At 48.2% G+C, this 56,747-nt stretch carries 60 protein-coding genes and 1 pseudogene (2 of these 61 cut by a window edge); 42 read left to right on the top strand and 19 right to left on the bottom strand.

What is annotated here, in order from left to right; genetic code table 11:
- From MKZ07_RS22930 to MKZ07_RS22900, 7 genes are all read left to right on the top strand, one after another.
- Window positions 1-171 carry the end of an MBL fold metallo-hydrolase gene (locus MKZ07_RS22930; RefSeq protein ID WP_341027668.1) on the top strand. The gene continues 774 nt to the left of window position 1, outside the view, so only the last 171 of its 945 coding nucleotides appear in the window; its start codon lies off the left edge, out of view; it ends in the stop codon at window positions 169-171.
- Between the two features lie 336 nt (window positions 172-507).
- Complete coding sequence (locus MKZ07_RS22925; protein ID WP_036699977.1) at window positions 508-1,191, top strand: response regulator transcription factor; 684 nt, start codon at window positions 508-510, stop codon at window positions 1,189-1,191.
- The gene (locus tag MKZ07_RS22920; RefSeq protein ID WP_036699974.1) at window positions 1,192-2,193 is read left to right on the top strand and encodes a sensor histidine kinase; all 1,002 of its coding nucleotides are present in this window, start codon (window positions 1,192-1,194) and stop codon (window positions 2,191-2,193) included.
- A 107-nt stretch (window positions 2,194-2,300) separates the two neighbouring features.
- Window positions 2,301-3,239, top strand: a complete 939-nt coding sequence (locus tag MKZ07_RS22915) for a VanZ family protein (RefSeq protein ID WP_341028087.1) — start codon at window positions 2,301-2,303, stop codon at window positions 3,237-3,239.
- Window positions 3,240-3,263: 24 nt separating this feature from the next.
- Entirely contained in the window at window positions 3,264-3,947 is a 684-nt protein-coding gene (locus MKZ07_RS22910) for an ABC transporter ATP-binding protein (protein ID WP_036699971.1), read from the top strand.
- A complete protein-coding gene (locus tag MKZ07_RS22905; protein ID WP_341027664.1) occupies window positions 3,944-6,535 on the top strand; it encodes an FtsX-like permease family protein in 2,592 nt (863 codons plus the stop codon). The genes MKZ07_RS22910 and MKZ07_RS22905 overlap by 4 nt, the downstream gene beginning before the upstream one ends.
- Window positions 6,536-6,743: 208 nt before the next feature.
- Window positions 6,744-7,523: a hypothetical protein gene (locus MKZ07_RS22900; protein WP_036699964.1), complete on the top strand. Its 780-nt coding sequence runs from the start codon at window positions 6,744-6,746 to the stop codon at window positions 7,521-7,523.
- A gap of 557 nt (window positions 7,524-8,080) precedes the next feature.
- On the opposite strand, the gene MKZ07_RS22895 is transcribed toward MKZ07_RS22900, so the two are convergent.
- From MKZ07_RS22895 to MKZ07_RS22885, 3 genes are all read right to left on the bottom strand, one after another.
- A complete protein-coding gene (locus tag MKZ07_RS22895) occupies window positions 8,081-8,836 on the bottom strand; it encodes a class I SAM-dependent methyltransferase (RefSeq protein WP_051493981.1) in 756 nt (251 codons plus the stop codon).
- 368 nt (window positions 8,837-9,204) lie between these two features.
- The gene (locus MKZ07_RS22890; protein ID WP_036699962.1) at window positions 9,205-9,912 is read right to left on the bottom strand and encodes a DUF2569 domain-containing protein; all 708 of its coding nucleotides are present in this window, start codon (window positions 9,910-9,912) and stop codon (window positions 9,205-9,207) included.
- Between the two features lie 201 nt (window positions 9,913-10,113).
- A complete protein-coding gene (locus MKZ07_RS22885) occupies window positions 10,114-10,962 on the bottom strand; it encodes an AraC family transcriptional regulator (RefSeq protein WP_036699960.1) in 849 nt (282 codons plus the stop codon).
- A gap of 131 nt (window positions 10,963-11,093) precedes the next feature.
- Between MKZ07_RS22885 and MKZ07_RS22880 the strand changes: the two genes are divergently transcribed.
- The 5 genes from MKZ07_RS22880 (at window position 11,094) to MKZ07_RS22860 (ending at window position 14,743) form a co-directional block, all read left to right on the top strand.
- A complete protein-coding gene (locus MKZ07_RS22880; RefSeq protein ID WP_036699958.1) occupies window positions 11,094-11,891 on the top strand; it encodes an APH(3') family aminoglycoside O-phosphotransferase in 798 nt (265 codons plus the stop codon).
- A 63-nt stretch (window positions 11,892-11,954) separates the two neighbouring features.
- The gene (locus MKZ07_RS22875) at window positions 11,955-12,395 is read left to right on the top strand and encodes a hypothetical protein (protein WP_036699956.1); all 441 of its coding nucleotides are present in this window, start codon (window positions 11,955-11,957) and stop codon (window positions 12,393-12,395) included.
- Between the two features lie 492 nt (window positions 12,396-12,887).
- Window positions 12,888-13,385, top strand: a complete 498-nt coding sequence (locus MKZ07_RS22870; protein WP_341027659.1) for a DinB family protein — start codon at window positions 12,888-12,890, stop codon at window positions 13,383-13,385.
- A 44-nt stretch (window positions 13,386-13,429) separates the two neighbouring features.
- Entirely contained in the window at window positions 13,430-14,425 is a 996-nt protein-coding gene (locus tag MKZ07_RS22865) for a helix-turn-helix transcriptional regulator (RefSeq protein WP_341027657.1), read from the top strand.
- Window positions 14,426-14,434: 9 nt separating this feature from the next.
- Entirely contained in the window at window positions 14,435-14,743 is a 309-nt protein-coding gene (locus MKZ07_RS22860; protein ID WP_076156531.1) for a putative quinol monooxygenase, read from the top strand.
- On the opposite strand, the gene MKZ07_RS22855 is transcribed toward MKZ07_RS22860, so the two are convergent.
- Window positions 14,732-15,751 carry a serine hydrolase domain-containing protein gene (locus MKZ07_RS22855; protein ID WP_076156195.1) on the bottom strand — a complete coding sequence of 340 codons (1,020 nt, stop codon included), beginning with the start codon at window positions 15,749-15,751 and terminating at the stop codon, window positions 14,732-14,734. The genes MKZ07_RS22860 and MKZ07_RS22855 overlap by 12 nt on opposite strands.
- Window positions 15,752-15,840: 89 nt before the next feature.
- Between MKZ07_RS22855 and MKZ07_RS22850 the strand changes: the two genes are divergently transcribed.
- Window positions 15,841-16,605 (top strand): AraC family transcriptional regulator, encoded by a 765-nt coding sequence (locus MKZ07_RS22850; RefSeq protein ID WP_341027655.1) that lies wholly within the window; start codon window positions 15,841-15,843, stop codon window positions 16,603-16,605.
- 29 nt (window positions 16,606-16,634) lie between these two features.
- Window positions 16,635-17,333: a transglutaminase-like domain-containing protein gene (locus MKZ07_RS22845; protein WP_076156200.1), complete on the top strand. Its 699-nt coding sequence runs from the start codon at window positions 16,635-16,637 to the stop codon at window positions 17,331-17,333.
- Window positions 17,334-17,485: 152 nt separating this feature from the next.
- Here MKZ07_RS22845 and MKZ07_RS22840 read toward each other — a convergent pair whose 3' ends face one another.
- Window positions 17,486-18,400, bottom strand: a complete 915-nt coding sequence (locus MKZ07_RS22840) for an AraC family transcriptional regulator (RefSeq protein WP_036699944.1) — start codon at window positions 18,398-18,400, stop codon at window positions 17,486-17,488.
- Window positions 18,401-18,564: 164 nt separating this feature from the next.
- Window positions 18,565-18,948 carry a RidA family protein gene (locus MKZ07_RS22835; RefSeq protein ID WP_036699942.1) on the bottom strand — a complete coding sequence of 128 codons (384 nt, stop codon included), beginning with the start codon at window positions 18,946-18,948 and terminating at the stop codon, window positions 18,565-18,567.
- Between the two features lie 105 nt (window positions 18,949-19,053).
- On the opposite strand from MKZ07_RS22835, the gene MKZ07_RS22830 reads away from it, so the two are divergent.
- Complete coding sequence (locus MKZ07_RS22830; protein ID WP_036699940.1) at window positions 19,054-19,389, top strand: winged helix-turn-helix transcriptional regulator; 336 nt, start codon at window positions 19,054-19,056, stop codon at window positions 19,387-19,389.
- Window positions 19,390-19,408: 19 nt separating this feature from the next.
- On the opposite strand, the gene MKZ07_RS22825 is transcribed toward MKZ07_RS22830, so the two are convergent.
- Window positions 19,409-19,735 carry a hypothetical protein gene (locus MKZ07_RS22825; RefSeq protein WP_036699938.1) on the bottom strand — a complete coding sequence of 109 codons (327 nt, stop codon included), beginning with the start codon at window positions 19,733-19,735 and terminating at the stop codon, window positions 19,409-19,411.
- Between the two features lie 96 nt (window positions 19,736-19,831).
- Here MKZ07_RS22825 and MKZ07_RS22820 point away from each other — a divergent pair, with 96 nt between their 5' ends.
- Window positions 19,832-20,320, top strand: a complete 489-nt coding sequence (locus tag MKZ07_RS22820; protein WP_036699937.1) for an NUDIX hydrolase — start codon at window positions 19,832-19,834, stop codon at window positions 20,318-20,320.
- Between the two features lie 69 nt (window positions 20,321-20,389).
- On the opposite strand, the gene MKZ07_RS22815 is transcribed toward MKZ07_RS22820, so the two are convergent.
- The 3 genes from MKZ07_RS22815 to MKZ07_RS22805 form a co-directional block, all read right to left on the bottom strand.
- Complete coding sequence (locus MKZ07_RS22815) at window positions 20,390-21,208, bottom strand: SDR family oxidoreductase (RefSeq protein ID WP_076156202.1); 819 nt, start codon at window positions 21,206-21,208, stop codon at window positions 20,390-20,392.
- An 11-nt stretch (window positions 21,209-21,219) separates the two neighbouring features.
- Window positions 21,220-21,759: a PadR family transcriptional regulator gene (locus tag MKZ07_RS22810; RefSeq protein ID WP_076156205.1), complete on the bottom strand. Its 540-nt coding sequence runs from the start codon at window positions 21,757-21,759 to the stop codon at window positions 21,220-21,222.
- A gap of 173 nt (window positions 21,760-21,932) precedes the next feature.
- Window positions 21,933-22,415, bottom strand: coding sequence for a hypothetical protein (locus MKZ07_RS22805; RefSeq protein ID WP_036691486.1), 483 nt, complete (start codon window positions 22,413-22,415; stop codon window positions 21,933-21,935).
- Window positions 22,416-22,527: 112 nt separating this feature from the next.
- Here MKZ07_RS22805 and MKZ07_RS22800 point away from each other — a divergent pair, with 112 nt between their 5' ends.
- The 4 genes and pseudogenes from MKZ07_RS22800 (at window position 22,528) to MKZ07_RS22785 (ending at window position 26,822) form a co-directional block, all read left to right on the top strand.
- A complete protein-coding gene (locus tag MKZ07_RS22800; RefSeq protein ID WP_036691488.1) occupies window positions 22,528-23,043 on the top strand; it encodes an endonuclease V in 516 nt (171 codons plus the stop codon).
- Window positions 23,044-23,274: 231 nt separating this feature from the next.
- The gene (locus tag MKZ07_RS22795) at window positions 23,275-24,147 is read left to right on the top strand and encodes an alpha/beta fold hydrolase (RefSeq protein WP_341027645.1); all 873 of its coding nucleotides are present in this window, start codon (window positions 23,275-23,277) and stop codon (window positions 24,145-24,147) included.
- A 113-nt stretch (window positions 24,148-24,260) separates the two neighbouring features.
- Window positions 24,261-25,343 (top strand): annotated as a pseudogene (locus MKZ07_RS22790) (5-methyltetrahydropteroyltriglutamate--homocysteine S-methyltransferase); the annotation flags it as partial.
- Window positions 25,335-26,822, top strand: a complete 1,488-nt coding sequence (locus MKZ07_RS22785) for an aldehyde dehydrogenase family protein (RefSeq protein ID WP_036691720.1) — start codon at window positions 25,335-25,337, stop codon at window positions 26,820-26,822. The pseudogene MKZ07_RS22790 and the gene MKZ07_RS22785, both read left to right, overlap by 9 nt.
- A gap of 44 nt (window positions 26,823-26,866) precedes the next feature.
- Here the strand turns inward: MKZ07_RS22785 and MKZ07_RS22780 are convergent, their stop codons facing one another.
- Both MKZ07_RS22780 and MKZ07_RS22775 read right to left on the bottom strand, forming a co-directional pair.
- Window positions 26,867-28,582, bottom strand: a complete 1,716-nt coding sequence (locus MKZ07_RS22780; protein ID WP_051493219.1) for an ABC1 kinase family protein — start codon at window positions 28,580-28,582, stop codon at window positions 26,867-26,869.
- Between the two features lie 166 nt (window positions 28,583-28,748).
- Window positions 28,749-29,903: an MFS transporter gene (locus MKZ07_RS22775; RefSeq protein WP_341028086.1), complete on the bottom strand. Its 1,155-nt coding sequence runs from the start codon at window positions 29,901-29,903 to the stop codon at window positions 28,749-28,751.
- Between the two features lie 264 nt (window positions 29,904-30,167).
- Here MKZ07_RS22775 and MKZ07_RS22770 point away from each other — a divergent pair, with 264 nt between their 5' ends.
- From MKZ07_RS22770 to MKZ07_RS22750, 5 genes are all read left to right on the top strand, one after another.
- Window positions 30,168-30,755 (top strand): TetR/AcrR family transcriptional regulator, encoded by a 588-nt coding sequence (locus tag MKZ07_RS22770; RefSeq protein ID WP_341027644.1) that lies wholly within the window; start codon window positions 30,168-30,170, stop codon window positions 30,753-30,755.
- Window positions 30,756-30,784: 29 nt separating this feature from the next.
- Window positions 30,785-31,396 carry a suppressor of fused domain protein gene (locus MKZ07_RS22765; protein ID WP_341027642.1) on the top strand — a complete coding sequence of 204 codons (612 nt, stop codon included), beginning with the start codon at window positions 30,785-30,787 and terminating at the stop codon, window positions 31,394-31,396.
- A 51-nt stretch (window positions 31,397-31,447) separates the two neighbouring features.
- Complete coding sequence (locus MKZ07_RS22760) at window positions 31,448-32,014, top strand: TetR/AcrR family transcriptional regulator (RefSeq protein ID WP_036691506.1); 567 nt, start codon at window positions 31,448-31,450, stop codon at window positions 32,012-32,014.
- Between the two features lie 121 nt (window positions 32,015-32,135).
- The gene (locus MKZ07_RS22755) at window positions 32,136-33,257 is read left to right on the top strand and encodes an ABC transporter permease (RefSeq protein ID WP_341027640.1); all 1,122 of its coding nucleotides are present in this window, start codon (window positions 32,136-32,138) and stop codon (window positions 33,255-33,257) included.
- A gap of 5 nt (window positions 33,258-33,262) precedes the next feature.
- A complete protein-coding gene (locus tag MKZ07_RS22750) occupies window positions 33,263-33,958 on the top strand; it encodes an ABC transporter ATP-binding protein (protein ID WP_036691726.1) in 696 nt (231 codons plus the stop codon).
- Between the two features lie 136 nt (window positions 33,959-34,094).
- On the opposite strand, the gene MKZ07_RS22745 is transcribed toward MKZ07_RS22750, so the two are convergent.
- The gene (locus tag MKZ07_RS22745) at window positions 34,095-34,457 is read right to left on the bottom strand and encodes a winged helix-turn-helix transcriptional regulator (protein ID WP_341027639.1); all 363 of its coding nucleotides are present in this window, start codon (window positions 34,455-34,457) and stop codon (window positions 34,095-34,097) included.
- Between the two features lie 191 nt (window positions 34,458-34,648).
- Here MKZ07_RS22745 and MKZ07_RS22740 point away from each other — a divergent pair, with 191 nt between their 5' ends.
- From MKZ07_RS22740 to MKZ07_RS22730, 3 genes are all read left to right on the top strand, one after another.
- The gene (locus MKZ07_RS22740) at window positions 34,649-35,017 is read left to right on the top strand and encodes a DoxX family protein (protein WP_341027637.1); all 369 of its coding nucleotides are present in this window, start codon (window positions 34,649-34,651) and stop codon (window positions 35,015-35,017) included.
- Window positions 35,018-35,218: 201 nt separating this feature from the next.
- Window positions 35,219-36,196: a zinc-binding dehydrogenase gene (locus tag MKZ07_RS22735; protein WP_341027635.1), complete on the top strand. Its 978-nt coding sequence runs from the start codon at window positions 35,219-35,221 to the stop codon at window positions 36,194-36,196.
- A gap of 165 nt (window positions 36,197-36,361) precedes the next feature.
- Window positions 36,362-36,766 (top strand): VOC family protein, encoded by a 405-nt coding sequence (locus MKZ07_RS22730; protein WP_341027634.1) that lies wholly within the window; start codon window positions 36,362-36,364, stop codon window positions 36,764-36,766.
- Window positions 36,767-36,862: 96 nt separating this feature from the next.
- Here MKZ07_RS22730 and MKZ07_RS22725 read toward each other — a convergent pair whose 3' ends face one another.
- On the bottom strand, window positions 36,863-37,402 hold the full coding sequence (locus tag MKZ07_RS22725) for a DUF6199 family natural product biosynthesis protein (RefSeq protein WP_341027633.1): 540 nt from the start codon (window positions 37,400-37,402) through the stop codon (window positions 36,863-36,865).
- 209 nt (window positions 37,403-37,611) lie between these two features.
- Here MKZ07_RS22725 and MKZ07_RS22720 point away from each other — a divergent pair, with 209 nt between their 5' ends.
- The 8 genes from MKZ07_RS22720 to MKZ07_RS22685 all read left to right on the top strand — a co-directional run bounded on the left by MKZ07_RS22720 (window position 37,612) and on the right by MKZ07_RS22685 (window position 45,408).
- Entirely contained in the window at window positions 37,612-38,241 is a 630-nt protein-coding gene (locus MKZ07_RS22720) for an AraC family transcriptional regulator (RefSeq protein ID WP_341027632.1), read from the top strand.
- A gap of 157 nt (window positions 38,242-38,398) precedes the next feature.
- Window positions 38,399-38,629: a hypothetical protein gene (locus tag MKZ07_RS22715; RefSeq protein WP_036691520.1), complete on the top strand. Its 231-nt coding sequence runs from the start codon at window positions 38,399-38,401 to the stop codon at window positions 38,627-38,629.
- A 70-nt stretch (window positions 38,630-38,699) separates the two neighbouring features.
- Window positions 38,700-39,668, top strand: a complete 969-nt coding sequence (locus tag MKZ07_RS22710) for a helix-turn-helix transcriptional regulator (RefSeq protein WP_036691522.1) — start codon at window positions 38,700-38,702, stop codon at window positions 39,666-39,668.
- 76 nt (window positions 39,669-39,744) lie between these two features.
- Window positions 39,745-41,349, top strand: coding sequence for a helix-turn-helix domain-containing protein (locus tag MKZ07_RS22705; protein ID WP_051493222.1), 1,605 nt, complete (start codon window positions 39,745-39,747; stop codon window positions 41,347-41,349).
- Between the two features lie 98 nt (window positions 41,350-41,447).
- Complete coding sequence (locus tag MKZ07_RS22700; protein ID WP_036691523.1) at window positions 41,448-42,425, top strand: ABC transporter substrate-binding protein; 978 nt, start codon at window positions 41,448-41,450, stop codon at window positions 42,423-42,425.
- The gene (locus MKZ07_RS22695; RefSeq protein WP_341027628.1) at window positions 42,425-43,468 is read left to right on the top strand and encodes an NAD(P)/FAD-dependent oxidoreductase; all 1,044 of its coding nucleotides are present in this window, start codon (window positions 42,425-42,427) and stop codon (window positions 43,466-43,468) included. Before MKZ07_RS22700 ends, MKZ07_RS22695 begins: the two co-directional genes overlap by 1 nt.
- A 147-nt stretch (window positions 43,469-43,615) precedes the next feature.
- On the top strand, window positions 43,616-44,818 hold the full coding sequence (locus MKZ07_RS22690) for a hypothetical protein (RefSeq protein ID WP_341027627.1): 1,203 nt from the start codon (window positions 43,616-43,618) through the stop codon (window positions 44,816-44,818).
- Between the two features lie 89 nt (window positions 44,819-44,907).
- Window positions 44,908-45,408 carry an SMI1/KNR4 family protein gene (locus tag MKZ07_RS22685; protein WP_036691738.1) on the top strand — a complete coding sequence of 167 codons (501 nt, stop codon included), beginning with the start codon at window positions 44,908-44,910 and terminating at the stop codon, window positions 45,406-45,408.
- Window positions 45,409-45,475: 67 nt separating this feature from the next.
- Here the strand turns inward: MKZ07_RS22685 and MKZ07_RS22680 are convergent, their stop codons facing one another.
- The 5 genes from MKZ07_RS22680 to MKZ07_RS22660 form a co-directional block, all read right to left on the bottom strand.
- Complete coding sequence (locus MKZ07_RS22680) at window positions 45,476-45,733, bottom strand: helix-turn-helix domain-containing protein (RefSeq protein WP_179090422.1); 258 nt, start codon at window positions 45,731-45,733, stop codon at window positions 45,476-45,478.
- Window positions 45,734-45,760: 27 nt separating this feature from the next.
- Window positions 45,761-46,615: a LysR family transcriptional regulator gene (locus MKZ07_RS22675; RefSeq protein WP_341027623.1), complete on the bottom strand. Its 855-nt coding sequence runs from the start codon at window positions 46,613-46,615 to the stop codon at window positions 45,761-45,763.
- Between the two features lie 98 nt (window positions 46,616-46,713).
- The gene (locus tag MKZ07_RS22670; protein ID WP_036691529.1) at window positions 46,714-47,418 is read right to left on the bottom strand and encodes a DUF421 domain-containing protein; all 705 of its coding nucleotides are present in this window, start codon (window positions 47,416-47,418) and stop codon (window positions 46,714-46,716) included.
- Window positions 47,419-47,556: 138 nt separating this feature from the next.
- Complete coding sequence (locus MKZ07_RS22665; RefSeq protein WP_341027617.1) at window positions 47,557-47,832, bottom strand: hypothetical protein; 276 nt, start codon at window positions 47,830-47,832, stop codon at window positions 47,557-47,559.
- 34 nt (window positions 47,833-47,866) lie between these two features.
- Window positions 47,867-48,868 carry a PocR ligand-binding domain-containing protein gene (locus MKZ07_RS22660; protein ID WP_341027615.1) on the bottom strand — a complete coding sequence of 334 codons (1,002 nt, stop codon included), beginning with the start codon at window positions 48,866-48,868 and terminating at the stop codon, window positions 47,867-47,869.
- A gap of 172 nt (window positions 48,869-49,040) precedes the next feature.
- On the opposite strand from MKZ07_RS22660, the gene MKZ07_RS22655 reads away from it, so the two are divergent.
- From MKZ07_RS22655 to MKZ07_RS22630, 6 genes are all read left to right on the top strand, one after another.
- Window positions 49,041-50,183, top strand: coding sequence for a glycerol dehydrogenase (locus MKZ07_RS22655; protein WP_036691534.1), 1,143 nt, complete (start codon window positions 49,041-49,043; stop codon window positions 50,181-50,183).
- A complete protein-coding gene (gene dhaK, locus MKZ07_RS22650) occupies window positions 50,180-51,940 on the top strand; it encodes a dihydroxyacetone kinase subunit DhaK (protein WP_341027613.1) in 1,761 nt (586 codons plus the stop codon). The genes MKZ07_RS22655 and dhaK overlap by 4 nt, the downstream gene beginning before the upstream one ends.
- 160 nt (window positions 51,941-52,100) lie before the next feature.
- A complete protein-coding gene (locus tag MKZ07_RS22645) occupies window positions 52,101-53,423 on the top strand; it encodes an SMI1/KNR4 family protein (RefSeq protein WP_341027612.1) in 1,323 nt (440 codons plus the stop codon).
- A gap of 86 nt (window positions 53,424-53,509) precedes the next feature.
- A complete protein-coding gene (locus tag MKZ07_RS22640; RefSeq protein WP_341027610.1) occupies window positions 53,510-55,054 on the top strand; it encodes a class I adenylate-forming enzyme family protein in 1,545 nt (514 codons plus the stop codon).
- A 12-nt stretch (window positions 55,055-55,066) separates the two neighbouring features.
- Window positions 55,067-55,966, top strand: coding sequence for an NAD-dependent epimerase/dehydratase family protein (locus MKZ07_RS22635; protein WP_036691541.1), 900 nt, complete (start codon window positions 55,067-55,069; stop codon window positions 55,964-55,966).
- Window positions 55,956-56,747 carry the 5' portion of a phosphotransferase gene (locus tag MKZ07_RS22630; protein ID WP_036691543.1) on the top strand. Its footprint extends 186 nt past the window's final position, so 792 of the gene's 978 nt are visible here — the first part of the coding sequence; the start codon lies at window positions 55,956-55,958; its stop codon lies beyond the right edge, outside the window. Before MKZ07_RS22635 ends, MKZ07_RS22630 begins: the two co-directional genes overlap by 11 nt.

Genomic DNA, 56,747 nt, shown 5'->3' with positions numbered 1-56,747 from the left:
TTGGAGAAAATGATCGCTTATGTTGCTGGAGCTGTAAAAAGCGGACAATCAGAGTCTTACTGGCTGGAGCAAGGTATATTAAAAGGGTATGAGGATTGGCATCTGCCCCAGTATTTCAGATGGAACTTTCGCTGGCTCTTTAACAGTATGCTTGTTCAAAACAATAGATGAGACAACCGGCAACCTTACAATACCAAGTTTAGAGTATATGGTTTGGTCCTGACCAACAAGGTTATTCTCTATTTATATAGTATATTAATTGAGTGAACACAGGGAGGATACCGGGATGAGAATGCCAAGCGACAGCGAACTGACATTGCTATTCGAAGGAGAGGGGCAACAGCTTGAGCAATTTACTTTTGCGTACAGCGTCATTGTATGGAGAAAACATTTTAATCATTAGTCCAAAGTACACGATAAGACTTTGTCTCCAAATGTCTTAATATCCTCCAAGTAGTCGTGGAATTCATTAAATGTTCTAAAATCAATCATAAGGATGACCTTCAGATGAAAATATTATTAGTTGAAGATGATAAGACGATCGCGTCGGGACTGGAATATTCGCTGCAGCAAGAGGGTTATTGGACTGTTCTCTGCCATAATGCCGCTTCAGCCCGAAAGGTGCTCGCCAAAGACATCGATCAGTTCACTTTGTGCCTGTTCGATTTACAGCTTCCAGACGGAACTGGCTATGAATTATGCAAGATGGTGAAGGAACGGCGGGATATTCCGGTCATTTTCTTAACGGTGATTGATGATGAGGTCAATGTCGTTATGGGGCTCGATATGGGAGCCGATGATTACATTACCAAACCTTTTCGGGTTCGCGAGCTTCTCTCCAGGATCAAATCCGTCTTGCGAAGATACCAGAAGCTGTCCCACGCCGGAACAGTCATCGACATTGACAATGTGCGCATCCATACGCTGGAAGGCAAAGTATATAAAAACGGTGACGAAATTTCGCTAACCGCCTTGGAATACCGCTTACTGCTGATCTTTGGCAACCACGTTGGACAGGTCCTCACCAGGAATCAGCTCTTGGAGCAAATCTGGGACGTGGCCGGCGACTTCGTGAATGACAACACGTTAACGGTCTATATCAAAAGGCTAAGGGAAAAGCTGGAGGATAATCCGGAGCAGCCGGCTCTGATCAAAACGGTACGCGGTTTAGGCTATAAGGTTGGTGATTAGATGCTGCGCAATCGGGAAAATCTACTATTATTGCTCGTCATGGGCTCGATCAGCTTATCGGCGATCGTCATTGCTGCTTTCATTTCGTCTATCGCCGCAGCCCTGGTTATTACTGTATCCGTGCTGCTTACCGGCACAGCTGTATTATTCACAAAACGGAGATATTACGAGCTAGAGAAGCTGTCCGTCTATTTGCGGGAAATTAGCAGCGGCCAGACCTCCCTTGACCCTCGCGATAATCAAGAAGGTGAGCTTAGCATCTTAAAGAATGATATTTACAAGGTGACACGCATGCTCTCCGAGCATCGTTCGCTATTGCAGCAGGATAAGCTTCAACTGACCGATGCCATCTCCGATATTTCACATCAACTCAAAACACCGATCACCTCTATGACAGTCATGGCAGATCTGTTAAGCGCCCCTGATCTGCCTCCACTCAAGAGAACGGAGTTCACCCATCATATCCGCATTCAGCTTGAACGGATCGATTGGCTTGTTTCATCCTTATTAAAGCTAGCGAAAATGGATGCGGGAACGATCCCGTTCAAAAAAGTTCGAATACACATGAAAACCCTAATCCAAAAGGCACTGGAGCCGGTTATGATTCCGATGGATATTAAGGGACAGACCGTTTCCATCACAGGGGATGACAACGTCTCATTTGACGGCGATTTCCATTGGACTGCTGAAGCGGTCATCAATATTTTGAAAAATGGAGTGGAGCATACACCTGAGGGCGGTGCGATTACCATCACTTTTTCCGACAACGTGCTATTTACGGAAATTGTTATTACTGACAACGGAGAGGGCATTCCGAAAGAGGATTTGCCTTATATATTCAAACGTTTTTATAAAGGAAAGAATGCTAATGAAGGAAGCATCGGTATAGGGCTAGCGATGGCTCACAGCATCATTGCAAGCCAGAACGGCGTGATTGATGTAACGAGCGACAGCGGGACCGGTACAGAGTTTCGGATCAAATTTTATAAGCATGTCATTTAACAGCACTCCGTAAGTGACTGAACTGTCACCTCCAAAGTCACTGTAAAGTCATTTTAGACAGATAAAATGATATTCATCAGATGAACGATGGAGGTACAACCATGCAAATGCAAATGAAGCAGCAGCGCAAGATTACTTTTTTTATCACGATAAGCTACACCCTTGTTATTCTTTATTTTATGTTTTTTGCTTTCGGCAGAGGGGATACTGTAGATCTAACCAGTCAGTACACCTTTATTTTTTTGCCGGACGATTTTTTTAGGGTGCCGGGTCTTTCCGATCTTCTACATCCGACCGTTATGGACTTGGTAGGTATTGGAAACTTTGCGGCCTTCATACCTTTTGGCATACTGTTTCCGTTGTTATACCGCACCAGCTTTGTTCGCTTCATGACAGGGTTTATCCTATCCATTCTTGTGCTGGAGACCATCCAGGCACTAACATTCCTCGGCAGCTTTGACACGAACGACGTCATAAAGAACTCATTGGGCGCTGCTATTGGATTCGGGGCGTACAAGATTGGCTTCCGCACAAAAAACTACTGGAGAAATATCACTGTTACGGGAATTGCCGGTACTGTCTTAATGCTCGGCGTGTGGGGGACCTTAGGAGTAGTTGATCAAGTGTTCACCAAAGAGCTGGCCCCTTTTGTAGCGATCAACGAATGGAAAGATAGTACCGGAAATCGATTAACTGGAATCAAACAGGACCGTCTTAAGATTGGCGGTCAAGACGTGACACCCCAATATAATGTGTATAGCATCGAAGGTAAAAAGAAGGAAACATATACGTATTCGCTAGACAATAAGGGAGAACTGTATCTTAGCTTGAATTATGGAATTCTTGATCATAAGGATTATCAGGGCAGCCTTAAGGTTACTGTTGACGGGCATGAGCTCCTGTCTGTATCTGCAGAAGATCAGCTCCATGAGCCGGATAATAGGATCCTTCATCTCACCCGGGCTAATGAGCTTAAGATAACCATTGAGGGGAATGAAACCCTTTGGGATGTTGGATATAGAGAGATGGTATATTCTTGGAATTGAGCATCTAAGGAAGGAGGGATGGCAATGGAGATTTTAACCATTGAAAAATTGTCCAAAATATACGGCACAGGCGAATCGGCGGTGAAGGCGCTTGATGATGTTTCCTTTTCGGTCCAAAAAGGTGAATTCGTTGCCATTATCGGACCTTCCGGATCGGGGAAATCGACACTCCTTCATATGCTGGGCGGTGTGGATCGACCGACTGGCGGGAAAGTGTATGTTGAGGATACAGATATATATACCTTGGACGAAACGCAGCTGGCCATCTTCAGACGCAGGCAAATCGGGCTGATCTACCAGTTTTTCAATCTGATTCCCGTCCTGACGGTGGAAGAGAATATTACGCTGCCGCTCTTGCTGGATCAACAAAAGGTAGATCAAAAGCAATTGGCTGATCTTGTGAATACGTTGAATTTGCAGCATCGGTTAAACCATCTGCCGAATCAGCTATCCGGTGGACAGCAGCAGCGTGTCTCGATTGGCAGGGCGATCATCGGCAATCCTGCGATCATGCTGGCCGACGAACCCACCGGGAATCTGGACAGCAGGAATAGCAGCGAGATCGTCGTTTTATTGAAAATGTTGAATAAGACCTATCATCAGACACTGATCGTAATCACGCATGACGAACGGATTGCTCTGCAAGCCGATAGAATCATTTCGATTGAAGATGGGAGGATTGCCAAAAACGAGGTGATCAGGCGATGAATATTGTCAATACATTAACCATCCGGCATCTGAAGCAGAACAAGAGACGGACACTTGTGACTATTTATGGCGTAATTATTTCGGTATCCATGATGACCGCTGTCATTACGCTTATTTTTTCCTTTGCGGATTTAATGATCAGACAAACCATCACAGATACAGGGGAGTGGCATGTTCAGTATCAAGATATAACCAAGAAACAGCTTGCGGCGATACAGGGCGATGATGCCACCAAAACGGTTGCCATCACAAGAGACCTTGGGTATGCCCCATTAGAAGGGGGACAAAATTCCAATAAGCCGTACTTGTTCATTAAGGAATATGATATGCAAGGGTTCACACAATTTCAGATTGAAATAAGCAAGGGACGTCTTCCGCACACGGACAAGGAGGTTGTGATCTCCGAGTCTGTTGCAACAAATGGCAAAGTGAAGTACGAAATCGGCGACCGTCTAACGCTTCGCGTCGGCGACCGATTTGAACAAGGGGGCGATCATCCCCTGGATCAGACGGAACCGCTGCGCAGGAAAGACGGCACATTGACCGAGACATTACAGCATAGCATAATTAGGGATTATACGGTGGTAGGCTTCATAAAACGTCCGGTGTCGGAAACGGCTTGGGCCCCGGCTTATACGATCATTAGCTATGTCGATGATCAAATCATCGGGGGGGACGATCGGGTCGATGCGTCGGTGGTCTTGCAGCAGGTCAATCCGTTCTTGTTCGCACATGCGGAGAAGCTGGCTGAGAAAAACCAAATGGACACTGTCCAATATAATAACGATTTGCTTCGTTATTATGGCTTGTCCAGCAGCGGAGCCTCATCCAGCATGATGTTCTCATTATCGGCAATCATTATAGGGACCATTATCATTGGCTCGGTTGGACTCATCTATAACGCTTTTGCGATATCCGTCTCGGAACGTTCCCGCCATTTAGGGATGCTCGCGAGCGTGGGGGCGACGAAAAGGCAGAAGCGAAATTCCGTATTTTTTGAAGGTATCGTCATTGGTTTGATCAGCATTCCCATTGGCATCTTATGCGGTCTTGCCGGAATCGGAATCACCTTTTCGTTCATGAACACAATGATTGAAGAGGCATTATGGACTAGTGAAAAGCTGAGGCTTATCGTCACGCCGTTATTGCTCTTGATTACTTGTCTTGTTTCGATGCTGACGATTTTCGTTTCGGTGTATCTCCCGGCGGTTAAAGCATCCAGGGTATCTCCCATGGATGCGATTCGCCAAACCACTGACGTAAAGCTTACGGCCAAAGCAGTGAAGACGTCGAAGATCATTCGTAAGCTCTTCGGAATCGAAGCAGAAATCGGGCTGAAAAACTTAAAAAGGAACAAACGAAGATATCATGTTATTCTTTTTTCGCTTGTCATCAGCATCGTTTTGTTTTTGACGATATCGTTTTTCACGACTGGCCTGACACAATCTCTGGCATTGTCGCTGGAAGGCATCAATTACGATATTGAAGTGTCGTCCAGTAATGGCGAAAGACTAGATGACCGGTTGATGCAATCGCTTGTATCTCTGGATGGCGTCACGGAATACAGCGTCAGTCATGAGTTAGTCGCGAACGCTTGGGTCGATGCAGCAAGTATCGCCGACGAGTTGCAAGAGAAGGTTAAGCAGGATAAGAGTATGCTGCAAGACGGGAAATACCCTTACGAAATTAAGCTCTATGCACTGAATGATTCGAGCCTGCAAGCCTATGCCAGAGCGGCTCACGCAGATTACGAACAGCTTACGGATCTGGATCATCCCGCCGCAATCGTGATGGATACGATTCATTACAAAGATATAGATACGGGGAAATATATTCAGACGAAGTCCATCTATGCGAATATCGGACAACCTATCGAGCTAACGAGTTTTATTAAAGCGAGCGGGGAAGAAACGAAGACAAATCAAGTGATAATTGCCGCATTGACGGATAAGGCACCGATGGGGATGAGCCCGGTAGGCGTAGGCGGGTTAAATATGATCGTGTCGGAACGCGTCATGAAGCGGCTGGCAGACGGCGAGGAGCTGGCTAACGCTTCGATGTACCTCCATTTGAAAAGCACGGAACCGGTGAAAACGCAGCAGGAAATTGAAGCGATGAATGAGACCCATCTGAATGTCTACAATGTATATCAATCCAGAATAAGAGAAGAACAACAGATTCTGCTGATGAACGTCTTTTCTTACGGTTTTATCGTATTAATCTCTGCGATTTCCGTTGCGAACATCTTTAATACGATCTCAACAGGGCTGGCTCTTCGCAAACGGGAATTTGCGATGCTGAAATCCGTAGGCGCGACGCCAAAGGGGTTTGTAAAAATGCTGAACTATGAGAGTGTTTTTTATGGGGTCAAGTCGCTCTTGTATGGGCTTCCTGTCAGTTTCGCCGTGATGGTTCTGATCTATAAAGCATTTGCGAACAAATTCAGCTATGGGTTCACCCTGCCCTGGATGAGCATTCTGTCTGTCATTGTGTGTGTATTTGTCATTGTCAGCTCTGCGGTTGTTTATTCCGGAGCTAAAATAAAAAAGGAGAATATTATTGATGCATTAAAGCAAGAGAATATATGATTTACTTGGTATTGCCTTCTACGACGAACATATTCAGCTAGAATTAAAATACCCATCGATGATGGAGCGTAATTCCATTTGACACCCACCCCCAACCAATGCTATTTTTACTCTAGAATATCAAAGGCAATGTAACCTTAGGGTTCAACCTCGCTGAGAAGTGTGGGTTGGGCCTCTTTTGCATTCCGATATAGGGAGGAATATTAGCATGCTGCGGACAGAGTTACTTTTACAAAGACTGGATGAGATTGGGGGGACGCTCGGACGTAAGGGAGGGGCGCTTCTGCTGCTGGGTGTGGGATCGGTGGGGGTGGAGCTGGAGCGGATGGATGAGTATTCGGATTTGGATTTTTTTGTTATTGTGGAAGCAGGACAGAAAAAGAGGTATATTGACCGTCTGGATTGGCTGGAGGATACGTACCCGCTTGCTTATGCTTTTAAAAACTCTGATGTGGGCTGCAAAATCTTGTTTGACGATGGAATTTACGGCGAATACGCGATATTTGAGGAGCGGGAGCTGACCGACGTGTCTTATACGGAGGGCCGGGTGGTGTGGAAGGCTCCGCTGTACAGCAACACGGCTATAGCCAAACCGCGCAGACCGCTGCCGAGTCAAAAGTGTGATTCCTTAGACTTTCCGTTGAACGAAGCGCTAACCAATCTGTACGTGGGGCTGGGCCGTTATGCCAGGGGAGAGCGCCTGTCTGCGGCACGGTTTATTCAGGGCCACGCGATCGACCGGATTTTGTCAGTGCTTCATCTGCTGGAGCCGGAGGTGAATTACTTCCCTGATCCCTTCGGAAATGAGCGCCGTTTAGAGAAGCGGTACCCCGGTTTTGCCGACAAGCTTGCCGGTATGCTGCAGGGATATGATCGTGTACCCGAGTCGGCACTATGCATTTTAGAGTTCATTGAAGCCGTCTATCCGGCCAATCCAAGACTAAGCACAGAGATACGAGACCTGGTTCATAAGCTTACTGCCAGATAAGGAGGAACATACAATGTTGCAAAAAGCAGAGCTGGAGCATAATTAGGGGCATGTCTCAAAATGATCCAAGGATAATCGGTTAACCCATCTTCCAATATAGCTAAAAATGGCGTCACAGGTTCTAACCCTGTGATACTATTTGCTGTTCTATTCACTGTAGCTAATGATTAATTCAAAGTACAAGATAAGACTTTGTCTCCAAATGCCTTAATATCCTCCAAGTAGTCGTACCCTGGTGGATTTGGACCTGCTTGATTATACATTCTAACCGCGACTAAAAGAGCAGGTTGTGAATGTCATTCATATGGCCTCAGGCGAATTAAATGGCTCAATGCATCATGCTGTCTTCAATCAGGAAACAGACACAAGAGGACATTTCAATAAAGAGATTGTGTAGATAGGTTGAAAGAAGGCCGTTCGAAGAAAAGCTCGCAGGAGCCTATATTTCCAGCATATCGACGATAGGAGCAGGGTAGTCCCACTCCGGTCGGGACGATGCGTAAACGGGCTTCTGCGGGTAAGGTTACGGTGAACCGAACTATAAATAGTGGTAAAACTTAGACTTTATGACATTTGATAATCAAAGTAGATGGTATCATTCTTGCCTTTGCACTAGAGTACCATTTACTTGAATTACTGGTATCATTATCATCACATTTTGAATCTTCAATTACTTTGTCAATAACAAATCCAGCATTTATAAGCTCGTTAATAAAAGTGCTTACCTTTCGATATTGCATAACTATCGGTGCGCCCCTCCATGAATCATGTTTTTCAAAACCCTCATTTACATAAGAACGCCTAAACCTTAATTGTTCATCCGCGTATTCAACAACACTATGTACAGGATGTTCCCAGCTAAAGACCAAAGTACCGCCTAACTTTAGGCTTCTATGAATATTGCTTAACGTTTTTTGTAAATTTACTGTCCAACCGAGTGCATATATGGAGACGGCTTTATCAAAGTAGCTATCTGGAAGACCCGGAATATCTTCCATCGGTGATTCAATAAAGGTGACAGGAATATCTAGATTTGAAACAACTTCTTTTGCTGTATTTATTTGTGAGCTGGATAGATCTACGCCCCACAACTCTCGTGCTCCACGTTTAGCGAGGTATTCTAAGGTATGCCCACTACCACAACCCACTTCTAAAATAATGCTATCTTCAATTTGTCCGAGTAAATGTAATTCTTCCTCCGTTGGCGCATAATCACCATAGCCAAGAATATCAAACGAGCCTTCGAAAAATTGATCAGCGACTTTATCCCATCCACTTTTGTTTATTTGTATCATTTCTCTTTGTTCTAGCACTCTCGGTCACCTCATTCATAATTTTAAAGTGCATTTTTAAACGCCAACTGGTCTTCTTTGTAATTGTCACCTCCACATAAATGGTAAGGAACAGCAATAATTGTACCAACACATGCCAAATTAAGGAAAATGTAAAAAATAGCGTTTGTTTTTTTGTTAGCATTAAGCCGAATTGGGTCTGCCTAATGACACTCTAGAAGACTGTCCAATCCATCGTTGACCATGAGCAGCAAGCACCGCATGTAAGTTATTCGGATGTGCCGCCAACACTGTGTAACGCGAGCGTCACGATCATTATTCGTCTAATTGATCAATTATTGTCTGCAAAGTAAATGATAAAAGCGTAATACGATTAGCTGAATGTCGGTTCAGTGTATGGAAGTGTTCTTCACTCTCTTAGACCGCAGGAAATAGGGAATCCAGATTGCAGCGTACAGGAGAGAGCGGGATATATCTGTATAAGAGGTATCATCCGCTATGGAATCAGAAATCGATCTCTGCAATTGGCTGGCCATCAGGGTATCTACTGTATTAATTATGATGTTATATACGATGAATGATATACATATGTATTTAAATAATTTCTTATGTTTGAAACCCAGGTAGAAGATGTACAGGATCATCAGGCACTGAATAGTAATTAATGCCGTTTCTATGACAAGAGTAGGGAGCATCAATGCGCTGTAGTAACTGCTATCAGGGTTTGTGAGAAGCCTATAGCTTTCGGTCCCGAAAAACGAAATATTACCATAGATGTTCAGCACACTTCGTATAAGTGAAAAAATAATGCCAAATACAAAAATCCATAACCACCCTCCAATGCCGGAAGGTGCTGAATGATCAGTGATCGGATCTGAAGTTTCCACAAATACTTCGGAAGCTACGGCGGCCTCCGCGGCAGACGTTGGAACTTTTTTGATAAATAGTGGTTTCATTAATGCTCCAATGGCTCCTCCGATTACACTTGCCAAACCTCCAATGATAATTGATATGAAAATGTTAGCATCCACTGTATAAGTTTTATGTAGAATAAAACCTAATGAGAAGAAGAAGATGCCCATTAAACCTTGTACCATTTCATCACCTCATGATATCCGCAGCAAGTGCGGGAATTTTTATATACTATATCGGTATATTCCATCAATTACTTAAATTAACTCTCAATCTTAAAAAACTCCGAAAACCCTTGGATGTAGTGGGTTTCCGGAGTTCTTTTAACAATATAGAAATGCGTTGCAGTAGATCCCTGTTTCAATTTCAGTAATTTAGAATGTTCGCTACTTGGCAATGATGGGAACCCATAATTCCTGCTCAATTTTAGCTCCTGGAGCCAAAAAATTCTCTATACAAGGGAGATTGGCAAGCTCATATCCAGATGTAGGAAGCCATTCAGTATATAAGCGCTGCCAAGCATTGACGTTATCGTTAGGGAAAACTACATATACAGAGGGAGGAAGAATTAGTTCTTCCATATCGTTCGGTATATTTCCGTCATATCTACACCCCATGAGTAAATCAAAGGTATCCTCTTTAATTGCCGCGTCTTTACCAAAGATACCAAGCAACCCTTCAAGTTGGCACTTTGGATTTTCCCAAGACATGTCTATCAGCCTTTGAAGAAATCCATTTGATTGTGCTATGGCCCACAATTGTGGAACCGTATTAAAAGCATCATCAGTTTTTACCGTTTCCCTTTTAACTGCAAAGCGGAGGTTATAATCAATATTTTCAATTCGATACTCCATCTCAGAGACTCCTTTTATGGTAATCTGAAAGGACATGCGTGGATATGCTTTCAACTGTACATTGCTTTCACGAACGGATGCAGGTGTAATGCCATGCAGTTGGCGAAAGGCTCTCGTAAAAGCATCAGGGGAACTATATCCGTATTTCATAGAAATATCAGTAATCTTTGTACTATGTTTCTGTATTTCAAAAGCCGCCTTAGTAAGCCTTCTACGCCGAACATATTCAGCTAGGGTAACATTGGCTAAAGATGAGAACATTCGTGAAAAATGGAACTCGGAGCAGCAAGCAATTTTTGCAATATAAGAATAGTCAATTTCGTTATCAAGGTTACCTTCTATATAATCAATTGCGCTGTTAAATCTGTTTAACCAATCCATATACTCACCTGCCCTTTCACTAATTACTATACAGCAGCTATCATTGAAATACCCTGCAATGCTTGCCTAAGTTTGCAGGAATATGTTATGTATTTGGAAACGATATTGATTAAGCCATAGAGGTGGAAATTATGAGTTTTGGAGAAAAAGATGCAGTACCCTTTGAACTCCTTAAGCTTGTTGGAGATGACGAGGCTTCATTGATTTGGGTGAATACAGCGAAGACTTATTATCTTAAGGGTAAAAGTGGAGTAAATAAATATTTGAAAATCCAGGAAGCAGGCCATGCTGAATCTTTAGAAAGACAAGCCCAAAGGTTATTGTGGTTATACAATAAGTTACCTGTTCCGGAGGTTATTGATTTCGGTGTGATCGGGAAGTATGAGTATTTATTAACACTTGAATTGCCAGGCGTTCAAGCTTCCGATAAGCAGTATTCTTCAAATACAGAAGAGATAATCTCTTTATTGGCACAAGGTCTTCGGAGAATTCATGAAGTATCAATTGAAGATTGTCCTTTTGATCATTCATTTGAACAGCTGATGAGCACTATTCAGTACAAGTTGAGTGGAGGGATTAAGTATGATTCAACGGAGCTGCACAGAAGATTTGGTGAGGACAATGTTGAAAAGTTGCTGATTGAAGTCAACAATTATTCTCGGGAACTCAAAGAAGATTTAGTATTCACACATGGTGACTACAGTCTGCCAAACATCATCATTGCTGATGATTCTATAAGTGGATTTATTGATCTGGGAAATTGCGGGATTGCAGACCGTTATTACGATTTGGCAGTAGCGGAGAAGAGCATTATCAGAAACTTCGGCGAGCAATGGGTCAAGTTATTCTTTACATCCTATGGAGCTTCAGAAATCGATTATACCAAAATAAGATTCTACCAAGTTGTAGAGCATCTGGTTTGGGCCTGATCAACAAGGTTATTCTCTGTCTATATAGTATTTTAATTGAGTGAACACAAGGAGGATACCGGGATGAGAATGCCAAGCGACAGCGAACTGACATTGCTATTCGAAGGAGATGGGCAACAGCTTGAGCAATTTACTTTTGCGTACAGCGTCATTGTAGATTGGAGAGAAGAGGACGAGGAGATCGTCCGGTTGTTCGGTAAACACCTTCCCGATGAAACGGTCGAGGTGACGTCTACGGACAAAGGACTGGATGTTACCTACAATGGACAACTGCATTCGATTGCGCTTACCTTTACCGGACAAGACCGCTACATCACGATTCGCGGCTTTCAGGAGCTGATCCGGGACAAATATGAAATCCGGCTGTTTGAGGCCTCATATTTTTCGGATACGCACGAATTTTTGATTTTACCGAAGCGGCAGTGGGAAGAGCTGGATGCCCGGTATCCGGTGCGGAGCAGGGAAATATTCCGTGTCATCGATGATGAGCTGGATTTTCCGTAACTTTTACAAGTTGGATGCATCCTACAGGTTTTAGAAAGAAAACGGCCCTTGTCCGCATCGTTTGCGGCAGGGCCGTTTTTCGTTTTTCATACGCTAGCTTCAAATTACTATTCTTGCCATGCATTCATAGGGTTCCATGGCTTGATCTGATTGCCATATTTTTCGGCCAAAAAGGCTTTCATGTTTTCCAGCTTAGCATGCACCTCGTTCCAGGTTGTAACCCTCGTTTGCTTTTCAATAGGATATCCACGGTAACATACAAGCGTTCTGGCTGAATCCAATGAAGGAAGAGTTCTACAAGCACAGTGTCTCGTTATTTGTTAAAGGAATATTATCTCAGTCATAAGCTTTGTGAGTACCCTTTACTAAGGTTGCTGTATATCAATTACTTCAAAAAAATTTCAGGTTGATTCAAAAACACTGACCGTAACTGTCAGTGTTTTTTTTGTATGCTTGTCGTGTGTTAGCCAATAATGGACTGGAGGACAAAAAATGTTTACAAAAATTGAAGAATTCGCTGCGGAATGGACTAGCGAGGCGGAATTAACTGCTACCGTACTGGATGCACTTACGGATGATTCTCTTGGACAGGAGGTTATCGAAGGCCGACGAATGCTGGGAAAAATCGCCTGGCATCTGGTTCAATCGCTGCACTACATGACAACTTTGGGGCTCGCTTTCGAAGCTCCATCCAGAGGCGAAGAAGCTCCGGATTCTGCTGCATTTATAGCTTCGGAGTATCGGCGGATCAGCGAGAATTTGCTGAACGCGGTTCGAACGCAGTGGAATGACGAATCTTTGCGCGAGTCGGTCATGATTGAGAAGGAAGCTTGGCTGAACGGAAGTTCCCTTCGTTATACGATCATGCACCAAGCGCATCATCGCGGACAGATGACCGTTCTCATGCGCCAGGCCGGACTTCGAGTGCCTAATGTGTACGGTCCGACTTACGATACTTGGGTCGAGAAAGGGATAACACCTTTAATCTAAGTTCCTTTACAATGAAACAAACGGTCTAGGGAGTGAAGAACGGTTTGTCAAAAGCGGATAATATGCTGTCCATACTATGGTTGCTTCGTTCGGGAAAGCGGATGACGGCGCAGCAGCTTGCGGACGATTTGGAGATTCATGTTCGCACCGTATACCGGTGCATTGATTCACTGTGCGCGAGCGGAGCCCCAATTATTGCCGAAGCCGGTCCGAACGGCGGTTACCGGCTTCTCGGTGAATTCGTCGATTCTCCGCTGCTCTTCGATTCCGAAGAGCAGAAGGCGCTCGTACATGCATCCGTCTTCGCACGGGAAGCGGGTTATCCGTTCACGGATGCGCTTTCCCGGGCGGTCGATAAACTGAAGCGATACACGAATGAAGAGCAGCTTGAGCGGATTAATAGACATAGCAGCGGGCTTGCCGTCATCCAGACACCCACGGACGCGAGAGAACTTGAATTGCTTAAGCGGTTAGAGGAGGCTGTAGCCCGGGGAGAATCGCTGAACATGGACTATGCCAAAGGACCTGAGCTTACGCCAAGCCATCGAGTCCTCGACCCCTACGGCATCGTGCATTGGAAGGGACTATGGTACGTTGCAGGGTTTTGCCGGTTGCGGCAAGAGATCCGAAGCTTCCGGGTGGATCGCATCGTCCGTTTGGAGGTGGCGGATACCCGCTTCGAACGTCCAGTTGCCTTTTCCGCGAGGGATTTCCTCTTACATTCTTTATTTCCGGATTCGCTCGAAGCTGAGACGCTAGTCATCGTAAGGCTTCAGGGACACGAACATGCGCTTAACGAGCTATGCAAGCATTGGCTGTTCGGTCATGCGCTGATCGAACGCAGGCAGCCCGGCGAAGCTCTTTTTAAGCTGGGAGAACTGTCGCTGCAAACCTATGTACCGTACTTTCTTCTTCCATACGGGAAGTCTCTCAAGATACTTGAGCCGCAAATACTAATCAATCGAATGGCTGAGGTCAGCCTCGAAATGTTTAAGCACTACGAAGCTATGCAAGTAAAATCAGAGGATAAGAAGGGATGAAGAGTGGATATGAACAAATTTGCGATGTACGGAAAATTGACAGCCAGCCCCGGGAAACGGGATGAACTTATTCTAATATTGTTGGAAGCTTCGCGTAGCTTGAAGGATATGGCGGGCTGTGAGCTCTATATTATCAATGAATCCGCAGATGACCCCGATACGATCTGGGTCACTGAGCTGTGGAGCGATGCAGAGGCTCATGCCGGCTCTCTCAAGAACGAAGAAGTGCTGGCCGTCATTCAACGCGCACGTCCTTTAATCGCAGGCGCAGAACAGGTTAGACTCCGTCCCGTTGGCGGGAAGGGGTTAGACGTATAAAGAGGCCGAATTCAAACTACACGATAAGACTTTGTCTCCAAATGCCTTAATATCCTCTAAGTAGTCGTACCCTGGTGGATTTGGACCTGTTTGATTGTACATTCTAACCGCGACTATCCGATGTTCAGGAATAACCAAACAGGCACAGCCAGTTAGTCCTAGTATTTGATAGGACCCGGGCGGGAGTGTATTTCCTATTTCAGAAATAGCTCTAGGCTTATCCTGAATCCACCAAGCGAAGCCATTCCTAGGCAATGTATCATCAAGATTTGCTGGGCTCTGATTACTTGTAGCTTGTTCTATAACCTCTTTCGGAACAATCTGGCGTCCATTGACAAGTCCACGATTCAAGTGAAGGTAACCCCAATAAGCCAATTCACGGGCACTTACAAAAAGATTGGCTTCTCCCCCTTGGTCATCAGCATATTCTTCATTTAACCATACTAAATTGGCTTCTCTATTCTTACACCAACCTGTCTCAATGAAATTGCAGGGTTTGAAAACGTATTGTTGCATGACCTCTGACAGGGGCGTTTCAAATAACTTCTGTATTAATCTAATCAGCATATTGATTCCTACATTGTTATAGTTCCAACTCGTACCCGGCGGAAAAAGTTTTTCATGATTATTTTTAAGTCCATGAGTATGTGTTAATAAATGTCTTATTCTAACTCCTTGGACAGCGGCTAGGTTTAGATCCTCTAAGTAATCTGAAATATAATCATCCATGCTTGAAAGCTTATTTTGGTATAAGGCCAAACTGACCGCAAAGCCAATGTATGATTTTCTTACGGAAGCAACATTAAACCGGGTTGAGGGCATTACAGATTGTATCTTTGAATTAAGCTCATATGAGCCAAAGTAGCTTTCATTAACAATGGTGTCATTATGGATGATAAGTGTAGCGGCTGCGGAACAGGAAATCAGGTCCTTAGCTCTAATTACATGGTCAGTAAGCGCCAAATACTTATCCTTACTGGTATGTACTACTTCTTTTTGTAAGAACATATTCTCGGTTCACCTCTGTTTATAATAAACATGCCGGTATAGAATATATAAATCATACTACAAAGAGCTAAGCCTGGAGTGATTCGAACATGATGAATTTATATGGAGCGGAGCATCACTTGATGGTGGTGTCCGATTCGATTGATGCGGAAGAGCACCGTCATTCTTTTGTACAGGTGACGATCTCGTTAACAGGCGAATTTGACATTGAGGTAGCGGGGCTAAGCTTGCGTTGTCCAGGGATCATTATCAATTCGGGCGTCGTTCACCGGTTAAAAGAAGCAGGACATCCGCTAATGCTTCTTCTGATCGACAGCACCTCTGACATGGCTGCGAGCTTTAAGCGGGTTCTGGAGGGGCAGCAGTATCATGTGTTCCCGCATGAAGTGATGAGGAGTATCCGTGCATTGGTGCAAAAGGAGTACGCCGGCGTTAAGGACCCGGACAGCTATCGTTCTTTTCTGGGACAACTTATGAGGCTATTAGGTGTAGAGCAGGTGAAACCCACTATTGTTGATCCGAGAATCAGAGAGCTTATTCAGCTCCTCAAAGATTGCACCGACTCCGAACACTCCGTCAGTCATTACGCCCGGCAGTTAGGTTTATCCAACAGCAGATTGTCGCATCTTTTCAAAGAAAATACAGGTATTTCGCTTAGCGGGTACATGGTGCTGCACAAGCTGGAGAAAGCAATCTATTTCATTTTTGCGGGTCATAGCGTTACGGATGCGGCGATGGCTGCAGGCTTTGACAGCCCGTCCCACTTAGCTGCTACCAGCAGGCAGTTGCTGGGCATGACGGCGAAGGATATCCGTAAAGATAGCGTCTTTTTAAAAGTTTCCAGCCTGCATTAACCTTACAATGGGTGCAGGAGGTGTGTTCCATGAGTGCATACTTGAAGGAAACGGAATTGCTGAACTATTCTCACCCGTTGATCCAGCAAATTGTTCACAGCCGCCGGTGGGATTCGATGTCCAGGAAGGAACAGATTCTCGGCATCTATAACTACGTTCGTGACGAAATCCGATTCGGCTACAACCGGGCGGACGATATTCCGGCCTCGGAAGTCTTGCAGGATGGCTACGGCCAGTGTAATACAAAGGGAGTGCTGTTTATGGCGTTGCTCCGGGCTGTGGGCGTGTCATGCCGTATACATGGATTTGCTATTGATAAGAAGCTGCAAAAGGGGGCCATGAAAGGCTGGTATTACCAGCTCTCCCCCCGGGAGATCATTCATAGCTGGGTTGAAGTGCTATATGAGGATAAGTGGTTGAATATTGAAGGATTCATACTGGACGTTCCTTATTTGACCAAGCTTCAGCAAAAATTCGAACAATGTACGGGTTCCTTCTGCGGATATGGCGCTGCAACAGATAATTTTCAAAATCCGCAAATTTATTGGAATGAAAATGATACCTACGTGCAAAAAGAAGGAATCGTTCAGGATTTCGGGATCTACGACAGCCCTGATGCCTTCTTCTCCGCTCATCCGCAAGGGCTTAGTCCGGTTAAGAAAATAGTCTACACCAAGGTGGTCCGGCATCTGATGAACCGGAATGTTGATCACATCAGGCAGGGGTAGGATGAAGTAGCCGATCCATACCGGCACAAGAGGACATTTTAATAAAGAGATTATGTAGGTAGAAGGCCAAAACGGGGCATCCAGAAGGCAGTTATCACTGGCTTTTTGGACAGCCCCTTTCCTGTGCCGCTCTCTGTTTTTCATGATGAACCCTAACCTTGTTGCTGCTTGTCTGCGGGAATCCACAATTCCATATAGCTTGCTCCAGGGGTGCTTTCGTAATATAGTTCCGGTACATAGAGCATGTTGATCATGCCGTGCTTTTTTAGCCACAGGTCGCTGTAGTTGAGCGCTTTGTAGAGAGCGGAAGTTACCAATTCCTCGAAACTCTCCGCCTCGAAGCCAAAAACCACATATTCCCTGTCTGGCAGCTGCCATATCTTGAACTCCCCGGGGTCTGCATCCGGCAACGCCTCTGCTCCGGCAAAATAGGTGAAATTGCCGCTGGGAGCATCCCCCATAAAGGCTACCCCCAACTCCCGGCCTGCAGGAAGCCGGTTTATGCTGCCCTTACGCTCGTGAAATTGTCTCCACACCTCTCCAGGCACGTCTACCCCGGTAGCTTCTCCAAGAGGCATTTGGCCATCAATGGGAGCATAGTTGCTCAAACCAATAAACATGATAGGTTGCTCCAACGTTCTCCGGTTAATCTCCAGAATCAGACCATCGCTAATCAACGGCACTCCTTCATCGATCATCGTGTTGCTCAGACTCAAATCCGGTTTGATAAACTGATTCAGCCTTACCGGATGGTCTCGGTACTGCTCAGGCGTCATGCCGTAGGCCTCTTTGAAAGCTCGGGTGAAGCCCTCATGGCTACCAAATCCCCACTCCAAAGCCACGTCCAGAATACGGTTTTCCTTGCAGCTCAGTGCTTCGCAGGCATTTGCCAGACGCCGGTAGCGGATGTACTCCCGGACTGGCTTCTTCACTAGACGAGAGAACAACCTTTGGTAATAAAATGGGGATAAAGCGGCAATGGCGGCCAAACCATCGATCTCCTGGTTTTCGCTGATGCGTTCTTCCATATAATCTAACGTTTTTTGAATGGCTTCCCATGCGTACATATGGATGCACCTCCTTGCCTTCAAGCATAGCACAGGTACAGAAGAGCGAACTTGACGGATTCTGCCCTTTTTGGACAATCTGCCAATATTTCAATAGGTTGACTAAAATGCTACTGACATTACCCTGTCAGTAGCGTTGTTTAATTGACCCTCCCTCTTTTTTCTTAGCCTACATGCGCCACAGCCCGAACCTCTACCCACTGTTCCGGAAATGCCAGGTAAGTCACCCCGATCATGCTCCCCGCCGGCCGATGCTCTCCGACATACTTTTTGAACAGTTCGATCGCGGTTTCCCCGTGCTCCTGCGCATTCGTCAGATACAGCTCCACGTAAGCCAGATTATCCTTTGTCGCTCCGAACTCTTGTAGCACGGTATCCAAATTCTTCAGCGTCTGCGTCATCTGTGCCTGAATATCGCCTGCTCCGACGAAGTTGCCCTCTGCATTATGGGAGAACTGTCCTGAGATATACAGCGTGTTGTCGACAAGGTACCCCTGCGAAATCCCGTGATCCCAGAGGTTATGGTTGTACGTTCGAATGGTTGTCATTGCTTTAGCCCCTTTACTTCAAAGTAAAGCTATTATAGACTGAGCAGAAATAAAGGGATAGTACGCACAAACAAGTGGGCTACTATCCGAAAGGATAGCGTGAACATGGGCATTTCTGATCTGAAGGGCAAGGAGACGGTGATCCAAGACACACCATTCGGTTATACGATGTCGGTGATCGGCGGTAAGTGGAAGATGGCAATTCTGTATCTGCTGTCCGCCAAACCGTCGATTCGATTCAACGAAATGCAGAGACAGCTCGGAGCGGTGACGTACAAGGTGCTCAGCGCGCAGCTTAAGGAATTGGAGGCTGATGGACTGGTGAAGCGTGTGGAGTATCCGCAGATTCCGCCCAAAGTGGAGTATTTGCTGACACCGAAAGGGCAGACACTGCTACCTGTATTGGAGCAGCTATGTGAGTGGGGAGCACAGAACCGGTGAGGTCCACGGTGGTTTGTACTCAGACGTTCTTCAAGAAAAGGCCATCCCCGCCATTGGAGTAGTAACGAATTGCTTTCCCTTTTTCTTCGGCATATTCAATCTCTCTTTTTGTACTACTTCCAATGTAACCATTCACATCTATCACGAATATTTCATCAGAAAGATCGATTTTTCTAAAATGGAGATTTCCAAGGAGTTCAGCTTGTTTCTCAGTGATTTCAAATCCTTCACTTTGCTCAAAGAAGGCGAGGCTAATTACAATATTTCCTTGAAGTGTTAGGAATGCATTGGCCTGTTCGAATGCCTCTTTAAACTTTGTAGAGCCACATAAAGTTATTATTTTCATGATTATTTCCTTTCATAATTTCTTGGTTAATGTATTCGTTCCATATAGTCATTATCCTTCAAAACATTTCAATCACTTCATAATGGAGGTCTTAATATGGCGTTCCCAACGCATATTGTGTCGGCAGGCGGAATTGTTGAAGATGGGAAGGGAAACATCCTTTTAGTAAAAGCCCATGATGATGGATGGGTATATCCTGGCGGGATAACTGAAATCGGAGAGAACCTTATGGATGGCCTGATACGAGAAATCAAGGAGGAAAGTGGAATAGATGCTACTGTCAGCCATTTGATCAATGTGATTTCAAATACAGCGGTTCATAAGTGGCATGATGGCGTAACTGATGTTCCAACAAAGGTAATGTTTGATTTTGTGTGCAAAGTTGTGGGTGGAGAGTTAGCAACTTCTGATGAAACTAGTGATTGCAGATGGGTGGCCAGGGAGAATGTTCTGGATTTCATTACCCTGCCAGCCATCCGCTTACGATATGAAGCTTATTTGAAGTTTGACGGCTCAGTGAATTACATAGAGTATGCTACTACAACAACGTCCGAATGTAGCGTCAAGCTACAAAGAGAGGTATGAAGCCTAAAAAGAGCCGCCACTTTGATGTTAGTGCAGGCTCTTTTACAGCTACTATTTAAATATTATCTTTCAAGAAAAATGCTGGGCGATATTAGTTAAATACTCTTCTTCAGCCGTATTTTTTTTCATCTGAATGAGCATCTTTGCATCATCTCCAACGATATACCGGAATTGATTTGTACCGTCTGTGGCCGCTTGGTATATGGTTTCGGCAACGATTTCTGGAGGCGAGGCGTATGCCGGCTGTTTTTCCATCTCACCCAATTTAGCGCGAAACGCACCAGTAAATAGCTTGTAGTCTGTTAAATCATCATTATAAAAGAATTCCATGGATCTTCCACCAAAGTCCGTATGAATAGCACCGGGTTCAATCAACTTCACTTTGATGTTTTGTGATGCTAATTCATAAGATACGGACTCAGAAAAACCCTCTACTGCAAACTTGGACGAATGATACAGAGACATCGTAGGGAAGGTCACTCTCCCACCCATAGAAGAGATGTTGATCAGCATCCCTTTTTGATTCGACCGGAAATGTGGCAGCATGGCTTTAGTCATACGGATTAGACCGAAAACATTCACTTCAAACTGTCTTCTAATCTGCTCCTCCGTAGCGGCTTCTATCAGACCCATTGTTCCATATCCAGCATTATTGAGAAGAACATCAATAGTACCGAACCGATCAATCGCTTCTGCTAACGCAGTTTGAATAGTATCTGCTTGTTCAACATCAAGCCTTAGTACCAACACATTATCCAGTGTAATAAACTCAGTTTCTTGTTCAGGTGAACGCATCGTGGCTACTACGTTCCATCCATTTTCAGCAAAATGCTTTGCTGTAGCTCTCCCGATGCCTGATGAAGCTCCCGTGATAAAAATTGTGTTCATATCCATTCCTCCTAAAAGTTTTGTTCTTGAACTAACTTCTCCAGGCTTACCAATCCCTCGGCTATGGTTGTAAGTTTAGCTTTGTATTCTTCTATCCCGATTTGGATGCAAATGATCTGCGCTGGATGCATTTCATCTTTATAAAGCGAATATTGCTCAAGTAATTGATCTAATTTGTGGTTTGATGCCTCTTGGGCTTCCTTCAACCATACAATCACCTTGTCATATCCGACGAATTCACCGAAATAAAGCCTCATCATAAAATCAGATTTCCTGATGCTGTCTCCTTCTAGCGGGGCTAGTAAATAGGTGTTAAAACACTCTCTGCCTTTAGGCGTTATATTTAAAAGGTTTTTGTTAGGCTTACCGTCCTGAAGCACATTTTCCTTAGTGATCAACCCCTCCTTTTCCATTCGGGTAAGTGTGGGATAGATTGTTCCATAACTGGAACTATAGAAATTAGAGAATACATTTTCTAACAGCTGTTTGATTTGGTATCCAGTCAACGCTTCTTTCATAAGTATGCCTAAAATAACATCTTGACTGTTCACAATTTGACCTCCTTGTAGTTTGGGGTGAGTTAATATATCAATTCGATATATATTGTGTCAATATATGTTGATCTGATGCATGGATCTGTTTTTGGGTAAAAAAAAATTTACGCCAGTAAATATGGCGCAAACTTCTTTGCCGCTTCTTGGTTGTAGTGAATAACTGAGTGCTCTTATCTTAAATCCTCAACAAAATAACAAATGTTCTTATTAGGGTAATACAGAACAACCAACCTGTCAGATTCATAATTGAAATCTTGCCACGAGTAAACTCCATTAAAATCTGGCGTTTTATCTTCAGGAACATCTAAAGGCTGTAATGTGTTCTCCACATATTTTTGAATATCTCTTTCATTATCCTGAAGAGTATCCCCGGAATAGTTTACAATCCTCTTTCGTCCGCCGGTTGACTTTAATATTGAAGACAATTGTTTTTCTTTCGTTCTAAAAATAGTATAACGCAATCCCTCCCCGCGAAATCCCCCTTGATTTGTATATTGATCAAGTTCCTTGAATTTGGAAGGCAATTGCAGCTGCCAATTTCGCTCATATTGCCTTTTGTGCGAGAAGTCGGTTTTGGCTTCATTCCATAGATATGCCGGAAGCGCAATAGCAATGACAACAACAAGAACCACGAAAGCATTGATGACTTTCATTTTCTCCTCCAGAGGCTTTTTTAGATTTATCGATCATCTTGCACTGTTTTCAATTATTTTCTATTATTTATAATATATTAACACAAAGCGGAAAGGTTAGTGATTACTGCCTATGATTATTGCGGTCGATGTATATTATGAAGAGAATCAAGCAAAATCGGTGGGGGTTATCTTTCAGGGTTGGGAAGACTCTGCACCGCTCGACGTTATCGTTTCTTATACAGAGAATCCTCGGGCATACGAACCTGGTTCTTTCTACAAACGGGAGCTTCCCTGCATACGGGAACTGCTGAAACTTACGGATACAAACCAAATACACACTATTGTGGTGGACGGCTACGTGTACTTAGACCAAGAGAGGAAGCCGGGGCTCGGACATTATGTTTACACAGATTTTTCAGGGAGAATTCCAGTGATCGGTGTTGCCAAAAATGCCTTTCATGATAACGACAATGAGGCGTTGGTTAAAAAGATTTGCCGGGGCACCAGCGCTAAGCCTCTCTATATCACGTCTATTGGCATAGAGCCAGACACCGCTGCCCGGCACATCCAGAGAATGCACGGAGAATATCGGTTCCCCTATCTGCTGAAATTGCTGGATAAGCATACGAAAGAAGCCCGGGGATAATTACTGGATCGAATTAAACTTGAAAAAGCGAAGCTTGCCGAGACTCATCCCACACCATCACCTTCTAATAAGGAGTAGAAATTATCGCGGTCTTCATCATCAAATTTGCCAAGCGACTGTACCCTGACTATTACATATGGAGAATAACATTCTAAAATAAGTCATCTAAAGAATTACAGCTTTCCTGCCAATGATTTGATTTGAAGTAATATCGAAGCCGGGAGGTGTGTCGTGGGATCTATTTTTAAGAGCAGAGCAACTGAAGAAGAATACTATCTATGCTACGATAAGAGTTTAAATAGGTTTGGATTAGAGGGGACGTCATATTATATCTCGACATCATTTGGAGATACTTATGTACTATGCTTTGGTGATCCGAGTAAGAAACCATTGATTCTCCTTCATGGAATGACAATGAGTAGTACGATGTGGTATCCCAATATGAAGCAGCTGATTCAAGAGCGTTGCGTTTATGCTGTGGATATTGTGGGAGATTTCGGTAGGAGTAAACCTACTGTTGCTATAAAAAATCGGAAAGCCGCTAACCAGTGGCTTCTTGAAGTTTTGGACGCAATGCAGTTTAACAAGGTAGATTTAGCGGGTCATTCAATGGGTGGCTTCTTATCTTTAAATTTTGCACTTGATTATCCGGGACGCGTGTCGAAGCTGTTGCTTTTTGCCCCTGCTGGAACTTTCTATAAAATAAGTTTTAAATTTTTTGCGAAAATTTACCCCACATTATTGTTTCACACAGAAAAGTGGATCGACAATGCTTTTTTGTGGTTTTCAGGTAAAGGAGAGCCTCTACACCCCGTATTTCGTGCTCAAGTCATTAGCGGTTACCGCCATGCGAAACCACTTCTGCAGGTGATGCCCTCAGTATTTGCTAAAGAGGAATTCCAAAATTTCAATATTCCAACTCTGCTCCTTATAGGAGATAAAGAAGTAATATACCCGGCTGAGAAGGCAATAGCAAATGCTAAGCGATTAATTCCTAATCTCGAGACCCATATCATTGAAGGGGCAAGTCATTCCCTGACTATGGAGCATGCAGACGTTGTGAACGAAAAAGCAATTCTCTTCTTGCGTAAAGAAGAAGGGTAAAACGTTTCAGCTATCGCGAAAAGCTATGACCAATCATGCTTTTTTCATATAACCTGAATTTCTTGCCCTCATGCTATACTCAGTACACTAAAAAGTTGTAAGGAGATGTAGCGATGATACCCTTTCGCAATGATCATGTAGGCAGCTTCCTGCGTCCTGCGAACTTAAGCCAGGCGCGTGAACAATATAAAGCAGGCAACATCACATATGAGGCATTAAGAGCGGTGGAAGATCAAGAGATTATCCGGATTATTGAGCAGCAGAAGGAGAATGGCGTATTCGCCGTGACGGATGGGGAATTCCGCAGAAGCTGGTGGCATTTCGACTTTCTGGGCGGCCTAGACGGCGTGGAGCTGTATGAGGAGATCGACGGACCTAAGTTCCATAATATGCAGACCCGCAAGGGTGGTATTCGTGTGGTCGGTAAAGTGGATTTCTCGAGCCATCCCTTTGTGGAGCATTTTGAGTTTTTGCTGAAGCATGCAGGTGACGCCGTAGCGAAGCAAACCATTCCAAGTCCCAACATGCTGATCTACCGGCTGGAGCCGGGGGCCAATAGTTATAGCGATCGGGAGCAATTCCTTCAGGATACGATTGCGGCGTATCAAAAAGCCATTCAAGCCTTCTATGATGCGGGATGCAGGTACCTGCAACTGGATGATACAGCATGGGCAGACCTGTTCTCAGAAGCGGGGCACAATAAGCTGCGCGCGAAAGGTCTGGAACCGGCGGAAGAGCTGTTAACGATGCAGCGGATGATCAACGAAACTTTGGCTCATAAACCGGAAGATTTGGTTGTGACGATGCATATTTGCCGGGGGAACTATAAATCCAACTACTTCTCCACCGGCGGTTATGATTACGCTTCTGAGGTCATTTTTGGCGGCTTAGACGTAGATGGCTTATTCCTTGAATTTGATGATGAGCGTTCAGGCAGCTTCGAGCCCTTGAAATATGTGAACCGGCCGGATTTGAAAATCGTGCTGGGTCTGCTCACCTCCAAAACTGGCGAGTTGGAAGATAAAGAGCACATTAAAGCCCGGATTGCCGAAGCAGCAACCTATGTGCCCCTTGAGCAGCTCTGCTTGAGCCCGCAATGCGGGTTCTCCTCTACAGAGGAAGGCAATATTCTGACGGAAGAGCAACAGTGGCGTAAGCTTCGTTATGTGAAGGGAATTGCCGATGAAGTGTGGGAGGCAGACCAAGAGACCGTTATCGTGGAAGCCTTCATTAATGGTCACCATGTACCGTCCCTTTCGCAGTCAGCCAAAGAGAATCCGGCGAGCCCGGCGGAAATCGTAGGCTATTTCCCTGTCACCACGAAGGAACAAGCGGCTCAGGCGATTGAAGCGGCGGCGGAGGCTTTTAAAATATGGAAGAAGACCCCGATTGATGAACGTATCACTCGGATGCGCAAGGCGATAGAGAAGATTAGAGCAGCGGAGAATGAAATTGTCCATCTGCTGTCCAGAGAGCATGGCAAGCCCCTGTATGATGCCCATGGTGAGATTTATGTCTCGTTAATGTGGATGGAGTTCGCTTGTAATGAGGCTGCATCCGTTCTACAGGAAGAGGTCCAGGAGCATGACCATGGTACAACCATTCTGTCCTATGATCCAATGGGTGTGGTGGCAGCGATCAGTCCATGGAACTATCCGATTGCTCTATCTACGATCAAAATCGCTCCTGCCTTACTTGCGGGCAATACGATTGTGCTCAAACCGAGTCCATTTGCACCGCTGGCGGCGGCGAAGGTGGCAGAGCTGATCGCGGGTGAGTTCCCGGCGGGTGTCATCAATGTCGTTCATGGGGCTGCAGATGTGGGCGTTGAGCTGACTAGTAATCCTCTTGTCGCCAAAATCGCCTTCACAGGCGGAACCGCAACCGCCAAGCACATCATCAAAGCGGCTGCGGAAACGATTAAGGACATGACGCTGGAGCTTGGCGGCAATGATGCGGCGATCTTCCTGGATAGCTTTGATGTTCAAGATGAGCGGGCGATGCGCCGGATTGTCATTTCTAATTTCCTGACCACAGGTCAGATCTGTATGATCGCCAAGCGTGTATATGTACACCGTTCTATCTATGATGCTTTTGTTGAAAAATATATCGAGGCGGCCAACCGCTGGATTCGCATTGGTGATCCCTTCGATGCCCATACGACGGTAGGTCCGGTGAATAACCTGAAGCAGAAGAATTACGTGCAGAGTCTGATTGAGGATGCGCAGAAGCGCGGGGCCAAGATCATTCCTCTCGGCCAAATTCTCGACCAGCAGCGGTTTGAACAAGGTTATTACCTGCAGCCCACGCTCGTTCTGGACTGCGATTACCATGATCCGATAGTGGTGGAGGAGCAGTTCGGTCCTACTGTTCCGATTCTGCCCTTCGATGATGTAGAGCAAGTCATTCATCTGCATAATGAGAGCATCTATGGATTGACGAGCTCGGTGTGGGGACGGGAAGAGGATGCCATCTTGGTCGCACGTCAGCTCGAAGCGGGAACGACCATGATCAATACGGCTGCTGTGCAGGGGCTCGATGTCCGGTTCCCGTTCGGTGGCTTCAAGCAGTCCGGTATCGGCCGTGAATACGGCGCCGAAGGCATCCGTACGTATACAGAGCTGCATGTGATCAATGTTCCGAAGACACTGGATCTTCCTTATATCCCAGAGTAAAAATAAAAACCGTCAGGGATTCTTGATTCCCATGACGGTTTTTGTTATCTACGCGATTCAGACCTCGGCTTCTCCAAGCGGCTACGTTCACGCATAGCGTTAATTTGCCTTGCATGTCTTTCGTCCCGGCGGCCTTGTCTCGTTCGGAGCTGGCTCAGCATAACGAGCAGGCCCAGGGTGCCGAGTACATAAGAGACGATGGGATTTACTTCATTCCACAGGTTGACCCCGGCCAGAAGTAATACTGCGCCAATGATGGTGGCAATCAACCGCTGTGTATTTTTGTTCTGCGTCTCGATTAATTTTTGCTCGAGGGAGCTCGCCAGCTTGACCCTTAAACCTCCGCTATCCATTTTATCGATGGCCGACATGAACTTCTTGGTCGTTGGAAGGATGTCTTTGAGCATATTCTTGCCATCCTCCACAACTTTGGAGATGACACTTCCCCGCAGATCCCTCCGCACCACCTGTTCTACATAAGGCTTAACCGTCCCGACCAGATCAAGCTCAGGGTCCAGTCCGGTACAGAGGCCGTACACGGTGCCTATAGCTTTGCCCAGGAATGTGGTATTGGCAGGTAACTGAAAAGGCTGGGAGTAGAGGAAATTGCGTAATTCCTCCACATTGTCGCCTGAGGTCACAAAACTCAGATCAAACGTATCCCCGTTGATTTGTTCGAATAATAACGTAAGATTCCTGGAGAAGACCTCCAGATCGACATTCCGTCTTAAAAATCTCAACTTGTTCAGGGCATCGATGGCGCCGTGGGCGTCTTTCAGATATACGGCCAGCAGAAGGGCTACCATCTGGGTCTTCATATCCTTCGGAATCCGCCCGACCATTCCAAAATCAATCAAAGCGATGGTGCCGTCAGGCTGCACGAGCACATTGCCGGGGTGGGGGTCAGCGTGAAAAAGCCCGTTCAATAGAATCTGTTCCACGAACATTTCGATCAGCGATGTCGCAAGTCTGGTCCGGTCCACCCCCCAAGCCTCGAGCTTGGCGAAATCATTGATTTTGACACCCTCCATAAACTCCATGGTCAGCACCTGCGAGGTAGTACATGACCAATGAATGTGCGGAATCACGACATCCTTCCGGTGGGCTAACTGCTGCTTGAACTCTTCGGCATTACGCCCTTCTTGCTGATAGTCGAGCTCCTCCATAATGGTGTCATGAAACTCATCATACACGGCATCAAGGTCCATGAAGTCTGTAATCATCTTCTGGCGCTTCAATAACGAAATTGCGACCTGAATGGACTTCCAATCAATCGCGATAATGTCCTCTACACCGGGCCGCATCACCTTCACGGCCACTTGCTCACCTGTCCGCAAGGTGGCCCGGTGGACCTGTCCGAAGGAAGCTGCTGCAATAGGAGTCGCGCTGAACTCAGCATACATCTCGCTTATGGATCCTCCGAGTTCACGCTCTATCTTCTGCTGGATCTCGGAGAAATCTACGAATTCTACAGAATCCTGCAGCTTGGATAATTCCTCGATCACTTCCTTCGGTAACATATCCACCTGTGCACTCACATGCTGCCCAAGCTTGATAATCAGCCCGCCCATATCCATAGCAGTTGTCGTGAAATACGCTGCCTGCTTGCGGTATAGGGCCTGTTGCTTGGCTGCAAAGCGCCGCCGTGACATCAAGTACTTCACCTTGCCCAGCCACCAGAAATCCCAGGCGAACTTGAAAATCATCTGCATGGTTCTTCTGAACCTTGCATCCTTCAATAATTTCAGGAATTCGCTCATACTTGTTCATCTACCACAGAGTTATTATGCTGCATCCCAAATCTCTCCTTCTAATCATCCATGTGCCTAATTGTATGATATTTCATACCAGACAGATATACAATTACAGGCTTGGACGGCTAGGCGTTTGGGCAGCAGCCCGGTGGACGTAATACCGTTGCATCCATCATTTAACATGCCGGGTTAATGCCCAGAAGATTAGAGCCGTAGCACTAACTATTGCACCGAGCAGGCACACTCCATTCCAGCCCGCATAAGCGTAGATACTGGTGGATGCGATTGATCCGGTGGCGCTGCCGATCGAATAGAAGACCATATAACCGGCAGTAAGCCTGCTGCGGGCTTCCGGGCGCAGATTAAGGATCATGCTCTGGTTGGTGACGTGTACGGCTTGTACGGCCAGGTCAAGAAAGATAATCCCGATGACTAACGCGAGCAGCGAATGAGGAGTATAACTGATTGGCAGCCATGAGATGAGCAACAGAATCAACGCCACGCCGGTGGTCTTTTGCCCTAAACCCCGATCAGCTAGACGGCCTGCCCGCGCTGCTGCTAAGGCTCCAGTAACTCCGGCGAGACCAAACGCTCCAATTGCAGTATGGGACAGGGACAGCGGCGGAGCGCTAAGAGGCAGAACCAGGGAAGTCCACAATATACTGAAGGCAGCGAAAATCAGCAGGCATAGCACAGCACGGATTCGCAGCAGCCGTTCTTGCGCGAATAGCGTGAATAGCGAACGGAGAAGCTGCGGGTAGGATAAGGATTCTCTCCGGGGCTCAGATTGCGGCAGCACCCTGAACAATACACCTGCCATGATTAACGTGAGTCCCGCCGAGACAAGGTAGACTGAACGCCAACCTGCCAGATCCGTTAACACGCCGGCGAACGTCCGCGCCAGTAGAATCCCAATGACAATTCCGCTGGTCACCATACCGACTGTGCGCCCGCGTTCAGCCGGGGCAGACAAGGTGGCTGCGAATGCAACAAGCGTCTGTGTCACTACCGCAAGCAGTCCGACCGCAGCAATGCCTATGAATAACACCATGCTGGTAGGGGCAGTACCCACAACAATCAAAGCCAGCACGGATATCAGCATCTGCCCGGTAATCAGCCAGCGCCGATTAAGCAGATCGCCCAGCGGCACCAGCAAGAGTAGTCCAAGGGCATAACAAATCTGAGTCACTGTAATCACGATGCCGACGGAAGAATGCGTAATCCCGAACTCGCTGGAGATCGCGTCCAGCAAGGGCTGGGCGTAATAGATGTTAGCGACCGCCAGTCCGCAGGTGATGGCAAACAGAAGTGCAACCTTATGTGACATTAAAGATACAGATACTGGTTCTGCTGTTACGTCATTGAATTTCGGTTCTTTCACAAAGTCCGCCAAACTTAACGCCTCCTTAGATATCACGGTTTAATAACATACCGATAGGTATGTAATAATTCCTGATAAATATAACGCCAAGCAAAATCAACTGTCAAGGTGGAACTGGGGTGGGAGATATGTAGAATAGTCTGATTGACAGGAGGATCTTCGCCAAATACAATCGTAATATACCATTCGATATGAAAAGAGGGGAGTTCTATGGCCCGACCGCGCGAATTTGATCAAAATAAGGCACTTGAGGCAGCGATGTATGTGTTTTGGGAAAAAGGGTTCGAAGCGGCCTCCTTAAGCGACTTAACCGCAAGAATGGGCATTCAGCGTCCAAGCCTATACTCTGCCTTTGGAGATAAAAAAGGATTATTTGAAGCTGCCTTGCGAAAATATACGAGTTCCCACGCTGCCTATGTCCGTAACAGTCTGCACAAGCATTCTTCGGTGAAAGAAGCGTTCCTTAGCTTTTTTGAAGATGTGGTGTCCAAAGAATATGAGAAAAGCCCGAGCACGGGATGCTTCTGCATCAATTCAATGGTGGAGCTGGCTCCCCATGATGAGAAGTTCGAGATTCTGACCAGAGAACATCAGATGTACCTCTCGGTCATCTTCCAGGAAACGCTTGAACGGGGCATGCAGTCAGGGGAGCTGGATGCAGGGATAAATGCCAAGAATCTGGCGCAGACGCTGGTCATTTCGTTAATAGGACTTACCGTGTTCCTGAAGTCCCGTCCAGACAGGGTAGTGATTGATAACTTTGTGAAACAGATACTTACTTTAGTACCCATATCTTAATCAAAAGAGGGAAGGTGATTGCTATCTTTATGGAATCCAGCAAGGAGAGGGAGCTCTCCTTCGATATCCGCAGAACAGTGATCTTAGGAGCTTATATCCGGGAGTGGAAGATGCCGGAATACAGGGTTATCTTGAGCAAACCTGAAACAGCCGTACATGTTGAGGTTTTCTATTTTCCGGCTGATGATGAGAATGCGGTGGCGAGGTTCGCAACAGTCGGGTTATCCGCGACTCACCGCCCGAATGGACAAGCTGTGGGTACGGAGTGGGTGATGGCTCTGACCTCTGACTTAGGCGGGGAGTCTGTGGACCGGATATTTACCTATCTCTGTGATCTTATCGCCCATCATATAGAGAGCGCAGGTGATTCACGGATACCTAGAGTGATGGAAGAGAGTCCGCTTGCCCCTGCTAACTGGACAACCACTGCTTTTCTGCTGGATGAGCTGAGGGGGGAAAGTGAAGAGCTGGAGGAGATTCAGGTCGGGCGCGAGAGGGCTGAGATCCTATGGGCGCTACCAGTCACGGCGCAGGAGGCTGCATTAATTTTACATGAAGGCGTGGAGGCCTTTGATTCCTACATCGAAGAGATCGAGCATTCCATTATTGATCCGCGGCGGCCATTGGGAAATGCTCACTAACCATGCTAAACTAATGATATCTATCACCAAAGACAGGACGGAAGAGATACAATGGGAAGAAAACAGTCTTTTACAGAGACAGAGCTGCTGGACACAACCAAACAATTGGTGCTTGAGCATGGATATGACGGATTTCATCTCAAGCTGCTTTCACAGCATCTGTCAGGAGCCAGAAGCACTATCTATCAGTATTATGCGAATAAGGAAGAGATTGTGGCGGCTTGTATGAAGCGCGTAATGGCAGCAGTAGTAGACAAGGCATTAGCCATTGATGAGGCTGACCCGATGGATGCCCTTGAACAGCTGCTGCTCATTTACGTGGAGGAGTCTGCGTTACATCAGCTTTTGGGAAATGCGAGTAAAATTAACACAGCTAATTCTGCTGCGGCGGCGAGAGATCTCGAATATATTGAGGCAGGACATCAGACACTTAAAATTCAATTATCCCGCTTATTCGAACGCGCTCAGCAGAATCAAGACCTGCGGCAGGATATCCCACTTCCTGTACTTATTGGTGTGTTCTTCAACCTGATTGATACGCCTAATATGCTGAATATCCCTACTCCCGCTTGGGGTAAGCTGCTGTTTCAAATGTGGATTGGAGGGGCCAAGAGCTAGTAGTAGTCTTGAGTCCAATTTGACACTCGTGTCATATATATTGTTTAATTAAAGGGTCAGATGCAATGGCGGCATAAATTCGACACTTGTGTCAAAAAAATATGAAGGAGTGGGAAGAGGAATGTTTTTAGCAATGAAAGAATTGATGCACAGTAAAATGAGATTTTTAATGATCATCATCATTTTCGTGCTCCTAGCCTGGCTGGTATTTATCTTATCAGGCTTAGGGAATGGTCTATCTACGCTGGCTGCGTCAACCTTTAAGACGATGAAGGCAGACTATGTCATTTTCGAGGAAGGGTCGCAGTCTTCAATGAGCAAGTCGCTGCTGTCTGATCAATTATTGGCGGAAGTAGAGCTGCTGCCTAACGTGAGTGGCGCTGCACCTATGGGAACTAGCATGGCAACAGCCATGAAGGCAAACAGCACCAAGAATGAAGACAAGCTGGATATCGCGATTATAGGAATTAACCCGGGAAGCTTCCTGGAACCGTCTGTCGTGGAAGGGAAAGGCCTATCTGTTGAGAATCCTAAGGGTGTGATCGTGAATTCGACCATGAAGGACGAGGGCTATGGCGTTGGGGACACTTTTCAATTAGACGGCACGACGGAATCATTGACGATTATAGGATTTGTGGAGAATCAGACCTATAACCACGTTGCCTCCGTATTCACTCCAATGGCCGAATGGCGGAAGATTGCCTTCGCAGCTCCTGGTTCCGATAAAGGCGTTGCCGGGCCCGTTAATGCGATTATGCTGCAAGGCAAGGATATCGATCCGGGCGCTATGAATAGCGAGCTAACGGGAACGGACACGGTTACCCGGTCGGCAGCAGTACAGGGAATGCCAGGGTACAAAGAAGAGAACGGAACGATTCTAATGATGCTGGCTTTTCTGCTTGCAATCGCCGCCTTCGTGCTTGGGGTATTCTTTTACGTAATGACGATGCAAAAAACGAACCAGTTCGGCATTATGAAAGCTATAGGTGCCAGTAACAGATTCTTAAGCAAAGCTATTGTATCGCAAGTATTGGTGCTATCGCTGACCAGTATTGTAGTCGGAGTCTTACTGACTTATGGAACAGCGGCCATTATGCCGAAGGGTATGCCGTTCAAGCTGGAGACTTCTCTTGTCGTGACATATTCTGTGATCCTGCTGGTTATCGCTATGTTAAGTTCGCTGGTATCGGTTCGAAAGATTACTAAGATTGATCCGCTCAAGGCGCTCGGGAGGGCTGAATAATGACAATGACTAAGGGATTACACATGAGTGAAGTCACCAAGTATTATACCGAAGGAAGCAACCGGATTGCAGCACTCGATCATGTGTCTATATCCGTGGAGCCGGGTGAGTTCGTTGCTGTCGTCGGACCGTCGGGTTCAGGGAAAAGCACATTCTTGTCTATTGCCGGAGCACTGCTGAAGGCTTCAGAAGGGGAGGCTAAGCTGAATGGACATGCTATTGCTAAGCTTACGGCACAGGAACTTGCGGATCTAAGGCTGAAAGAAGTCGGATTCATTATGCAATCATCAAATCTGGTTCCTTATCTAAGTGTACTGGACCAATTGCTCATCGTAAAAAAAATGTCAGGGAAGGTGAACAAAGAAGACAAAGCCTTCGCCGTTAAATTGCTGGAAGAGCTGGGCCTGGGCTCGAAGCTGAACAGCTTCCCGGAGGAGCTGTCAGGCGGTGAGAAGCAGCGGACAGCAATTGCCCGTGCGCTTATCAATAATCCCGGCATCATTCTGGCAGATGAACCGACAGCAAGTCTTGATACCAAGCGTGCCCATGAAGTGGTCTCCCTGATTGCCCATGAGGTGAGAACACGCCGCAAAGCAGCGATTATGGTCACACATGATGAGCGCATGCTTGAATATTGCGATAAGGTGTACCGGATGCAGGACGGGAGGTTAACTGTAGCAGGTGCTGAGGAAGCAGGCTGAGGAAGGTGAAGATCTGGAGGAGATTCAGATCGGAGACGAGGTCATCCGCATCCTCCGGTGGTACCATTCACGGCGCATGAAATTTCATTGAGCATCTATCCGAGATCCCGCTGGATCATATGGAGATTTCGGAATGTTAGTGTTGCTGGTCAGTTTCCGGTTCATGGACACGTTCTGCGCCGTATAATTGGTTCAGATGCTCGATATGCGTGACTCCCCAATCGTTCATGGCCTGCATAATGCCTGATAAGCTTCGTCCATATTCCGTGATGGAATACTCCACCTTCGGCGGGATCTGGTGGTAAATCTCACGGTGGACAATATTGTGGTATTCCAGCTCACGCAATTGTTGTGTGAGCATTTTTTTGGTGATCTCAGGAATGGCCCGCTGCAATTCGCTGAATCTCATGGTTCCGTTAGAGAACAGGCGCAGCAGAATGACAGGCTTCCATTTCCCCACGAAGATTTCTAATGCGGACTCGAATTTACAGTAGGTCATGCCGCTGCCCCCTTGATTCACGTAAGGTATCTTTTAGGTAACTAGGTTTAGTTAAAGTGTCTACTTTTCATGTGAAACCCTTCATATTATTATGCAGCTAAGGCTTCTGTAGCGCAAGAAGAACCGCCTTCCCGGGTGGATGGAGCGCGGATGGCGCTTGCGTGAACATATGAGAGGGAGTGACATTGTATATGAATATTGTGCTATGGGTCTTACAAATTGTTCTAGGCGCGGGGTTCTTGTATTCAGGCTGGCTGAAGGCCTTTCAGTTGGACTCGGCCCGGGCGGCCTGGAACTGGGTGAATGATGTTCCGCAGGGGGTGGTTATGGGCATCGGCATCGCTGAATTGCTGGGTGTTTTAGGGTTGATTTTACCGATGGCACTCCGAATACTACCGCAGCTCACTCCGCTCGCCGCTATGGGTCTGGCTGCCGCCGCATGTTCCGGGTTGGTCTTCCATCTACTGCGGGGCGAATCTAATGTATGGATCAACATCATCTTTATAGTGCTGGCGGCCATCATTGCTGCCGGTCGTTTCCGGCTCTTGCAGGGAGGCTAAGCCCCGTCCCTTGACCATGCTGGGTGGAATTATTACACTTTTCATAAAAGGTATGGGGGAGGGTAATTCTCTTAGGGCCGCTCCAGGCTATCAGCTATCATTATTAATGATACTCACCTTCTCTTCTAATCATTTTACCTAACTGCTGTAACAGCCTACACTTTGTATGAAGCTACTACAGCGTAACAGGAGGTTATGAAGATGAAGGCAATTACACTTGGACCACAGGGTCTGCAATATATGGAGCATCCGGACAAGCATCCTGAACAGGGGCAGGTCAAGGTAAGGCTAAAGACAGCCGGACTGAATCACCGGGATTTATTCATTATCGAAGGCGTGCCTGGTCCGGTTCATCCTTGCGTGCTGGGTTCAGACGGGGCGGGCGTTATCGAAGAGACAGGTGAGGGGGTAAGCGGCTTGGCTCAGGGGATGGAAGTCATCATTAATCCATGTCTCGGCTGGGATCGGGCAGACGAGGTGCCTGTGGTTCCTGATATATTGGGATACCCTGCAGACGGGACTTTTGCGGAATATGTCATTGTGCCTGAGCAGAATGTTATGCCTAAACCAGCATATCTCTCCTGGGAGGAAGCGGGGGTGTTACCCTTAGCGGCACTCACTGCGTACCGGGCGTTATTTACCAGAGGGAACCTGAAGCGGGGCGAGCATGTGCTGATTCCGGGGATTGGCGGCGGGGTGGCTACGTTTGCTGCGCTTATGGCGGCAGCGGCTGGGGCGCAGGTTACGGTCACGTCCAGAAGTGAAGCGAAGCGTGCAGAGGCTCTGCAATTACCGGTTACACGGGTTATAGACAGCACCAGCCGTTGGCGGGAAGAACTCCAGCACCACCCTGTAGACCTGATCCTGGATAGCGTGGGTCCAGCTACATTCGATCAATACTTCGAGGTCATCAAGCCTAACGGGAGAATCGCCATGTTCGGCGCAAGCTCAGGCGATGATCTCACCATTCCGGCCAGAGCGATATTCTTCCCGCAGCTTCAGCTGCTTGGAACCTCCATGGGCAGCCATGAAGAATTCACCGCGATGCTAGAGTTCATGGAGCAGCATCAGATACACCCTATCATGGATAGCGTGTATTCTTTAGCGGAGACTCCGCTTGCCCTTCAGCGGATGGAGCGCGCGGAGCAGCTTGGAAATATTGCCCTGAGAATAGGCTAAGGGTAGGGGGCAGGACAAGCAAACGCTACTGACTCGGCCCGATAGCCTTACGCCAGCCGAATGTGATCGTTTTTTCGATTAGATTAAAAACGCTACTGACATAACGTTGTCAGTAGCGTTTTTTTATCATTGGACATGTAAACATTCAGGAAAGGGTGATCGCTTATGAATTTCGCTTCGATACGTATCATTACTGACGACATTGATCGTCTGGTTGAATTCTATGAGCAAGTGACGGGGATGACAGCAGAACGGCCTGCCCCTGTATTTGCCGAATTCGTAATGCCCACATGTACCCTGGCCATCGGCCACTCCAGTACAGCACAGCTATTCGGTGCTGATTCTGTAGTGGCGGCCAGTAACCGCACGGTCATTATGGAGTTCCGCGTCGATGCTGTCGATGCTGAATATGCGCGACTTAAGCCGCTTATCGGGGACTGGGTACAGGAGCCGACGACGATGCCGTGGGGGAACCGCTCGATGCTGTTCCGTGATCCCGACGGCAACCTGGTGAACCTCTTTCAGCCAGTGACGGAGGATGCGGTGAAACGGTTTGAGGGCAGGCAATGAAGGGCCAGTCCGCGCGGCAGAAGCGAAATAGAAATCACAAAAAAGCTGGAAGGCTCCTTGGGGAACCTCCAGCCCTTTTTGTGCATAAAACCATGTTTAGTTCCCGAAACTCTTAAGCCACGATTTTAATCCCTCGCTCATAATTTCATATTCGCTCTGTGCATTACCTGGATGCAGTTCGATTCCCCCGGACGGGCCCAGTATCACCATGTCTACACGGGTCTGGTCCTTAAAAGAAATCGTCCCGGTGTTGCTCGCTCCGAATGAATTCCCTGCATCAAAAGGTCTAAGCTCAGCAGCCTGTATCATTTGGATCATTCTATCCGTTTCTTCTTCGCTTAATACGGTGGGGTTAATCATGCCGATGCTGATTTCCTGTACCTGCCCCGAGTTCAGCTTCTCTTTGAACTGCTCAGACCAGCGGCGCTCTGCGTTTCCTGAGGAGCAGCTGGATACCATCAGGATGAAACCGGCGATCACCAGGACCACACCGGTTACCCGTTCCGCCCCTAAGGCCAGCCCGCTAGGCTCCGCATTTTTGAACCTCCAGCCCAGCCGTAGATACCATGCTATCTTAGGCCAAATGGCTATAACCAATCCAATAACTATGATTACAGCACCCAAAAATCCAGACAAATCAATCACATCCCATGTCGGTTAATTCATATTTACTACGGGAAACTATTCGTTCAGATTTCTTTTATAGAAATTCTTTACAATATAGGTATTGACTTGACGTGCACGTAAACCTGTAGGATAGAGCCATGAAGTACTTCATAGCCACAGGAAAGGAGAATTCATGATTACCACTCAGCTGAGTAAAATCGGAGAGGTGTCGGCGGTATGTGGAATTATTGCAGACGCAGGGGGTTGCCAAGGGCAATGCCATCGTTCTGTTATTGGAGCAGTCGAAGAAGATTAATCTGGACGTTGCTGCTATGTTCCGTGAAGAAGAATTGAATATAGGGACGGAGGAATCAGGGAGAATGGAACATCAATTAGTGAAGCTGGAGGATCATCAGGTCCGGTTTATTGAATTGAAGCCGATGAAGGTGGCGTACTATCAGACTACTGCAGGGAATCAGCCGGAGGATGAGGCGTGGAATGTGCTCTATGCATGGGTGAAGGAAAAAGGGTTAGACCAGGTTTCGGCCACCCGGTATTTCGGCTTCAATCAGCCTGGTGCCCAGAATGAGCATGGTTATGAGATGTGGGCTACGGTCTCTGAAGACAAACCCTCGGGCGAGGTACGGATCAAGCAGGTAAGTGGCGGTCTCTATGCCGTCTCCAGCTTATACGGTCTCGATATCCCCGAAGCCTGGAACCGCTTAAATGAATGGGTGCAGAGCAGTAAATATCAGCCGGGTCCGGGTCAATGGCTGGAGGAGCACTTCCTTTTCAACGGGGATATGTTTGTTAACGAAGCGTTCCAGCTCGATCTTTATTACCCCATAGCCGTGCAGGCGAAGGGTTAATCCGTACATGTACTAAGGCCATCCTGCGAGGAATGGCCTTTACTCTTTTGAAGGGAAAACGGGGTGGTTAACAGAAATAGTATAGGAGAGAGAAAACTAGCAAAACGGAAGGATAGAGCCATGAGCAACTTCATCTTGAAGCATTGGACGGAGGAGCATGAGCTGCCACCCTCTGTGTGACACAACGATTGAGAGCATTGTGAAGTACAATGATGATCCTTGGACCATTGTGGATGCTTGGACGAGCCTGGATTATGAGGGCGGTACAATCAAGCAATTAAGTATTGAAGACCGGACATTAACCGCGGTGAATGAGCATGATGAGCTGAGGATCGAGATCAATCTGGATCATCTTACAGAGATGAAGCTGATCCCATGCCGCAAGTAGAATCAAGAAATGCCTTATCCAGTATTCTAGAATGACTATAGAGCGGTTGGAACGAGGGGGTGAACGGACGGTGTACGAGTGGCACAGGCAGATTCAGACCATTGTCGATGATATGGACCACAGCATTAAGCAGCATAACAGTGAGGCCATAACGCTGCAATCTCTCGCTGACAAGCTGGGCTATTCGGAGTTTCATACGACGAGGAAATTCAAAGAGATATCCGGGATGCAGCTTAGGGATTACCTTCGCCACCGGAAGCTGGCTTTTGCACTGAAGGAGGTGCGGGATAGCGGAAAAAGCATTCTGGATATTGCGCTCGACTATGGATTCTCCTCTCATGAGGCCTTTACGCGGGCGTTCAAGGTGACCTACGGTGTGGCCCCAAGCGAGTACCGGAGGCACCCGTATCCTGTCGTCCTTCGTACCAAAATCAACCCGTTTGACCGCTACTTATTCGGACTAGGAGAGGTTGGCATGGTAAAATCTACAGAAGAGGTTAAAATTTATTTCGTAACCATTCCCGCGCACAAATTCCTGCACATTAAGAACTACGAGAGCAACGGGTACTGGGATTTCTGGCAGAAGCAGAGCCTGATTCCGGGGCAGGACTGCGAGACCATCAGCGGCTTGCTGGATAGTATCAAGGGCAAGCTGGATGATGACGGCGGAAGCGATACGAACAGCGGCAACGGTCAGATCATGGCCTATATGAATGACCCGGACGGCAGGCTCTGCGATTGGGGATTTCCGCGTACAGAGTGCTATGGGGTACGTCTCCCCTATGATTATGAAGGCGAAGTCCCCGCGCAGATGCTGATGGCAGATGTCCCTGAGGCCGAGTATATTGTGTTTGAGCACGGACCGTTTGATTACGAGCAGGAGAACCGCAGTGTCGAGGAACGGATGGAGCAGGCGATGGCCGCTTTTGACTATACAGGCACTGGCTATTGCTCCGACCCTACCCCCGGCCGGATCATCTACTTCTATTTCAACCCGGAGCGGTACTTCAAGTATGTCCGGCCTGTACGGAAGTCATAATTAAGGCCAAGCGCCTGCTGCTTTCATAGGGTGGGTGCTTTACTATATATCAATAATGAACCTAAGGAGTATATCCATGTATGACGCTAATCCGGGCTGGCTTGCCCATTGCACAGAAATTATAGATGTAGCAGATTTGTTACCGGCCCCCTCCACAATGCGTCTGGATCAGGCTGCCCTCCTGTTGGTAAGTGACGGCCAAGCCATGCTGTCGATCAACGGGCATGAAGAGCAGCTTCTTTTCGGCCAGTTAATTGCTCTTGAGAAAGGTTCGGTCATCCGGCTAGCCTCTGCCAATCATTTTGATTTCTCGGGCTATTTGATTAGCTTCAATACCTATGACACAGAAATGCAATCTCCTTGCGATTGGAATACAGACCGGGCGGCGGGCTATAGGGTTCAAAGTGTGCCTGAAGCGGTGGTAGCAGAGATCCGGTCTTCCCTCACCAGGAGCACCGGGCCGCTTGGCATCACCATGAAGCAGTACATTCTATACCATTTGTTAAAAGAATTACAGCAGGAACAGCCAACCGCTGACAGCACACTTGAGCAAAGATTGGCGCGCACGGTGATTTATATGCAGCAGAATTATCATCAAATGATTACAAGAGATGAACTGGCGGCAATCGCCGGATACAGCCCGTCCTATTACTCCAGGAAATTCACCCAGCTCTATCATAAAACACCGGTGGAGTATCTGATCCGTTACCGGATGTATCGTGCTCAGGAGTGGCTGCTGCTTACGGACGACTCCTCCAGACAGGTGGCGAGGAAGACAGGCTTTGAAGATGCGCAATATTTCAGCCGGCAGTTTAGACAGGTAGCCGGGCTTCCGCCCATGCGGTTCAAATCATCGGTTGCAGACAGCCGGATATGCTTCCTCTCCGCGGCACATGCAGAGATAGCAATAGCCTTAGGGGTAATCCCCCAATCTGTTGTTATTGTCAGTGCCTTAACCCCGGACTATCAACAACCCTTGTTCCATATGCATGGAGTGACCTTACTGGCCATGCCGCAGTATGTCACTCTGCCGGACCTCATTGCAGAGCAAGAGCCCGATCTGATTGTTGCTGAGCATTTAACAGAAGAGTTGAAACAATATTTCCGGGCCATTGCTCCCATCCTAACGAGGCTGCCGGATGATCTGAGTGCACTGATCAGCTATTTCGGCACATTGTTCAACCGGGAGGCCCAGGCAGCACAGCTCATTGCCGGGCTTACTGTACAGGCCGATCTCTTGAGAAACAAGCTGCAACGGCAACTTCCGGGCGGCTCCACCGTTCTGTACCTTCGTGTTGAAGAGCTCGGCTATCGTTATATCGGTGAATCCTCCAGCGATGCAGCTACCCTGCTATACAAGGAGCTGGGGTTAACCATGCCTGAGATTGTCCGTGCCCACGAGAACAGCTTCAATCCATGCACATTGCAGCAATTAGCGGAGGCCAATCCTACGTATCTATTCATTGAGAAGCGTATTATGGATTACTATAGCGCAGATCTTAGCCTCTCGAAGCTACAGACCAGTGAGAAATGGGCCGCCTTAGACGCGGTGAAGAATAACCGGGTGATCTATGTGGATACCGGGCTATGGATTAATAATTGCAGCGCGTATGGCAAAAGGGCAATCCTGCAGCAAATGGAACAGGCTATGTTGGAAAGCGGGGCTCCAGAGACACAATAATCCAATGTTTACGACATTTTAGGCTATAGTAGGTTCTATCATTATTCCTTATAATTTGATAGTGATAATCATTATCAAAGAAAAGAGGCTGCAATGTAATGAGAAAACCTATGCTCTATATACTTTCTATGCTAGTTATTCTGACTTTGGCTGCTTGCTCCACCACTAAGGCAGGCAGCGGCAGCACGGCGAAGGCTACAGAAGGGCCTGGTGAGGCTGCCACACGTGTTGTGACAAGTGCTTTTGGTGACATCACCATTCCTGTGAAGCCGAAGAACATGCTGGTCCTTAACTCTAATTATGCCGAGAACTTAATTGAAATCGGCGTGATTCCTAATATGGTCACCCTTGTACAAGAGATTGAACCCGAGTACCGTCCGAAATTATTCAATGACAACAAGGTGACAATGATTGAGGTTCAGCAATATGAAGAGAATCTTGAACTTATTCTTGCCGCAGCACCAGATCTGATTATTGCAGATAGCGGGACGATTGATGCTAAAAGGTATGAAGCTCTGAGCAAGATTGCGCCTACGGTTGCAGTCGAGGCTGGGGGTACGGTGAAGGAAATCGTTACTTCGCTTGGCAAGCTGTTCGACAAAGAGAAGCAAGCTGAAGTAGCACTGAGCAAATATGATGACAAAATAAAAGCCGTCAAACAGACACTGCAACAGGCTCTGGGGGATCAGACAATTCTCGTCTTGCGTGTGGAGCAAAGCCAATATCGGGTGTTGGGCCAGGAGGCTGGAAGCCCCGGAAGCGGCATTTTGTATAACGAGCTGGGACTACATATTCCGGAGCAGTTAAAAGACCATAAAGAATGGTTCACGCCGATATCATTGGAGGTGTTCCCCACCCTTAAGGCAGATCATATCTTCGTAGAGCAACGCATGATGCAGAATTACAGCAGTGAGCAGTCTATGAAGGACTTGGAGCAGTCTCCGATATGGAATGCGATGGACGCTGTGAAAAAAGGGCGTGTGTACCGCTTGGAGACAGCCGATTTTGTAGTGGGTGAAGGACTGATCGGCACGCCGCTGCTCCTGGATTATCTGGTAGACAAGTTGGTGCCCTAATGGAACAGGATATCTATGACGTCATTATCATCGGCGGGGGCCCCGCCGGGATGTATGCAGCCTTCTATAGCGGAATGCGGGAGATGAAGACGAAAATCATCGAAGCCAAGCAGGAACTGGGCGGATTCATGCGCACCTATCCCGAGAAGCTGGTATGGGATGTTGGCGGGATCGGGCCTGTCCGGTGCGAGGAGATCATCCATTCGTTAATCAGACAAGCGGCTACTTTTGACCCAAGTATTGTATTCGGGCAGGAAATCGCCCAGATGGAGAAGCGTGATGACGGTATATTCATACTCACAGCGGATTCAGGAGAGAAGCATTATTCCAGAACCATCATTCTGGCTACGGGGCGCGGCATTACGAGTATTCAGAAGCTGAATATTGAAGGGGCTGACCGCTATGAACTCAGCAACCTTCACTATACCGTCACGAACGTCAATAAGTTCAATGGGAAAAGAGTGCTAATCTCCGGCGGAGGCGATTCGGCAGTCGATTGGGCGGTCGCTATCGCTAAGGTTGCGAAGGAGGTGTATGTCGTTCATAGACGGGATGACTTCAGCGCCTTCGAATCCTCGGTGACCGAGATGAAAGCTCTGGCTACAGTGTATGTTCCCTATACCGTATCCCGGCTACACGGCCATGAAGGCAGAATCGAATCGGTGACCCTGCAGCAGGTGAATGCCCAAGAAACGGTCCGCATGGAAGTGGATGAGGTGCTGGTAAATCACGGGTTCGACCGGGATTTCGGCGGGGCGATCCTCGAATGGGGGCTGGAGCATGAAGAGTTCGGCATCTCGGTAACCCCGGCCATGTTCACGAGCATGCCAGGCATCTTCGGCGCAGGCGATATTGTAACCCATGCGGGAAAGGTAAGGCTGATCGCCGGTGCCTTCAATGATGCGGTGCTTGCCGTCAACAGTGCCAAATTATATATCGATCCCACCGGCTCCAAGATGGCCGGGGTCTCCTCCCATAATGACCGTTTTGCGGACAAGAATGAGGAAGAGCGGCAGAAGTACAAAGCATCGCAGAGCAAGTGAGCATATAAAGTAGCGGTGCATACGAGCGCACAAGCCAAAGGGCTTGTGCGTTTTGCTGTAGCGGAAAGTGGAGGGCGTATTTTATGATTAAGCGATATTAAGATTATTCAAGATTTAGAAATGATTGTGAAAGGTGGGTGCGTAGTTATGAATGAATTTAATGTGAAACAATTCACAATTTGGATTGAGGCCCGAAGAAGGTGCAGCCGACCTCTGCTGCTTGTCCTAATGGCTATCCTTCTGATCAGCAGCCTGACAGCTTGCAGCGGCAACTCCTCAGCGGGCGAGGAAGCAAGTCCGTCTACACAACCAGCCAGTCTATCGGCACTTCCTGCCCAACTGGCCCAGGCAACGCCTGTGGCCACCCCGCTAACGACCAAAGCGACCGGCCAGATTTATCTGTATGGCGAATCCCATGGAGTAGCCAAGATTATGGACAAGGAGTACGAAGCTTGGTCTGATTATTACCACAACAAGGGAATGAGGCACCTATTCGTGGAGCAGTCCTATTATGCTGCCGAATACTTGAACCTGTGGATGCAGTCAGACAATGACGACATTCTGGAGGAGCTTTATCAGGATTGGGAAGGGACTCCGGGTCACGTTCCCTATACGAAGACTTTTTTTCAGAAAATAAAAAGCGGGTGTCCGGATACTATTTTCCACGGGACTGATGTTGGGCATCAACGCGATAAAACCGGTAAGCGGTTTTTGTCTTATCTTGCGGACAACAACCTCACCGGATCAGAGATGTACACCTTAACTACCGAGGCCATTCAGCAGGGGCTGATATATTACAGGAGTTATGATAATGTATACCGGGAGAATAAAATGGCGGAGAATTTCATCCGTGAATTTGAAAAGCTGGGCAGCGAGAACATCATGGGCATTTACGGCGCAGCGCATACCGGAGTCAATGAAATGGAACTTATCACCCAAGCGGTTCCTTGTATTGCGAATCAATTACGGAAGCACTACGGCCGCAACCTGCATTCCGAGGACATTAGCTGGATGGCAAAGGATATTGAACCGCTCAGAGTGGATGAAATCACCATGCAGGGCAAAAAGTATGCGGCATCGTATTTTGGGAAAAGTGATTTGAGCGGATTCAAGGATTACGCCTTCCGGGAGTTTTGGCGATTGGAAGGAGCTTATGCAGATGCGAGCAAGCTGCCGCTGACGGATAATGTTCTTACGTATGACCAATACCCGATGCTGATCGAAAAAGGCCAGGTCTTTGCCATCAGCTATACCAAAACAGACGGTACCACGGAAAGAGAATATCATGTGGCTAACGGTAAGAAGTGGGAGGACATGGATGCAACAGTGCAAATTAAGGTAACGGAATGACCTGTTGTATGTAAGCAAACCTGCGGAAATGGTATATTAGTCTAGGAGTTTCCATTTCTTAAGCAGATGGGCAGGTGTAACATTTGGACATGAATAATGGAAAAGGGAAAGCTCAAGTTGTGGAATTTATGACTTGGGCGGAGGAGAAGGGCTGGGAGATAAGGAGGAAGTCCGGTTCTCAGCTACATTTAGATAGCGGCATTACTTCCCGATATACAGGACTACCTGATGAGTATTTAGAATTTCTAAAGGTGGTTGAGACGTGCGTTGCACCGGATGAGCAAACCTGGTTTATGGGTGAGGCAGAGTTCAATCATAGTGCGGAAACCGAATTCCGGTGGAATGAATTTGAACTCCTAAGTTTGGAGGCCGCAGCGGGTGATTCAGCTTGGCAGTCTGAGATCACAGCCTGGTGGGATCACCACTTGCCGATCGTAATGTCTGTGGAGGATGGTTATTCCTTCTATGCCATTGCAACGGATAGCGGGGCTATTGTTCATGGATGTGAGCCTGAATTCGAAGAGGTTGAGAAGGTAGCCGATTCGTTTGGAGAATTCCTGGCCTGGATGATGTCGAATTCGAATAGATAGATTCTAAGATGCAGAAAGATCAGAACCTGAGGAACTTGGTTCTGATCTTTTTTATCATTCTCTTGCTTCAATCCTGCTCCCGGTCTCTGTCATACTCAAGTTCAACCAATTTAATGAAATAGGAGGGAGTAATCTTTAAACCTCTGCAAAGTTCAAATATTTTGGTGATGGACGGCTCGTTGCGGCCGACCTCGATCATAGAGATATAGGAACGGTCTACATTACATTCGTGAGTAAGGTCCTCTTGGCTCAAGCCTTGTTTGAGTCGTATCGCTTTAACGGTTTTTCCGATAATTTGTTTAAGGGTATTGGGTGTATCGTTCAAGGAAAATACTCCTTGTATGTCCATGATCTATCCCTGCCCAGCCATCTCCACAAACCTACACATTGCACTGGAGAGCATGGCGTTGCGGCGGTATATCAACCATACCTCTAGCTTCCGGTATTCTTCAGGGAGGCGGTGGGAAGTGATTCGTCCGGCCTCTTCCGCCTTGCGGATCGAGGACTTAGGCAGCAGGGAGACGCCGAGTCCGGCAGATACTCCGTTTAGAATCATTTCCAGCGTGCCGAATTCCCGGATCTGAACCGAGTGCATCCCGCTCTCACGCAGGAAGCGCTCCGCTTTAACCCGGTGCGTACAGCCAACGTCGAAGAACAGCATGGGCTTGTGCAGCAGTTCTTGGAGTTCGCTCTCCCCCGGTTCAGCAATTAGCACCAGCTCCTCCTCGTAAGCCACAATATGCCCGATATCCGGCTGGTCTATGGGGCCGTATACGAAGGCACCATCCAGCTTATGATCAAGCACCTTGTGCAGAAGGTCATGCGTTTCACCCGTGATGAGCGACAGATGGACATCAGGGTAGCGTGAATGGTAGCCGGCGATCATGGATGTCAGATGAATGACCGCCGTCGTCTCAATAGAGCCAATCCGCAGCGGACCGGCCGGGTGCTCGGAGTATTGTGTCGATTGTACAGCTTCGTCCATTAGCAACAGTATAGCATTCGCGTATTCCAGCAGGTTCTCGCCCGCAGGCGTTAACATCATTCCCCGATTGGACTGGTGAAACAGCGGTACCTTCAGCTCAGCCTCCAGGAACTGAATCCGGCTCGTCACATTCGACTGTACATAGTTCAAGGCTTGCGCAGCTCTTGTAATCGTACCCTCACGGGCCACAGCCTGAAAAATCCTCAAATCTCCACTTTCCATTGCGGTGTCACCTTCTGTATATCATAATCTATGGTAGTACCTTCCGATGCTGATCATTGTACTGAATTCCATCATTGATGCTTCCCATCAATGAATGGTCAATCAATGGGGTTGTCGATGTGATCCTCATAGTAATCGAAGTATAACTGCTTCTGCGTCCCTCTTACCGCATAGAACACATCGGCTACGGACTTGCCCCGCTGCTCAAGCGCCTGATTTAGCCACTGGGCGGTCAACCCGTTGTGGGCGAGATTGTCTTCAATGATCCTGCCGTCCATGATCAGCTCAACCGGGAAGGACTGGACTGCTGCGGCGTGCAGCTTCAGATCCTTGCGCGTCACCCACTCATATTCGCTTTTCTTCTTGACCGACAGCTTCCCGTGGCCTTCCAGGCAAGCGTACTCCACCTCCTCCAGATTGAAAATATCCTTCTCGCGCAGCGATTGAGCCAGGGAGTCTAAGGTGTAACGGATGCTTCGCATGTTGTCCTCAAGAATAGTCCCGTCCTCAATGATAACGGTTGGCGTACCGGATACCCACCGGTTCCATGTCCGGCTCTCCAGCGCGGCCTTGGAGACGAGGAAAGAGATGGCGAAGAAGATCAGCAGCGATACGGCGATGAGCCCATAGCTCAGCTTGTTATTAAACGCCAGATTCGCTGCAATGGAGCCCAGCGTAATACCGCTCACGAAGTCATGGAAGGTCATATTGGAGATCGTCTGCTTCCCGAGGATTCTCGATGTTACCATAAGGAGGACAAAAGCGGCGATCGTTCGTAAGATAATTTCCAGATAAGTTGGCAACAGGCATACTCCTTACTCTATGTTCTTAGGGCAGTTAGACTAGCTTACACCCTAAGAATAGCCCTAAACCTGCCGTAATAGACATTCGTAAAAAGCATTTGCAATAAGCCTGGCACACCAACGGTCTCGGGTCTTCTGTTACCACACCCCGAAGCCCGGATCATACTCCCGGACGGCTGAATAAATCCCCTCCACTATACGGGGAAGGTCTTCTTCCGGGTAGCCATAGTCCTCGGGCATGGCCTGCGGGGGAACAATAGCAGATACGCTGCCGGGGTACAGCTCAATCTTATGCCTTTCCAGCCCAATCTGGAAAGAATCCTTGAATGTCAACCCGTCATGGACCAGAAAAAAGTACATGTCGTGGAAATCATCCTCTTCAATGATGAGCACACCATGTTCGTTCAGCTTCATAAGATAACCTCCTGCTCGAATAGTGTTACATCTATTATATTCGATTGATTATGAGCGAAGCGCGGTAGGACAGGGGAGTTGCCGACTCGTATTTCTTGAAGATCTTAATGAAATAGCCGGCATCGCAAAAATTCAAGTGATTGCTGATCTCGTTGACTGACCAATCGGTTGTTGCCAGCAGCTCCTTCGCCCACCCGACCTTCATGCGGGCGACATATAGGGAGAAATGCTCGCCCATCTCCCTGGTGAACAGGCGGCTGAAGTAGCTGGGGCTGATATGGCATAGCTGCGCCAGCGATTTCAGCGAGAAATTCTCCTCCCGGTGGCTTAGCATATAGTCCAAAGCAGGCTGCAGCGTAGGACTTATGCATTCCGTCTTGTATGCGCTTCCCGAAGAGACCGGAGTCTTGGGAGCCGAAGGCGGCTCTACAGGCAGAGGCGGCAGCTCAAGCTGGAGCTTGGACTCCTGCGGGTTCAAGGCCTCAACCTGCCGGTTCCTCTCCAGCAGCTCATGCTTCAGGATCGATTCCTTGACCACATAGTTGCACAAATGATAGAGCATATCGGCGGTGGCCACAACCTCCCCATAGGTCATGACGGGCAGCAGTTCGTACTTGCGGGCCCGATCCTCCGTCATGGCTTCCTGCTGCGGGCGGGATACAATCTGCTCCAGATTCGGGCCGCTTCCCTCCGCCAGCCGGATCTGTCCGGCCATCAGCGCACCGATGTACTGATTATCGACAATGATAGGTATAGCAATGTCGAGAATATCGAAGTGGCAGCGGTAGATATAGGGCCGGCTCAGCCGCACAGCCTCCAGACCTCCGCGCGCGTCACATTTTTGACAATAGGCTGAGAATTCCTTGTCGCTGCGCACGGTCTGGCAGAAGGCCTGACAGCGGCTATGTGCCGTAACCGGCACGCCTTTATAATCAACCATAATGATGGCCATGCGTGTCACAAGGGACAACGATTCCTGAAGCTTGCCCCATTCGTCCATATCAATGATATACTTCAAGTCGAATTTGGATTGCATCCGGCTCACCCTTTCCATCTACAGTCATAATGAGAACAGGATAATTATAATTCAGAATCTGGGCAACATAATAATACTATTTTGCAGCATATTAATTCGTTTGCTTTGTCCCATGCGCCCCTCTATCCAGTTGTCTATAATGGGGACATACGACTCGAGGAGGAATGAAAGAATGAGAAGAACCTTTATCAGCCCGGCTAAGTACACACAAGGTGAAGATGAGCTGCTTCAATTGGGATACTTCGTCAGTACTTTCGGCACATCGGCTCTGCTGATTGCGCACCCGGATGATGTGAAGCGTGTGCAAGCCAAGCTCGATGCCACCAGCAGTCAATTCGGCATTACACTGGTGAAGGGGGATTTCCAGGGCGAATGCTCCCGGCAGGAGATTTCCAGACTACAGGAGCTGGCCCGTGAGCACAAGTGTGCCTGTACTATAGGTCTTGGCGGCGGCAAAGCGATCGACACGGCTAAATGTGTGGCAGAAGGCGATGCGCTGATTATCGTTCCTACCATTGCGGCCACCGATGCACCCACCAGCCATTCTGCTGTTATTTACACTTCTGAAGGCGCTTTCGAGGATTATGCTTACTTCAAAGCCAGCCCATCGGTTGTGCTGATTGATACTACTGTTATTGCGCAGGCTCCTACCCGCTTCCTGGTATCCGGGATGGGCGACGCCCTCTCCACCTACTTCGAGGCCAGAGCTACTGCGGCATCCTATTCGAATGTCAATGCGGGGCTTCCTTGCGGAGTGCATGCAGGCGTGATTACGGAGGCCAAAGGCACCAAAGCCGCGCTGGCCCTTGCCCGCTTATGCTACGATACACTGCTGGAGGATGGCGCCAAGGCCAAGCTGGCTTGCGATCAGAACGTGGTGACACCGGCGCTGGAGAATATTATTGAAACCAACATCCTGCTGTCGGGGCTCGGGTTCGAGAGCAGCGGCCTGGCTGCCGCACATGCTATCCATAACGGCCTGACGGCGCTTGAAGGCACTCATCATTATTATCATGGCGAGAAGGTAGCCTTCAGCACGATTGCACAGCTCGTTCTGGAGAATGCGCAGCAGGCAGAGATCGATCAGGTGCTGTCCTTCTGCCACTCTGTGGGGCTTCCCGTATGCCTGGCTGATATTGGTGTCGCTTCCATCTCCCATGAGGAGCTGATGGAAGTGGCCCGCAAGGCGTGTATCCCGGAGGAGTCGATTCATTCGATGCCGTTCCCGGTTACCGCTGAAGCGGTTGCCGCTGCCATTGCTGTTGCTGACAAGCTGGGCGAAGCCTTCAAGAAGAGCAAGGAGCAGCGCGTATGAAAAAGATAATCAACGACCCGTCGGACCTCGTCCGTGAGATGTGCAGCGGACTGGTGATGGCTCATCCGCAGCTGACATTCGACAGCAAATACAAAATTATCTCCAGGTCTGCGCCGAATCCTGACAAGGTAACGCTGATCAGCGGCGGGGGCAGCGGCCATGAGCCGGCGCATGCCGGGCTGGTCGGACCGGGAATGCTGGATGCCGCAGTCTGCGGCGATGTCTTCGCCTCCCCGTCACAGATTCAGGTCTATCAGGCGATTCGCAACCATACCGGCCACAAGGGCGCGCTGCTGATCATCAAGAATTACAGCGGTGATATAATGAACTTCCAGAATGCAGCTTATCTGGCGGCTGAGGATGGCCTCGCTGTGGACTATGTGAAGGTTGATGATGATATTGCAGTAGAAGACAGCCTGTATACGGTGGGGCGCAGAGGGGTTGCAGGCACGATTCTGGTGCATAAGGTTGCCGGGGCGGCTGCCGAGGCCGGACTGCCGCTGGCAGAGGTGAAGCAGGCCGCGCAGCATGCGGCAGAGCATGTGCGCAGTCTTGGTTTTGCTTTTACCTCATGCACGGTTCCGGCCAAGGGTACGCCTACCTTCCAGCTTCAGGAGGATGAGATGGAGTATGGGGTCGGCATTCATGGGGAGCCGGGCATCCGCAGAGAAAAGCTGCTGAGCGCCGATGAGCTGGCGGAACGTATGATCACTGCCCTGCTGGCCAGTCTGAACCTGGATCAGCCGGACGGCGGAGAGGTAGTGGTGCTGGTCAACGGCTTCGGCGCAACGCCTCTGCAGGAGCTGTACCTGCTCAATCACTCCGTAATCCGTAGTCTGGGAGAACGGGGGATCATCATCCGCCAATCTCTTGTGGGCAACTATATGACCAGCATAGATATGGCCGGTGCTTCCATCAGCCTGATGAAGCTGAATGATGAGCTGCGCAGATGGCTTGCTGAGCCTTGCGATACTCCGGCGCTCCGGCTAACGGGCGACCTTGCGCCGGTACAATACGTCAGCCCTCTTCCGCAGCAGGAGGCTCAGGCTGAGTGGAGCCTGACGGCCGAGACCGATCCGGGCTTCGCTGTCCTCCGTGACGAACGGCTGCGGCTTACGAATATCATCTATCTGGTGGATAAGATGAGCGAGATTATTATCGCGAATGAGGCTCCCTTCTGTGAGCTGGACGCCCATGCAGGTGATGGAGATTTCGGGATGAGCGTCGCCAAGGGCTTCAAGCAATTGAAGCGGGAATGGAAGGAGCTACTTCAGCATCATTCCACGAATATTGGGAGCTTCCTTCAGGCCTGCTCCCTGATCATTATGGAACATTGCGGCGGAGCCTCCGGTCCGATCTGGGGCTCAGCCTTCCGTTCAGCAGGCAAATATGCCGCAGGCCGCACCTCGCTGAATACGCTGGAGATGGCCGGAATGCTGGAAGCAGCGGTTCAGGGCATCCAGGCTACCGGCGAACGCTCCTTCGGACGTGGAGCAGTTGTAGGCGATAAGACGCTGATCGATGCGCTGATTCCTTGTGCTGAAGCCTGGAAGAGCAGTGCGGAGCAGAAGCTGTCCCTGAAAGAGGCCTTTGCCAGAGCGGCCGAAGCGGCTGTTGAGGGGGCCAGACGCACAGAAGCTATCGTCGCGCGGATGGGCCGGGCCGGGACGGTGGGCGAGCGCAGCATCGGCTACCCGGATGCGGGCGCATTTGCCCTGGGGGTTATTTTCACAGAGCTGTCTAACGCTGTTCAGTAAGTGTTCCAACGTTATAAGCCCGCCTGTCACTTCACCGTGACGGCGGGCTTATTCTTGTCTAGTCAACGAGGGGCCTGGAATATATGCAGGGTGTGATATGATGGAAGATGATCGGCCTGGTCATTTTTAGGAGACAGATTCTTTTGCAGGAGGGATCATCATGAATATAGAGAAGCAGACAGCGCAGCTTGAGCGGATCAAGACAAAGCTGGGGCAGGCCCTTCGCAAGGATGCGGAATTCGCGGAATTTGGGGCCTCATCACATCAATACAGGCTGGAAGATAAGCTTACAGCAGGCACACTGGCAGACTGGGAGGCCCAATATGGGATCAAGCTTCCTGAACCATTTGCCCGTTTCCTGACAGAGATCGGGAACGGCGGGGCCGGACCGTATTACGGAATTTATCCGCTTGAACAAGCCACCTCCTATACCGAGCTTCCGGCACTCCAGGGCCGGGCGGCGCTTCATCCCGGGATGAGCGCAGAGGAATGGAATATCCTGACGGAGCCTTTGACGGGCGAGCGGGACATCTCGGATGAAGAATACGAGGAGGCCAGAAACAAGGCGCTTGGCGGAATGCTGTGCATCGGCACCCAGGGCTGCGAATATGAGATGTGTCTGGTGCTGGAAGGGGAACACCGGGGGAGAGTGGTGTACACCTCCGATTTTTATCCGGACCGTCCTTTTTTCTTCGTCTATGAAGACAACTTCCTGGACTGGTACGAGCGCTGGCTGGATGAGATTATTCTGGATTATGACAACGCATGGTTTGGCAGCCGGTTACCGGGTGACGAGAATACGCTTATTCAGCTGTATCGGAACACCCCAGACGAGAAGCTGCAGGCCAAAGCTCTAGAGGCGATGTTCAAGTTCAAGCGAATCGCCCCGGCCACCCTGAAATTCCTAAGCAATGTGGCCGGGCAGGTCTCCCGGGATGCCAACACTGCCATCTCGCTGCTCTGCAAAACGTCCTTTGCGGCGGGCAGACCCTATCTGCTCAAGCTGCTGCAGTCGGATGATTCTGAGGGAGCGCTCCGCGCCTTAAGCATTCTACATACTTACGGCAAGAATGAGGACCGGACCGAATTCATTCCGGTGATCCGGCAGAGGCTTGAACGGATTAATGATGCGGAAACTCTGCGTTATGCAGGTTATATCCTTAAAGACTGCGATGCTGTGAACCTCCGTGACTTCGCACACTTCTTGTGCCATGCCAGCCTGGTTATGCAGACGACTGCGATCTATGCCGTGAGGGAATGCGGGAATAAGCAGGAGAGCTGGGAGATCATTGAACAGATGTTCCGTACGGGAGGTACAGAGGTACTGCGCAGCTCCATTTCACATTGGGACGTTATTCCACACGAGAAGCTGCTGCCTTACTATAAGGCGATATGGCCCGAATACAAAGGCAATCCTAATTTCAGGGAGAAATTCGCCGCTTGCCTCAGGGAGCTGCACTTGCCGGATGATTATTTTGGCTGAGCGGATGTTCCCCGCCTAAAATCGGTCTTTGTAAAGGCCCCTGTGATCAGCAAATAGCAGGACAAACATTCTTGGAGGGTATACGTATGCTTCTTTCAGAAATATTGCCTCATGTGGCCCGGTTACAGTCAGATCACTATGCTACAAAGTATAGAAATGAGTATCTGACCTATCAACAATTACTGCATCAGGTGAGCTGTGTGGCGGGAGGTCTGAAGGATTTGGGAGTAGGACCCGGTGAACGGGTGGCGCTTGCAGGTGAACCTTGCCCATATCTTGTGATTGCAGAATGTGCCGTAATTGCTATAGGTGCCATTCCAGTTACGGTTTTTCCAGGTTTGGCTCCTGCAGAGATGAATCAGATCCTTGAAGATGCTGCCCCAACAGCTATCGTGTACGATGCGGATCATCCGGGAATAGCCTCTTCTCTTTCAGCGCCCAGTATAGCTTTAACTATCACGTTCAAGCCGGTCAACGGCGGCCTGTCTTTAGAAGATTTAATTGCGGCCTCCTCTCCACTAACAGAATGGTATATAGCAGAGCCGGATGATGTCGCTCTTCTTATTTATACCGGGGGTACAACGGGACGCTCCAAGGGAGTGATGCACTCTCATCGTACGATCAGAAAATGGGCTTTCATGAACCCTGCAAGAGGCGGAGGGCATAATCCGGCCAAGAAATCGCTTGTTCCTAATCAAGCCCATCTTACCGGACAATTTATCCTTTGGACAACTCTTTTTGAAGGGGGCTGTCTCATTTATCCGGACTCCTATCCGCTGCAGGCTAACGAGGTCATAGACATTATTGAGCGTGAGCAAATCAGGTTCCTGGGAACAGTCGGACTTTTATTCAGGGATATCACTGCCTTGGCAGGCAACCATTCCAGAGAAGCTGGATTCGTGGCAGGCATATCCTGTGGAGGTGCTCCTATCAGTGAGAAGACCTTGTATCAAGCTCTTGAAGTATTCCCTAACGCGCAGTTATCAGAGGTGTATTCACAGACGGAGAGCGGCCAATTTATCAGCTTCTTATCCGTACAAGAGTGCCTTGCAGAAGGGAAGCTGCATCGGCTGCAATCGGTCGGAAATCCATCCCATATGAACCGCTGGGGCCAGAAGCCGTTTGAGGTTAGTATAGTTGATGACTCAGGGCAAGAAGTAGAACAAGGAGACGTTGGCGAGATCATATGCCGAAGTGAACAAATTATGCTTGGCTACTGGAACAATCCGGAAGAGACAGGCAGGACCATCCGAGATGGGTGGCTCTATACGGGTGATCTCGGCAGACTGGATGCAGACGGTTATTTATACATTGTGGACCGGAAGAAAGATATGATTATAGTAGGGGCTTCTAATGTCTACTGTGCTGAAGTGGAACAGGTAATAAGCGCACACCCCTCTATTCTTGAGGCTGCTGTTATAGGAACCCCCTTGCCGGATGAAGGTGAAGAAGTCACAGCAGTAGTTGTACTTAAGCATAAGCAGACACTCGCTCTAGAGGACTTGCAACAATTCTGCGGTCAATCGATAGCCGAATATAAGCTGCCTACCCGCTTAGTGATTACTCACTCACTTGCCAGAACATCCGTAGGCAAAATAGATAAGAAGGCGATAAAAAATAGTATTTACTAAAGGAGGTTCTCCATGAGACTTCGTGATAAAGTCGTTCTCGTTACAGGTGTTACGGGCACGGCAGGAGATAAAATTGCCAGAAGATGTGTTAGCGAGGGAGCAGAGGTTAAAGGGCTTATCCGAAATAGGGACCAGATCGCGCTATGTGAAGAGCTCGGCATTACACCCGTCATCGGAGACTTGACCGATAGAGCGGCCATCAAGGACGCACTTCAAAATGTGAACGTTATCATTCACGCTGCGGCGTATCTGGGGGAGGATCGGGCGATTGCCGAAGCGTCCAATGTTCAAGGGGTCCAGAGTCTGGCCCACGGTGCTGTAGCTGCGGGAGTAGAGCGCTTCGTGCATATTTCTACGGTATCGGTCTATGGTCATTTTGATGGAGAGGTGGAGCTGGATGAGGCAAGCAGCCTTGCCTTCGGCCACGGGGAGGTATATATTTCAACCAAATGTGAATCGGAACGAATCGTGCAGGCTGCAATGGCTAACGGTTTAACCAGTGTGATCCTGCGTCCTGGAGTAATCTGCTCCGAATCCAACTCGCACTGGGGCGACAGACTGATCGCTAAGCTTACTGATTCAGGGGAAGTGGACTGGATTCATCCAGAGGACTTAACGCCTTGGGTGCATGCGGACAACCTGGCAGAGATGTGTGTACTGGCAGCGACGCAGCCTGCGGCCGGGAACCAGTGCTATAACGCAATTGACGGGAATTACCCGGAAAAAGATTTTACGATGCGTATCGGTCTTGCCCTGAACAAGAAGTTCGTCATACCGGGCGGAGACCCTATAAGAACGGCATATAGCTGCGGCAAAATAAAAAACGAGCTGGCCTACAGCCCGGTCAAAACGTTCGAGGAGACCGTTGTCCGGCTGGAGCAGCAAGCAAGGGGAGAGCTAAATGTATCCTAAACCGAAGGCCATGCGTTCCGTTCTAGATCCAAAGTATTTGGAATACTGTCTGAGTTCTCTGTATGACCTTGGAGATTGGAAGGATTGCCTGTTCTGGTTACGCGGCTTGAACGATACTTACAGAATCCGTACCGGCACAGGCACTTATATTCTTCGGATCTACCGCCAATCGATAGCTGAAAGTGATGTTGTCTATGAATTGTCCCTCCTGACACAGCTGGAACACCAACTGAGTGCAGTAAATACAAAGGTTTCCGTTCCCCTCCCTCAAAAGAACAGCAGCTTATATACGGTCATCGATGCGCCGGAGGGCCCGAGAGTTGCCGTGATTTACAGCTATCTGACAGGCACGGAGAACGTGCTGCATGATGAGGAATCGTGTATTTCCTTCGGGAAATCTGCTGCTGAATTGCACGCTGCCATGGACAGGGTCTCCTTAGATTTGCCTAGACCGGATCTGGATACCCGCGCTCTGATCTCCCAGCCGCTGGAGCTTATTGTGGATTATCTCGGTGAGGGACACCGCTCTGCTGCGTATCTGCGCGAGTTCGCCGGTGCATTAACGGAGCGGGTCAACGCTGCTAGTCCGGGCCTGGACTGGGGCATCTGCCACGGAGATTTGCACGGGAATAACAATGCCTTCCAGGAGGGAGATACGTTCACGCATTATGATTTTGAATGGGCGGCTCCGGGTTGGCGGGCCTACGACTTGGCCCAGGTCCGGCACAGAAAACGTCTGCCGCACGAGAAGAAGGAACCGCTGTGGCAGGCATTAATGTCG

The sequence above is a fragment of the Paenibacillus sp. FSL P4-0338 genome (assembly GCF_038002365.1).
Lineage (GTDB): Bacteria > Bacillota > Bacilli > Paenibacillales > Paenibacillaceae > Paenibacillus_AQ.
This window is presented reverse-complemented; position numbering and strand designations above follow the sequence as displayed.

Bases quoted from the DNA above. Each gene is read 5' to 3' on its own strand.
- MKZ07_RS22925 (WP_036699977.1), top strand. From the start codon at position 508: ATGAAAATATTATTAGTTGAAGATGATAAGACGATCGCGTCGGGACTG.
- MKZ07_RS22920 (WP_036699974.1), top strand. From the start codon at position 1,192: ATGCTGCGCAATCGGGAAAATCTACTATTATTGCTCGTCATGGGCTCG.
- MKZ07_RS22915 (WP_341028087.1), top strand. From the start codon at position 2,301: ATGCAAATGAAGCAGCAGCGCAAGATTACTTTTTTTATCACGATAAGC.
- MKZ07_RS22910 (WP_036699971.1), top strand. From the start codon at position 3,264: ATGGAGATTTTAACCATTGAAAAATTGTCCAAAATATACGGCACAGGC.
- MKZ07_RS22905 (WP_341027664.1), top strand. From the start codon at position 3,944: ATGAATATTGTCAATACATTAACCATCCGGCATCTGAAGCAGAACAAG.
- MKZ07_RS22900 (WP_036699964.1), top strand. From the start codon at position 6,744: ATGCTGCGGACAGAGTTACTTTTACAAAGACTGGATGAGATTGGGGGG.
- MKZ07_RS22890 (WP_036699962.1), bottom strand. From the start codon at position 9,912: ATGGTACAAGGTTTAATGGGCATCTTCTTCTTCTCATTAGGTTTTATT.
- MKZ07_RS22885 (WP_036699960.1), bottom strand. From the start codon at position 10,962: ATGGATTGGTTAAACAGATTTAACAGCGCAATTGATTATATAGAAGGT.
- MKZ07_RS22880 (WP_036699958.1), top strand. From the start codon at position 11,094: ATGAGTTTTGGAGAAAAAGATGCAGTACCCTTTGAACTCCTTAAGCTT.
- MKZ07_RS22875 (WP_036699956.1), top strand. From the start codon at position 11,955: ATGAGAATGCCAAGCGACAGCGAACTGACATTGCTATTCGAAGGAGAT.
- MKZ07_RS22870 (WP_341027659.1), top strand. From the start codon at position 12,888: ATGTTTACAAAAATTGAAGAATTCGCTGCGGAATGGACTAGCGAGGCG.
- MKZ07_RS22860 (WP_076156531.1), top strand. From the start codon at position 14,435: ATGAACAAATTTGCGATGTACGGAAAATTGACAGCCAGCCCCGGGAAA.
- MKZ07_RS22855 (WP_076156195.1), bottom strand. From the start codon at position 15,751: ATGTTCTTACAAAAAGAAGTAGTACATACCAGTAAGGATAAGTATTTG.
- MKZ07_RS22850 (WP_341027655.1), top strand. From the start codon at position 15,841: ATGATGAATTTATATGGAGCGGAGCATCACTTGATGGTGGTGTCCGAT.
- MKZ07_RS22845 (WP_076156200.1), top strand. From the start codon at position 16,635: ATGAGTGCATACTTGAAGGAAACGGAATTGCTGAACTATTCTCACCCG.
- MKZ07_RS22840 (WP_036699944.1), bottom strand. From the start codon at position 18,400: ATGTACGCATGGGAAGCCATTCAAAAAACGTTAGATTATATGGAAGAA.
- MKZ07_RS22835 (WP_036699942.1), bottom strand. From the start codon at position 18,948: ATGACAACCATTCGAACGTACAACCATAACCTCTGGGATCACGGGATT.
- MKZ07_RS22830 (WP_036699940.1), top strand. From the start codon at position 19,054: ATGGGCATTTCTGATCTGAAGGGCAAGGAGACGGTGATCCAAGACACA.
- MKZ07_RS22825 (WP_036699938.1), bottom strand. From the start codon at position 19,735: ATGAAAATAATAACTTTATGTGGCTCTACAAAGTTTAAAGAGGCATTC.
- MKZ07_RS22820 (WP_036699937.1), top strand. From the start codon at position 19,832: ATGGCGTTCCCAACGCATATTGTGTCGGCAGGCGGAATTGTTGAAGAT.
- MKZ07_RS22815 (WP_076156202.1), bottom strand. From the start codon at position 21,208: ATGAACACAATTTTTATCACGGGAGCTTCATCAGGCATCGGGAGAGCT.
- MKZ07_RS22805 (WP_036691486.1), bottom strand. From the start codon at position 22,415: ATGAAAGTCATCAATGCTTTCGTGGTTCTTGTTGTTGTCATTGCTATT.
- MKZ07_RS22800 (WP_036691488.1), top strand. From the start codon at position 22,528: ATGATTATTGCGGTCGATGTATATTATGAAGAGAATCAAGCAAAATCG.
- MKZ07_RS22780 (WP_051493219.1), bottom strand. From the start codon at position 28,582: ATGAGCGAATTCCTGAAATTATTGAAGGATGCAAGGTTCAGAAGAACC.
- MKZ07_RS22775 (WP_341028086.1), bottom strand. From the start codon at position 29,903: ATGTCACATAAGGTTGCACTTCTGTTTGCCATCACCTGCGGACTGGCG.
- MKZ07_RS22770 (WP_341027644.1), top strand. From the start codon at position 30,168: ATGGCCCGACCGCGCGAATTTGATCAAAATAAGGCACTTGAGGCAGCG.
- MKZ07_RS22765 (WP_341027642.1), top strand. From the start codon at position 30,785: ATGGAATCCAGCAAGGAGAGGGAGCTCTCCTTCGATATCCGCAGAACA.
- MKZ07_RS22760 (WP_036691506.1), top strand. From the start codon at position 31,448: ATGGGAAGAAAACAGTCTTTTACAGAGACAGAGCTGCTGGACACAACC.
- MKZ07_RS22755 (WP_341027640.1), top strand. From the start codon at position 32,136: ATGTTTTTAGCAATGAAAGAATTGATGCACAGTAAAATGAGATTTTTA.
- MKZ07_RS22750 (WP_036691726.1), top strand. From the start codon at position 33,263: ATGACTAAGGGATTACACATGAGTGAAGTCACCAAGTATTATACCGAA.
- MKZ07_RS22745 (WP_341027639.1), bottom strand. From the start codon at position 34,457: ATGACCTACTGTAAATTCGAGTCCGCATTAGAAATCTTCGTGGGGAAA.
- MKZ07_RS22740 (WP_341027637.1), top strand. From the start codon at position 34,649: ATGAATATTGTGCTATGGGTCTTACAAATTGTTCTAGGCGCGGGGTTC.
- MKZ07_RS22735 (WP_341027635.1), top strand. From the start codon at position 35,219: ATGAAGGCAATTACACTTGGACCACAGGGTCTGCAATATATGGAGCAT.
- MKZ07_RS22730 (WP_341027634.1), top strand. From the start codon at position 36,362: ATGAATTTCGCTTCGATACGTATCATTACTGACGACATTGATCGTCTG.
- MKZ07_RS22715 (WP_036691520.1), top strand. From the start codon at position 38,399: ATGAGCTGCCACCCTCTGTGTGACACAACGATTGAGAGCATTGTGAAG.
- MKZ07_RS22705 (WP_051493222.1), top strand. From the start codon at position 39,745: ATGTATGACGCTAATCCGGGCTGGCTTGCCCATTGCACAGAAATTATA.
- MKZ07_RS22700 (WP_036691523.1), top strand. From the start codon at position 41,448: ATGAGAAAACCTATGCTCTATATACTTTCTATGCTAGTTATTCTGACT.
- MKZ07_RS22695 (WP_341027628.1), top strand. From the start codon at position 42,425: ATGGAACAGGATATCTATGACGTCATTATCATCGGCGGGGGCCCCGCC.
- MKZ07_RS22690 (WP_341027627.1), top strand. From the start codon at position 43,616: ATGAATGAATTTAATGTGAAACAATTCACAATTTGGATTGAGGCCCGA.
- MKZ07_RS22685 (WP_036691738.1), top strand. From the start codon at position 44,908: ATGAATAATGGAAAAGGGAAAGCTCAAGTTGTGGAATTTATGACTTGG.
- MKZ07_RS22675 (WP_341027623.1), bottom strand. From the start codon at position 46,615: ATGGAAAGTGGAGATTTGAGGATTTTTCAGGCTGTGGCCCGTGAGGGT.
- MKZ07_RS22665 (WP_341027617.1), bottom strand. From the start codon at position 47,832: ATGAAGCTGAACGAACATGGTGTGCTCATCATTGAAGAGGATGATTTC.
- MKZ07_RS22660 (WP_341027615.1), bottom strand. From the start codon at position 48,868: ATGCAATCCAAATTCGACTTGAAGTATATCATTGATATGGACGAATGG.
- MKZ07_RS22655 (WP_036691534.1), top strand. From the start codon at position 49,041: ATGAGAAGAACCTTTATCAGCCCGGCTAAGTACACACAAGGTGAAGAT.
- dhaK (WP_341027613.1), top strand. From the start codon at position 50,180: ATGAAAAAGATAATCAACGACCCGTCGGACCTCGTCCGTGAGATGTGC.
- MKZ07_RS22645 (WP_341027612.1), top strand. From the start codon at position 52,101: ATGAATATAGAGAAGCAGACAGCGCAGCTTGAGCGGATCAAGACAAAG.
- MKZ07_RS22640 (WP_341027610.1), top strand. From the start codon at position 53,510: ATGCTTCTTTCAGAAATATTGCCTCATGTGGCCCGGTTACAGTCAGAT.
- MKZ07_RS22635 (WP_036691541.1), top strand. From the start codon at position 55,067: ATGAGACTTCGTGATAAAGTCGTTCTCGTTACAGGTGTTACGGGCACG.